At 59.8% G+C, this 56,578-nt stretch carries 54 protein-coding genes and 1 pseudogene (2 of these 55 running past the window's edge); 32 read left to right on the forward strand and 23 right to left on the reverse strand.

The genetic code is table 11. The features are described from left to right. The 5 genes from ACMX25_RS08640 to ACMX25_RS08660 form a co-directional block, all read left to right on the forward strand. On the forward strand, positions 1-346 hold the end of the coding sequence (locus tag ACMX25_RS08640; protein ID WP_414949269.1) for an FAD binding domain-containing protein. Its footprint begins 470 nt before the window's first position; only the last 346 of its 816 coding nucleotides appear in the window; its start codon lies beyond the left edge, outside the window; the stop codon is at positions 344-346. Beyond that, a complete protein-coding gene (locus tag ACMX25_RS08645; protein ID WP_414949271.1) occupies positions 343-876 on the forward strand; it encodes a (2Fe-2S)-binding protein in 534 nt (177 codons plus the stop codon). The genes ACMX25_RS08640 and ACMX25_RS08645 overlap by 4 nt, the downstream gene beginning before the upstream one ends. Then, positions 869-2,419 carry an AMP-binding protein gene (locus tag ACMX25_RS08650; protein WP_414949272.1) on the forward strand — a complete coding sequence of 517 codons (1,551 nt, stop codon included), beginning with the start codon at positions 869-871 and terminating at the stop codon, positions 2,417-2,419. The genes ACMX25_RS08645 and ACMX25_RS08650 overlap by 8 nt, the downstream gene beginning before the upstream one ends. A 3-nt stretch (positions 2,420-2,422) precedes the next feature. Further along, entirely contained in the window at positions 2,423-3,229 is an 807-nt protein-coding gene (locus ACMX25_RS08655) for an enoyl-CoA hydratase/isomerase family protein (protein WP_414949273.1), read from the forward strand. Positions 3,230-3,346: 117 nt separating this feature from the next. Next, positions 3,347-4,720: an MFS transporter gene (locus tag ACMX25_RS08660; protein WP_414949274.1), complete on the forward strand. Its 1,374-nt coding sequence runs from the start codon at positions 3,347-3,349 to the stop codon at positions 4,718-4,720. Positions 4,721-4,743: 23 nt separating this feature from the next. On the opposite strand, the gene ACMX25_RS08665 is transcribed toward ACMX25_RS08660, so the two are convergent. Then, positions 4,744-5,655 (reverse strand): LysR family transcriptional regulator, encoded by a 912-nt coding sequence (locus tag ACMX25_RS08665; RefSeq protein ID WP_414949276.1) that lies wholly within the window; start codon positions 5,653-5,655, stop codon positions 4,744-4,746. Between the two features lie 173 nt (positions 5,656-5,828). On the opposite strand from ACMX25_RS08665, the gene ACMX25_RS08670 reads away from it, so the two are divergent. From ACMX25_RS08670 to ACMX25_RS08680, 3 genes are all read left to right on the forward strand, one after another. Beyond that, positions 5,829-6,512 carry a dihydrofolate reductase family protein gene (locus ACMX25_RS08670; RefSeq protein WP_414949277.1) on the forward strand — a complete coding sequence of 228 codons (684 nt, stop codon included), beginning with the start codon at positions 5,829-5,831 and terminating at the stop codon, positions 6,510-6,512. A gap of 120 nt (positions 6,513-6,632) precedes the next feature. Next, on the forward strand, positions 6,633-6,929 hold the full coding sequence (locus ACMX25_RS08675) for an ArsR/SmtB family transcription factor (protein WP_414949279.1): 297 nt from the start codon (positions 6,633-6,635) through the stop codon (positions 6,927-6,929). Positions 6,930-7,011: 82 nt separating this feature from the next. Next, complete coding sequence (locus tag ACMX25_RS08680) at positions 7,012-8,073, forward strand: alkene reductase (RefSeq protein ID WP_414949281.1); 1,062 nt, start codon at positions 7,012-7,014, stop codon at positions 8,071-8,073. Positions 8,074-8,163: 90 nt separating this feature from the next. Here the strand turns inward: ACMX25_RS08680 and ACMX25_RS08685 are convergent, their stop codons facing one another. After that, a complete protein-coding gene (locus ACMX25_RS08685) occupies positions 8,164-10,872 on the reverse strand; it encodes an excinuclease ABC subunit UvrA (RefSeq protein ID WP_414949283.1) in 2,709 nt (902 codons plus the stop codon). A gap of 646 nt (positions 10,873-11,518) precedes the next feature. On the opposite strand from ACMX25_RS08685, the gene ACMX25_RS08690 reads away from it, so the two are divergent. After that, positions 11,519-13,174 carry a bifunctional aspartate transaminase/aspartate 4-decarboxylase gene (locus tag ACMX25_RS08690; protein WP_414949285.1) on the forward strand — a complete coding sequence of 552 codons (1,656 nt, stop codon included), beginning with the start codon at positions 11,519-11,521 and terminating at the stop codon, positions 13,172-13,174. Positions 13,175-13,278: 104 nt separating this feature from the next. Here ACMX25_RS08690 and ACMX25_RS08695 read toward each other — a convergent pair whose 3' ends face one another. Next, positions 13,279-14,457 carry a porin gene (locus ACMX25_RS08695; RefSeq protein ID WP_414949286.1) on the reverse strand — a complete coding sequence of 393 codons (1,179 nt, stop codon included), beginning with the start codon at positions 14,455-14,457 and terminating at the stop codon, positions 13,279-13,281. A gap of 270 nt (positions 14,458-14,727) precedes the next feature. On the opposite strand from ACMX25_RS08695, the gene ACMX25_RS08700 reads away from it, so the two are divergent. Continuing rightward, positions 14,728-15,096 (forward strand): nuclear transport factor 2 family protein, encoded by a 369-nt coding sequence (locus tag ACMX25_RS08700; protein ID WP_414949287.1) that lies wholly within the window; start codon positions 14,728-14,730, stop codon positions 15,094-15,096. Here ACMX25_RS08700 and motB read toward each other — a convergent pair. Continuing rightward, positions 15,085-16,197 (reverse strand): flagellar motor protein MotB, encoded by a 1,113-nt coding sequence (gene motB / locus ACMX25_RS08705; protein WP_414949288.1) that lies wholly within the window; start codon positions 16,195-16,197, stop codon positions 15,085-15,087. The two genes, ACMX25_RS08700 and motB, sit on opposite strands and share 12 nt — an antisense overlap. 51 nt (positions 16,198-16,248) lie before the next feature. Beyond that, entirely contained in the window at positions 16,249-17,118 is an 870-nt protein-coding gene (motA, locus tag ACMX25_RS08710; protein ID WP_414949289.1) for a flagellar motor stator protein MotA, read from the reverse strand. Between the two features lie 372 nt (positions 17,119-17,490). On the opposite strand from motA, the gene ACMX25_RS08715 reads away from it, so the two are divergent. Both ACMX25_RS08715 and ACMX25_RS08720 read left to right on the forward strand, forming a co-directional pair. Further along, on the forward strand, positions 17,491-18,099 hold the full coding sequence (locus ACMX25_RS08715; RefSeq protein ID WP_414949388.1) for a hypothetical protein: 609 nt from the start codon (positions 17,491-17,493) through the stop codon (positions 18,097-18,099). Between the two features lie 101 nt (positions 18,100-18,200). Next, positions 18,201-18,473, forward strand: coding sequence for a hypothetical protein (locus tag ACMX25_RS08720; RefSeq protein ID WP_414949290.1), 273 nt, complete (start codon positions 18,201-18,203; stop codon positions 18,471-18,473). A 117-nt stretch (positions 18,474-18,590) separates the two neighbouring features. Here the strand turns inward: ACMX25_RS08720 and ACMX25_RS08725 are convergent, their stop codons facing one another. Together ACMX25_RS08725 and ACMX25_RS08730 are read right to left on the reverse strand one after the other, a co-directional pair. After that, positions 18,591-18,761: a hypothetical protein gene (locus tag ACMX25_RS08725; protein WP_414949292.1), complete on the reverse strand. Its 171-nt coding sequence runs from the start codon at positions 18,759-18,761 to the stop codon at positions 18,591-18,593. Between the two features lie 119 nt (positions 18,762-18,880). After that, positions 18,881-20,338 carry an MFS transporter gene (locus ACMX25_RS08730; protein WP_414949293.1) on the reverse strand — a complete coding sequence of 486 codons (1,458 nt, stop codon included), beginning with the start codon at positions 20,336-20,338 and terminating at the stop codon, positions 18,881-18,883. Between the two features lie 370 nt (positions 20,339-20,708). Between ACMX25_RS08730 and ACMX25_RS08735 the strand changes: the two genes are divergently transcribed. Next, on the forward strand, positions 20,709-21,437 hold the full coding sequence (locus tag ACMX25_RS08735; protein WP_414949294.1) for a response regulator transcription factor: 729 nt from the start codon (positions 20,709-20,711) through the stop codon (positions 21,435-21,437). 74 nt (positions 21,438-21,511) lie between these two features. Here the strand turns inward: ACMX25_RS08735 and ACMX25_RS08740 are convergent, their stop codons facing one another. Together ACMX25_RS08740 and ACMX25_RS08745 are read right to left on the reverse strand one after the other, a co-directional pair. Further along, entirely contained in the window at positions 21,512-23,341 is a 1,830-nt protein-coding gene (locus tag ACMX25_RS08740) for an ABC transporter ATP-binding protein/permease (RefSeq protein ID WP_414949296.1), read from the reverse strand. Continuing rightward, the gene (locus ACMX25_RS08745; RefSeq protein ID WP_414949297.1) at positions 23,338-24,213 is read right to left on the reverse strand and encodes an extracellular solute-binding protein; all 876 of its coding nucleotides are present in this window, start codon (positions 24,211-24,213) and stop codon (positions 23,338-23,340) included. The genes ACMX25_RS08740 and ACMX25_RS08745 overlap by 4 nt, the downstream gene beginning before the upstream one ends. A 236-nt stretch (positions 24,214-24,449) precedes the next feature. Between ACMX25_RS08745 and ACMX25_RS08750 the strand changes: the two genes are divergently transcribed. Continuing rightward, positions 24,450-24,878, forward strand: coding sequence for a TOBE domain-containing protein (locus ACMX25_RS08750; protein WP_414949299.1), 429 nt, complete (start codon positions 24,450-24,452; stop codon positions 24,876-24,878). Between the two features lie 23 nt (positions 24,879-24,901). Here ACMX25_RS08750 and ACMX25_RS08755 read toward each other — a convergent pair whose 3' ends face one another. Beyond that, entirely contained in the window at positions 24,902-25,828 is a 927-nt protein-coding gene (locus tag ACMX25_RS08755; RefSeq protein ID WP_414949300.1) for an NHL repeat-containing protein, read from the reverse strand. A 241-nt stretch (positions 25,829-26,069) separates the two neighbouring features. On the opposite strand from ACMX25_RS08755, the gene ACMX25_RS08760 reads away from it, so the two are divergent. Further along, entirely contained in the window at positions 26,070-26,561 is a 492-nt protein-coding gene (locus ACMX25_RS08760; RefSeq protein WP_414949301.1) for a molybdopterin-dependent oxidoreductase, read from the forward strand. 66 nt (positions 26,562-26,627) lie between these two features. Here ACMX25_RS08760 and ACMX25_RS08765 read toward each other — a convergent pair whose 3' ends face one another. Further along, positions 26,628-27,803 (reverse strand): porin, encoded by a 1,176-nt coding sequence (locus tag ACMX25_RS08765; RefSeq protein WP_414949303.1) that lies wholly within the window; start codon positions 27,801-27,803, stop codon positions 26,628-26,630. A gap of 286 nt (positions 27,804-28,089) precedes the next feature. Between ACMX25_RS08765 and ACMX25_RS08770 the strand changes: the two genes are divergently transcribed. Both ACMX25_RS08770 and ACMX25_RS08775 read left to right on the forward strand, forming a co-directional pair. Further along, complete coding sequence (locus tag ACMX25_RS08770; protein WP_414949389.1) at positions 28,090-28,641, forward strand: nitrogen fixation protein NifQ; 552 nt, start codon at positions 28,090-28,092, stop codon at positions 28,639-28,641. A 77-nt stretch (positions 28,642-28,718) separates the two neighbouring features. Next, positions 28,719-29,120: a winged helix-turn-helix domain-containing protein gene (locus tag ACMX25_RS08775; RefSeq protein WP_299709654.1), complete on the forward strand. Its 402-nt coding sequence runs from the start codon at positions 28,719-28,721 to the stop codon at positions 29,118-29,120. A 39-nt stretch (positions 29,121-29,159) separates the two neighbouring features. Here the strand turns inward: ACMX25_RS08775 and ACMX25_RS08780 are convergent, their stop codons facing one another. From ACMX25_RS08780 to ACMX25_RS08790, 3 genes are all read right to left on the reverse strand, one after another. Beyond that, on the reverse strand, positions 29,160-30,530 hold the full coding sequence (locus tag ACMX25_RS08780) for a DUF2325 domain-containing protein (RefSeq protein ID WP_414949304.1): 1,371 nt from the start codon (positions 30,528-30,530) through the stop codon (positions 29,160-29,162). 164 nt (positions 30,531-30,694) lie between these two features. Then, a complete protein-coding gene (locus ACMX25_RS08785; protein ID WP_414949305.1) occupies positions 30,695-31,198 on the reverse strand; it encodes a hypothetical protein in 504 nt (167 codons plus the stop codon). Between the two features lie 369 nt (positions 31,199-31,567). After that, the gene (locus ACMX25_RS08790) at positions 31,568-32,473 is read right to left on the reverse strand and encodes a dihydrodipicolinate synthase family protein (protein WP_414949306.1); all 906 of its coding nucleotides are present in this window, start codon (positions 32,471-32,473) and stop codon (positions 31,568-31,570) included. Positions 32,474-32,746: 273 nt separating this feature from the next. On the opposite strand from ACMX25_RS08790, the gene ACMX25_RS08795 reads away from it, so the two are divergent. The 3 genes from ACMX25_RS08795 to ACMX25_RS08805 all read left to right on the forward strand — a co-directional run bounded on the left by ACMX25_RS08795 (position 32,747) and on the right by ACMX25_RS08805 (position 35,598). Beyond that, entirely contained in the window at positions 32,747-33,700 is a 954-nt protein-coding gene (locus ACMX25_RS08795; RefSeq protein ID WP_414949307.1) for a 4-hydroxyproline epimerase, read from the forward strand. A 301-nt stretch (positions 33,701-34,001) separates the two neighbouring features. Next, on the forward strand, positions 34,002-34,781 hold the full coding sequence (locus ACMX25_RS08800; protein ID WP_414949390.1) for an AraC family transcriptional regulator: 780 nt from the start codon (positions 34,002-34,004) through the stop codon (positions 34,779-34,781). Positions 34,782-35,184: 403 nt separating this feature from the next. Continuing rightward, entirely contained in the window at positions 35,185-35,598 is a 414-nt protein-coding gene (locus ACMX25_RS08805; protein WP_414949308.1) for a response regulator, read from the forward strand. Positions 35,599-35,661: 63 nt separating this feature from the next. Here ACMX25_RS08805 and ACMX25_RS08810 read toward each other — a convergent pair whose 3' ends face one another. Further along, on the reverse strand, positions 35,662-35,832 hold the full coding sequence (locus ACMX25_RS08810) for a hypothetical protein (protein WP_179258496.1): 171 nt from the start codon (positions 35,830-35,832) through the stop codon (positions 35,662-35,664). 254 nt (positions 35,833-36,086) lie between these two features. Here ACMX25_RS08810 and ACMX25_RS08815 point away from each other — a divergent pair, with 254 nt between their 5' ends. From ACMX25_RS08815 to ACMX25_RS08830, 4 genes are all read left to right on the forward strand, one after another. After that, on the forward strand, positions 36,087-36,758 hold the full coding sequence (locus tag ACMX25_RS08815) for a glutathione S-transferase family protein (RefSeq protein ID WP_414949309.1): 672 nt from the start codon (positions 36,087-36,089) through the stop codon (positions 36,756-36,758). 115 nt (positions 36,759-36,873) lie between these two features. Next, complete coding sequence (locus tag ACMX25_RS08820) at positions 36,874-38,511, forward strand: ATP-binding domain-containing protein (protein ID WP_414949310.1); 1,638 nt, start codon at positions 36,874-36,876, stop codon at positions 38,509-38,511. 8 nt (positions 38,512-38,519) lie between these two features. Beyond that, complete coding sequence (locus ACMX25_RS08825) at positions 38,520-39,017, forward strand: putative pterin-binding protein (protein ID WP_414949312.1); 498 nt, start codon at positions 38,520-38,522, stop codon at positions 39,015-39,017. After that, positions 38,987-40,822, forward strand: coding sequence for an ATP-binding response regulator (locus ACMX25_RS08830; RefSeq protein WP_414949314.1), 1,836 nt, complete (start codon positions 38,987-38,989; stop codon positions 40,820-40,822). The genes ACMX25_RS08825 and ACMX25_RS08830 overlap by 31 nt, the downstream gene beginning before the upstream one ends. A gap of 30 nt (positions 40,823-40,852) precedes the next feature. Here ACMX25_RS08830 and ACMX25_RS08835 read toward each other — a convergent pair whose 3' ends face one another. Next, entirely contained in the window at positions 40,853-41,707 is an 855-nt protein-coding gene (locus tag ACMX25_RS08835; RefSeq protein ID WP_414949315.1) for a helix-turn-helix domain-containing protein, read from the reverse strand. A gap of 517 nt (positions 41,708-42,224) precedes the next feature. Next, positions 42,225-43,187, reverse strand: coding sequence for a hypothetical protein (locus tag ACMX25_RS08840; protein WP_414949316.1), 963 nt, complete (start codon positions 43,185-43,187; stop codon positions 42,225-42,227). Between the two features lie 412 nt (positions 43,188-43,599). On the opposite strand from ACMX25_RS08840, the gene ACMX25_RS08845 reads away from it, so the two are divergent. From ACMX25_RS08845 to ACMX25_RS08870, 6 genes and pseudogenes are all read left to right on the forward strand, one after another. Next, on the forward strand, positions 43,600-44,937 hold the full coding sequence (locus ACMX25_RS08845; protein WP_414949318.1) for an MFS transporter: 1,338 nt from the start codon (positions 43,600-43,602) through the stop codon (positions 44,935-44,937). Between the two features lie 249 nt (positions 44,938-45,186). Next, positions 45,187-45,495 (forward strand): hypothetical protein, encoded by a 309-nt coding sequence (locus tag ACMX25_RS08850; protein WP_414949319.1) that lies wholly within the window; start codon positions 45,187-45,189, stop codon positions 45,493-45,495. A 138-nt stretch (positions 45,496-45,633) separates the two neighbouring features. Then, complete coding sequence (locus ACMX25_RS08855; protein WP_414949320.1) at positions 45,634-47,679, forward strand: hybrid sensor histidine kinase/response regulator; 2,046 nt, start codon at positions 45,634-45,636, stop codon at positions 47,677-47,679. Then, a pseudogene (locus ACMX25_RS08860) lies at positions 47,676-48,320 on the forward strand (response regulator). The gene ACMX25_RS08855 and the pseudogene ACMX25_RS08860 overlap by 4 nt, the downstream one beginning before the upstream one ends. A gap of 125 nt (positions 48,321-48,445) precedes the next feature. Then, positions 48,446-48,718 carry a hypothetical protein gene (locus ACMX25_RS08865; RefSeq protein ID WP_414949321.1) on the forward strand — a complete coding sequence of 91 codons (273 nt, stop codon included), beginning with the start codon at positions 48,446-48,448 and terminating at the stop codon, positions 48,716-48,718. 391 nt (positions 48,719-49,109) lie between these two features. Further along, positions 49,110-49,901, forward strand: a complete 792-nt coding sequence (locus ACMX25_RS08870) for a TenA family transcriptional regulator (protein WP_414949322.1) — start codon at positions 49,110-49,112, stop codon at positions 49,899-49,901. A 152-nt stretch (positions 49,902-50,053) separates the two neighbouring features. On the opposite strand, the gene ACMX25_RS08875 is transcribed toward ACMX25_RS08870, so the two are convergent. From ACMX25_RS08875 to ACMX25_RS08895, 5 genes are all read right to left on the reverse strand, one after another. Further along, positions 50,054-50,341, reverse strand: a complete 288-nt coding sequence (locus tag ACMX25_RS08875) for a hypothetical protein (RefSeq protein ID WP_414949323.1) — start codon at positions 50,339-50,341, stop codon at positions 50,054-50,056. Positions 50,342-50,658: 317 nt separating this feature from the next. Beyond that, positions 50,659-51,081 (reverse strand): hypothetical protein, encoded by a 423-nt coding sequence (locus ACMX25_RS08880; protein WP_414949324.1) that lies wholly within the window; start codon positions 51,079-51,081, stop codon positions 50,659-50,661. After that, positions 51,081-52,655: an FAD-binding oxidoreductase gene (locus ACMX25_RS08885; RefSeq protein WP_414949326.1), complete on the reverse strand. Its 1,575-nt coding sequence runs from the start codon at positions 52,653-52,655 to the stop codon at positions 51,081-51,083. Before ACMX25_RS08885 ends, ACMX25_RS08880 begins: the two co-directional genes overlap by 1 nt. Before the next feature lie 74 nt (positions 52,656-52,729). Next, positions 52,730-52,867: a hypothetical protein gene (locus ACMX25_RS08890; protein WP_414949327.1), complete on the reverse strand. Its 138-nt coding sequence runs from the start codon at positions 52,865-52,867 to the stop codon at positions 52,730-52,732. A 153-nt stretch (positions 52,868-53,020) separates the two neighbouring features. Beyond that, positions 53,021-53,911: a LysR family transcriptional regulator gene (locus tag ACMX25_RS08895; protein WP_414949328.1), complete on the reverse strand. Its 891-nt coding sequence runs from the start codon at positions 53,909-53,911 to the stop codon at positions 53,021-53,023. Positions 53,912-54,107: 196 nt separating this feature from the next. Between ACMX25_RS08895 and speB the strand changes: the two genes are divergently transcribed. Beyond that, on the forward strand, positions 54,108-55,058 hold the full coding sequence (gene speB, locus ACMX25_RS08900) for an agmatinase (protein WP_414949329.1): 951 nt from the start codon (positions 54,108-54,110) through the stop codon (positions 55,056-55,058). A 71-nt stretch (positions 55,059-55,129) separates the two neighbouring features. Further along, positions 55,130-55,900 (forward strand): class II aldolase/adducin family protein, encoded by a 771-nt coding sequence (locus ACMX25_RS08905; RefSeq protein ID WP_414949330.1) that lies wholly within the window; start codon positions 55,130-55,132, stop codon positions 55,898-55,900. Between the two features lie 67 nt (positions 55,901-55,967). On the opposite strand, the gene ACMX25_RS08910 is transcribed toward ACMX25_RS08905, so the two are convergent. Next, positions 55,968-56,578, reverse strand: the 3' portion of a protein-coding gene (locus ACMX25_RS08910) for an ABC transporter substrate-binding protein (protein ID WP_414949331.1). Its footprint extends 601 nt past the window's final position; only the last 611 of its 1,212 coding nucleotides appear in the window; its start codon lies beyond the right edge, outside the window; its stop codon occupies positions 55,968-55,970.

The raw sequence follows: 56,578 nt of genomic DNA on the forward strand, positions 1-56,578 counted from the left end.
GATGACCGCGCGCGAGCCCGATGAACTGGTTGAAGGCGTGCGGTTTCCGCTGAAGCGGGCCGGCGAGCGATACGCGTTTACCGAATTTTCTTCCCGTCACGGCGACTTCGCAATGGTCGCGTGCGCCACCGTGGTCACCGACACATCGATCAGGATCGCCGTAGGCGGCGTGGCGGACCGGCCAGTGGTCGAGCAATGGCCAAGGCTGCATGGCGACGACTTGCGTGGCGCGCTGAACGATTTGAGCTGGAAGCTGAACGCGCAGGATGACACCCATGTCAGCGCAACGTATAGACGCCATCTGGTGAGGCAACTCGGATGGCGCGTAATAGAGGAGGCGAAGTGAGCAAGACATCATCCACCACGCTTGCGCGCGGCGAGCGCCAGCGTATCACCGTGACACTCAACGGACGAGAACGTACGGGCTATTGCGAATCACGCGACCTGTTGTCCGATTTCGTGCGTCATGAACTGGGCGCGACCGGAACCCACGTCGGCTGCGAACACGGCGTGTGCGGTGCGTGCACCGTGCAGGTGGACGGCGTGGCGGCCCGTTCGTGCCTGATGCTCGCGGTGCAGGCCGAGGGACGCCGCGTTGACACGGTCGAAGGTCTCGCGCCTGATCAGACGCTAGGCGATCTGCAACGTGCCTTCCAGCGTCATCACGCATTGCAGTGCGGCTTCTGCACGGCCGGCATCCTGATGTCGTGCGCGGACTATCTCAAGCGCGTGCCGGACCCGACGGAAATGCAGGTGCGCGAGATGCTGTCAGGCCATCTGTGCCGATGTACAGGCTATACGCCGATCGTGGCGGCAGTGCTTGATGTAGCGGCATTACGTAAAAAGAACAGCGAGAAGGAGCCCGAACATGCTTGATCTCGGCCGGACCTTTTTGCAAAGCGTCGAACGCAGCCCGAACACGCTCGCCCTCGTGGATGGCGACGTGCAGCTGACTTACGTCAAGTGGCACGACATCATTGCCAAGGCTGCTGGTGGTCTGCGCGAGCTGGGTCTCGTACGCGGCGACCGCTTGCTCGTCGTGCTGCAAAACCGCTGGGAAATGGCGACGTTGCATTGGGCTTGCCAGTTCGCCGGCATTGTCATGACGCCGTTGAACTGGCGCGCGAAGCCTGACGAACTCGACTACTGCGTGACCGATGCGGGCGCGAAAGCGATCGTATTCGAACCGGTTTCCGCAGATGCAGTCGATGCAAGCGAGGCGGCGCAGAAGATACCGCGTATCGCGCTGGACGATGCACGCGGCACGACATCATTTGACGCGTTGCTGAACGCACGTGCAGTGAACATCACGACAGAAGCCACGGCCGACGACCTGTCGCTGATCCTCTATACCTCCGGGACGACGGGCAAGGCGAAGGGCGTGCCGCGCCGTCACCGGCATGAGCGCGCCGCGGCGCTTGCACACGTCGCACAGAACCTGTACCGCTACGGTGAACGCACGCTGGGCGTCATGCCGCTTTATCACACCATGGGCGTGCGCTCGCTGCTCGCCATGGCGCTGGTCGATGGCCTGTTCGTGTGCGCGCGGCGCTGGAACGCACCCCATGCGCTGGAGTCGATCGGCACGTTCGAGCTCACCTGCCTGTATCTCGTGCCCACGCTTTACCACGATCTGCTGGCCGCACCGGGCTTTGCGAAAGCAAGCACGGGTTCGGTGACAAAGCTCGGCTTCGCGGGTGCGCCCATGAGTGATGGCTTGCTCAAGCGTTTGTCGGCCGCATTCAAGCCCGAACTGTTCGTGAATCACTATGGCTCTTCCGAGGTCTACACGTTCAGCATCGACCAGGACGCCACGCGCAAACCCGGCAGCGCCGGCCGGGCCGGCATCAACACGCGGCTGCGCGTGGTGACGCTGGACGCAGCATCGCCGAACGATTTTGCGGCCGTGCACGAGGAAGGCCAGATCATTGCGGACCTGCTCGGCGACGAGGCATTCGAAGGTTACTGGAATCGTCCGGACGCGAATGCGAAGTCCTTGCGCGACGGCTGGTACTTCACCGGCGACACCGGTTTCTTCGACCAGGACGGTGACCTCTTCGTGAGCGGCCGCGTAGACGACATGATCATCAGCGGCGGAGAAAACATCTCGCCTGTCGATATTGAATCGGTGTTGTCGCTGCATCCGGCCGTGGACGAAGTGGCGGTCGCGGGCGTGAAAGACGAGCGCTGGGGACAGCGTGTAGTGGCATTCATCAAGCGCCGTGATTACGTTGAAGCCCACGCGCTCGACGCCTGGTGCCGCGAGTCGGACCTCGTGAATTTCAAGCGTCCGCGCGACTATGTTTTCGTCGATGAGATTCCGAAGTCGCCTGTCGGCAAGATCCTCCGCCGCAAATTATCTGCCGGTGAATATGACATCGACACCACGAATAACCCCATAGAAACAACGAAGGAGTAACCGATGACTGACTTGACCCATCGCGGCCAGACGCTGTTGCAGGACCTTGACGGCTTTTCGATTGAAGTCGATGAGAAACGCGAGCGCGCCGACATTATTTTGCATCGTCCGCCGCTCAACGTCATTTCGATGCACGCACGCGACCAGTTGCGCGCCGCGTTCGAAGCGCTCGACGAAGACGACCGCGTGCGCGTGATCGTCGTGCGCGCCATCGGCGAGCATTTTTCGAGCGGCGGCGACATCAAGGGCTTCCTTGAAGCATCGCCGGAACATGTGTCGAAACTGGCGTGGAATATTGCGGCGCCCGCTCGCTGCTCGAAGCCGGTGATCGCCGCGAATCGCGGCTTTTGCTTTGGGGTGGGCTTCGAGTTGTCGCTCGCTTGCGACTTCCGCATTGCAACCGATACAACCTTCTACGCTCTGCCGGAGCAGAAGCTCGGACAGATCCCTGGCTCGGGCGGCTCGGCGCGCCTGCAGCAGATGGTGGGCATTGGCAGGACCAAGGACATTGTGATGCGCTCGCGCCGGATCCCCGGCAAGCAGGCGTACGAATGGGGCATCGCGGTGGAGAGCGTAGCGGATTCGCAGCTTGAAGCCACGACCGATGCACTCGTCGATGAACTGCGTGCGTTCTCGCCGCTCGCGCAACGCACGGCGAAGAAGCTGCTCAACGACACGGAAGATGCGCCGCTCTCGATTGCTATCGAACTGGAAGGGCACAGCTATAGCCGGCTGCGTACATCGGACGATTTCCGTGAAGGCGTGGAAGCGTTCCACGGCAAACGCAAGCCGGTGTTTCGCGGTAGCTGAGATGAACACGCGAATGGTGCGCCGGCACTTAAATACCAACGAGAGCACGACATCTCGACGTGCCAAAAAACACGGCGTCATTCAACAGAATGCGCCGCGACCTTCAAGGAGATGACAATGTCCGTAGCAGCACAGGAAAGCGCCGCCGCGCCCGAAGTAAACACGCGACAGGTGATGGGCGCAGTCGTCGCCTCATGCCTGGGCTGGGCACTCGATCTATTTGATCTGTTTGTGCTTTTATACGTGGCTCCCGTGGTCGGCCGGCTGTTCTTTCCGTCCGAACATGCCATGCTTTCGCTGGCCGCGGTGTACGCGTCATTCGCGGTGACTCTGCTCATGCGTCCGCTTGGCTCCGCGTGGTTTGGGTCCTACGCGGACCGTCATGGCCGCAAGGGCGCGATGATTCTCGCCGTCGTTGGCGTGGGGATATCGACTGCGCTTTTCGGTGTCCTGCCTACCGTTGCACAGGTCGGACTGGTAGCGCCAATCCTGTTCCTCGCACTGCGTCTTGTGCAGGGCGTGTTCGTGGGCGGGGTGGTGGCGTCGACGCATACCATCGGCACTGAATCCGTCGCGCCGAAGTATCGCGGCGCGGTCTCCGGGTTGATTGGCGGTGGCGGCGCGGGACTGGGCGCGTTGCTCGCTTCCATCGTGTACCTGACCATGTCGTCGATCTTTCCGGGCGAACTCTTCGACGTGTGGGGCTGGCGGTGCATGTTCTTCACCGGCATCATCAGTTCGGTGCTTGGACTGTTCGTGTTCAATAGTCTCGAAGAGTCGCCGCTGTGGCAAAAGCTGGCGGCTGAGAAGGCCGCAAAGGCCGCCGCGCGCGACATGTCGGCGCCGGTGGAAATCATCCGGTCGCCAATTAAAACGCTGTTTTCGAGGGACTATCGCGGCATCTTGTTCGTCAACCTGCTGCTCACGATTGGTGGCGGCAGCGGTTATTACCTGACCTCGGGTTACCTGCCGACCTTCCTCAAGGTAGTGAGCCACGTGCCCAACGGCACGGCCGCCGGCATCCTGATGATCGCGAGCATCGGGGTGCTCGCGGCGTCGGTGGCGGCGGGGCACCTGAGCACGTTCATCGGACGCAAGAGCGCGTTTATCTGGCTCGGGCTGGTTCGCCTGGTCGCGCTGCCCGGTTTGTTCTTGCTGCTGCCCACCGCGCAGAGCATCACCATGATCGCCGTCTATGCGGTTGTGTTGAGCGCACTCGGCAGCGCGGGGTATGCGCCTATCCTGATCTTCCTGAACGAGCGTTTCCCCACCGCGATTCGCGCAACCGGAACGGGGCTGTCGTGGAATATAGGCTTCGCGATCGGCGGCATGATGCCGACCGCCGTCTCGCTGGTGGCGAAGGACCCGGGCGAGTTGCCGATGACGCTGGCGATCTTCGTCGGCGTGATCAGCGTGATCTTTCTCGTGGGCGCGTTCATCGTGCCGGAGACGCTGGGCAGGCTCGATAATCGGTCGGTGCAGCCAGGCTGATCTGCGCGATTTGTTCTTGAGATCTATGGCGGCGCAACGGTCGTGGTCACGCGGCGAATGTTGTCCGTGATGATTTCGATGAGCGCATTCGTCGCGGCGCCAATCGGCCGCTTCGGGTGGCTCACGCATACGATATGCCGCACGATCCCCGGCGATGCAATGCGATAAGCGTGCAGCAGGCCGTCGTCCACTTTCCGCTGGACGACAACGCGCGGCAAGATGGTCGCCACATTGCTCTGTTCAACGAACTGCACGATCGTATTCAGCAGATCGATTTCAAACTTCGGCTGGATCACTATGTCCGCGTTGAGAAGCGCAGCATCCAGCACGCCGCGCAAACCGTTGCGGCGGGTGGGCAGCACGAGCTCGAGATCGCCGAGTTCAGCCAGGTCGATGGCCTCGGGCATTGGCCGTCCGTGAATGACGCTGGTCACCAGCACCATCTCTTCATCGAGCAAGGAACGCGTGTCGAGCGAGAGACGTCCGCGCGGCTTGTTGATGACCGCGGCATCCAGGCGCCCGGCCTCGACCGCATCAATCAATTGCGCGCTGAAACCGTCGGCTACTGACACCTCCACTTGCGGAAACAGCGCGTCGAAGGTGGCGAGCGATTCGGGCAGCACGCTCTCTGCTTCCGACGACACCATGCCGAGCGCGACGCGCCCCGTAACAATTACGTCGCTGCGACTGAGTTGCTCGCGGGCGTGTTCAATATCGCGAATAATGGGTACGTATAGCCGATACATCAGCCGCGCGGCTTCGGTCGGCGTCATGCCATGCGGTCCACGCTCGAACAGCGGCTGGTGAAGCTCTGCCTCAAGCTTCGATATCTGCATGCTGAGCGCCGGCTGCACGATGTTGAGCCGCTTAGCCGCGCGCGTGACCGAGCCGTCCTCGAACAGCGCGATGAAATAGTGAATCTGCTTCAGGTCCATGAGCGGCAGCGCGTTTATCCGCGTGATCCAAAGGACGAATAAGACCACAAGCCTCAGGACGGCGCCAGCATGTTCTGGGCTTCAGGACGGCCGCGTCCCCCTCTTTCAGCTTGCGGCGCGGAACACTACTTGCTGCATTCTCCGCTTTCCCCCCAACACTCAAACCAACGCCCATGAAGCCCACTATTGTTTGCCACATGATGTCTTCCGTCGATGGCCGCAGTCTGACCGATGGCTGGCATCTCGACTTCGCGTCCGATCTCTACGAGAAAACAGCAGCGACTTTTGAAGCCGACGGCTGGATTTGCGGCCGCGTCACGATGCAGGAAATCGCGCACGGCGAGGGGTATCCGAAAGGCCTCGCAAAGCAGCCGATTCCTCGCACGAATCACTTCGCCCAACGCGGCGCGGATCAATACGCCATTTCCATTGACCCGAAGGGACTGGTTGAATGGAAATCGAAGACCGCATTGAAGTCGCATGTGGTCGAAGTGCTGACGGAGCAGGTCTCCGACGACTATCTCGCCTATCTTCAGTCAATTGACGTGTCGTACGTTTTCGGCGGCAAGACGGAGATCGATCTGGCTGAAGTGATCGATACGCTTGAACGCGAGCTGGGCGTGAAGAAGCTGATCGTAGAAGGCGGTTCGCACGTGAGCGGCGCGTTCGTGAATGCCGGTCTGGTCGATGAGGTGAGCGTGCTGATCATGCCACTGGTGGACGGCCGCAGTGAACATCCGTCGTCATTCGAAGTGCCGATGAACGCATGGAAAAACCCCGCATATCTGACCCTTGCGTCAGTTGAGCACGTCGAGCATGACGCGGTATGGCTTCGTTACGCACGCAAAACGAGTTGAAGACGACGGCAAGCGGCGAGATCCGGGATTACCCCTATCGTCGATAGTGGATTGCTTGTATATCGGTTTTATACGAAATATAATTCGTCTCATCGCGATTCTACTTAAAGCCGTTTTTCCATGGATATCGACGCTATTCACAAGGCCTTGGCCAATCCTGTCCGCCGCGAGATTCTCGCGTGGCTCAAGGACCCGGAGGTCTACTTTCCCGAGCAGGAATTTCCGCTCGTGAATGGCGTGTGCGCCGGTCAAATCGATGCGCGTTGCGATATGTCCCAATCCACGGTGTCGGCTCACCTGGCCACGCTTCATAAAGCGGGCCTCGTGACCTCAAAGCGGGTTGGGCAGTGGATATTCTTCAAGCGCGACGATGCGGTTATCCAGGCGTTTCTCGACCAGCTTCATAAGGGCCTTTGAAAAACGGCTCCCGAAGCGTCAGCTTGTTCACCGTGTTCTGGCTGCTGGTTCCCTTTACAGTCTATTTAGGAATGCTTTCAAAATGCCAAATCTTTTCGATCCGCTCAAAGCTGGTGCATTTAATCTTCGCAACCGCATCATCATGGCACCGCTCACGCGTCAGCGCGCAGGTGTTGAACGCGTGCCCAATGCGTTGATGGCGCAGTACTACGCTGAGCGCGCTGGCGCCGGCATGATCCTGAGCGAAGCGACCTCGGTTACGCCTCAAGGCGTGGGTTATGCTGAAACGCCGGGCATCTGGTCGGACGAGCAGGTCGAAGGCTGGAAGCTGGTGACGAAGGCCGTCCACGACGCAGGCGGCACGATCCTGCTGCAACTGTGGCACGTCGGCCGAATCTCCGACCCGATCTTCCTCAACGGCGACCTGCCGGTCGCGCCGAGCGCAATTGCAGCGCAAGGTCATGTGAGTCTCGTGCGGCCGCAACGCGAATTCGTGACGCCGCGCGCGCTTGAACTCGATGAGATTCAAGGCGTGGTTGCCGCTTTCCGCAAGGGTGCTGAGAACGCGAAGCTCGCCGGTTTCGACGGCGTTGAAGTGCACGGCGCAAACGGTTATCTGCTCGACCAATTCCTGCAGGACAGCACGAACAAACGCACGGACATCTACGGCGGTCCGGCTGAAAATCGTGCACGGCTGATGCTCGAAGTGGTCGACGCATGTATTGAAGTCTGGGGCGCCGACCGGGTTGGCATGCACCTCGCACCGCGCGCCGATTCGCACAGCATGGGCGACACCGATCGCGCTGCTACCTTCGGCTATGTTGCACGTGAGTTGGGCAAGCGCAAGATCGCGTTCATTGCTGCACGTGAACGCGTGGGCGAAGACTCGATCGGACCGCTGTTGAAGCGTGCCTTCGGTGGTGTTTATGTCGCGAACGAGAAGTTCACCAAGGAAAGCGCGCAGGAAGCGCTCGACCGCGGTGACGCCGACGCCGTCGCGTGGGGGCAGTTGTTTATTGCCAACCCGGATCTCGTGAAACGCTTTGAGAGCAATGCCGTGTTGAACGCACCGGTTCCCGAAACGTTCTATGCTCGTGGCACCGAAGGGTACACGGACTATCCGACGCTCGAGACGATGGACTAAGCGGTCAGATTTTTGGTTGGCGGCAGCCGGCGGCTTCATGGGAAGTCACCGGCTGTTTTGTTTTCTTGGCTTCGCTTCTGAGCCGTGAACTCAGAGCAGGCAGGCCTTCAAATACCTCGAAGTATTGCTGTGTTTCCCCCGCTTCACCACGTCCTCCGGCGTGCCGCCGACCACTACCTTTCCGCCTTCCTCGCCCGCGCCCGGTCCCATGTCGATGACCCAGTCGCTTTGGGCCGCCACCCGCATGTCGTGCTCAACCACGATCACTGTGTTGCCCGCATCGACCAGACCCTGCAATTGAACCAGCAAGCGGTCGCTGTCCGTGGAATGCAACCCCGTTGTGGGCTCATCCAGGATGTAAAGGGTCTCGCCCCGCTGCGCTCGCTGAAGTTCGGTCGCGAGCTTGATTCGCTGCGCCTCGCCGCCAGACAACTCGGTCGCTGGTTGACCCAAACGCAAATAGCCCAGTCCAATGTCCTTGAGCACGGTCAACGCACGCATGATCTGCGGCTCGTCAGCGAAGAACGCGCAGGCGGTGTCCACGGTCATCTGCAGCACGTCCGCAATATTCTTACCCTGCCACTCGATCTCCAGCGTCTCCGGGTTGTAGCGTGTTCCTCCGCAGGTTGAACATGGTGCGTACACGCTCGGCATGAACAGCAATTCAACGCTCACGAATCCTTCGCCCTCGCACGTGGGACATCGACCCTTCGCCACATTGAACGAGAACCGGCCCGCGTCATAACGGCGGCGACGCGCCGTGGGCGTCTCCGCGAACAGCTTGCGCACATGATCGAAGAGGCCGGTGTAGGTGGCGAGATTCGAGCGCGGCGTGCGCCCAATCGGTTTCTGATCGACGCGAACCAGGCGCCGGATTCTCTCCATCCCGGCCGTGATTTCACCGCCAGTAGTAATGTCCTCGACATCCAGCAACGGATCGCGCTCCTCGTCCGTTTCTGCCGCTATCGGCCGGCCGAGCCGCTCCGCAACCAACTCCGGCAGCGCCTGGCTGACGAGGCTGGATTTGCCCGAGCCAGAAACCCCTGTGACCGTCGTGAAGCAGCCGAGCGGAAACGCGACCTCCAGGTCCTGCAAGTTGTTACGCGTCACATTCGCAAGCCGCAGCCAGTCCGTCGGCGTGCGCTTCGAACGCGGAGCCGGCCGGCAATCGCCGAATAGATGCAGCCGCGTTTGCGATTCCTCGACGTGGGCCAATCCGGCGGGCGGCCCGCTATAGACAATCTGGCCGCCCGCCGTGCCCGCGGCCGGACCCACATCCACGAGCCAGTCCGCGCGGCGCATCATTTCCAGATCATGCTCGACCACGAACAGCGAATTGCCCGCGGCCTTCAGACGCTGCAACGCACTGAACAACGCTTCGCCATCGGCTGGATGAAGGCCGGCGGAGGGTTCATCTAGGACATAGATCACGCCGAACAATTGCGACGCGAGTTGCGTCGCAAGCCGCAGCCGCTGCAGCTCGCCCGACGACAAAGTCGGCGTGCCGCGGTCCAGCGCGAGGTACCCCAGTCCAAGATCGATGAGTGTAGTCAGGCGTTCGAGCAACTCGCTTGCAATGCGTTGAGCCGCGACTTGCTTCTCTTTCGATTGATTCGTAGTCCGTCTAATATCGGGGGAGGCTTTGTGCTCCGATCCGCCGGATGCGACCCGTCGTGCGACGGCGGCACGCATCTCGTCCTTGCTCAATATCTCGCTGTCCGATGGTGCCGCGGCCGCTGGATCCTTCGCGGCCGCCGGCGCTTCACCGCGAGCGACCGGACGCAATACATCGGCGACACGGGCGAGCGGCATCTGCGATAACTCCCCTATATCAAGCCCCGCGAACGTCACGGATAGCGCCTCGGGTTTCAATCGTTTGCCATGGCACGACGGACACGCGCTGCTCACCATGAAACGCGATACGCGTTTCTTCATCAACGCGCTTTGCGTGTTGGCGAAGGTGTGCAGCACATAGCGCCGCGCGCCGGTGAACGTGCCCTGGTAGCTCGGTTCCGCGTGGCGTTTGAGCGCCGCGCGTGTTTCTTGCGGCGTCATGCCGGCGTACACGGGCGCGGTCGGCGTCTCGTCCGTGAACAGGATCCAGTCGCGGTCTTTCTTCGGCAAGTCGCGCCACGGTTTATCGACATCGAATCCGAGCGTGACCAGGATGTCGCGCAGGTTCTGACCATGCCATGCCGGCGGCCATGCAGCGACGGCGCGCTCGCGGATAGTCAGCGAGTCGTCGGGGACCATCGATTGTTCGGTCACCTCGTAGACACGCCCCAGGCCGTGACACGTAGGACACGCCCCTTGTACCGTGTTCGGCGAGAAGTCCTCGGCGAACAGCATGGGTTGTTTCGCCGGGTAGGTGCCGGTGCGCGAGTACAGCATGCGCACGAGGCTGGACAGCGTGGTGACGCTGCCCACCGACGAGCGCGCGTTGGGCGTACCGCGTTGCTGCTGCAGAGCGACAGCGGGTGGCAGACCTTCGATGGAATCCACTTCCGGCACGCCAACCTGCTCGATGAGGCGACGCGCATAAGGCGCCACGGATTCGAAATAACGGCGCTGCGCTTCGGCGTAGAGCGTGCCGAACGCCAGCGATGACTTGCCCGATCCCGAGACGCCGGTAAAGACGACGAGAGCGTCGCGCGGAATGTCGACATCAATGTTGCGCAGGTTGTGCTCGCGGGCGCCGCGCACCCGCACGAAGCCGGTCCCGGAAGGGTCAAGCGATGTCGATGTCGATGTCGATATCGATATCGATTTGTCGTCGGGTTGCTTGTTTCTGATTGCCATGCGTTTTAAAGCCATTGTGGTATTGGTTTGCCCAGACGGCCGCGAGGTCGTGTCCGAACACGACGAAGTGGCCACGCGGATGGCCGACAGTTTAGGTGGCTGCCGAAAATACTGTCGATACGGCAGGGGCATTGGGCGCACGAGGCGTGCCTGCATGCCTGCTTTGTGATATCCGGGATTTTCACCCGGGTGCACAGAGGGGATTTAAGCCGTCGGCAACAAAAAATCGGCCAATTAGTTAGTTTGTTATGTTTCTGTGCAATGGTGTAATTGACGTTCGGTAATAGCATGGAGTATCAAGCGCTTTAAACACTGTTTGGCGGTTCACGCTCAATCTCCACGGGCAAAACATAAAGCGATTGCGTTTGAAGGTTTCTCCCTTAGACTATTAACTCGCAAGGCTGCGAATGGTGTTGGATTATTTCATTACCTAAAATTATCGTCCTCATAATGCATAAACAGTCTACGTGCCGGTTGGCGGGATTGTTGCGAAGACCGGTAAAAAAAGAGATGTGTTGCAGTACTCGGTTAATAAGGCACAACTCACGCATAACCTGAAAATTCATTGCCGCTTTACTCCCAAAGGGACTGGCGTTCCTCGAAAACGTCGCTCTTTCAAGCAGTCGATCATTTCTGGAGGTGTTGGATGGCAAAATCTACAAAGGCGGGCTCGCAGGAACAATCCAAGATCGCGGCGCTCAGCCCGTTCGAACTCAAGGACGAATTAATCAAGGCCGCCGGCGGCGGTGCGGTCGAGCGTCCCGCCAACGCGGCCATGCTCAATGCTGGCCGGGGCAATCCGAATTTCCTCGCCACCATTCCGCGCCACGGCTTCTGGCAACTGGGCCTGTTCGCCATGCGTGAGTCGGAGCGATCGTTCGCCCACATGCCCGAAGGGCTGGGCGGCTTTCCGAAGCGCGAGGGACTGGAAGAGCGCTTTGAAATCTTTGCCCGCGACAATAAAGGCGTTCCCGGCATTGACTTCCTGCGCGGCGTGCTCTCGTATGTGCGCGACCAGCTCGGCCTGAGTGGCAGCGAATTCCTTTATGAAATGTGCGAAGGGATTCTTGCGTCGAATTATCCGGTGCCCGACCGGATGCTGAAGTTGTCGGAGGTGATTGTTGCGCAGTACCTGAAGAAAGAAATGATCGGCAAACATCCATTCGTCGGCGACTTCGATATCTTCGCAACTGAAGGCGGCACCGCCGCCATGACCTATATCTTCAACACGATGCGCGAGAATCACCTGATCAAACCAGGTGACACCATCGCGCTGGGCTCGCCGATCTTTACGCCGTATATCGAGATTCCGACGCTTAACGACTACCAGTTGAACGTGGTCAATCTGGATGCCGACGTGGAACTCGGCTGGCAATATTCGAAGAAGGAACTCGACAAGCTGCGCGATCCGAAGGTGAAAGCGTTCTTCCTCGTGAATCCGAGCAATCCGCCTTCGGTCAAGATGAATACCGAAAGCCTGGAGTACATCGCGGAGATCGTGAAGGAACGGCCCGACCTGATCCTCCTGACCGACGACGTGTACGGCACCTTCGCCGACGACTTCGTCTCGCTGTTCGCCCTGTGTCCGAGGAACACTATCCTCGTGTATTCGTATTCGAAGTATTTCGGCGCGACAGGCTGGCGGCTCGGCACGATCGCCATGCACCGCGAGAACGTGATCGATGACCTGATCCGCAAGTTGCCGAAGGATCAGCGCAAGGAATTGCACGAGCGCTATGAGTCGATCACCACCGAGCCGGAGAACCTGAAGTTCATCGACCGCCTGGTGGCCGACAGCCGTACCGTCGCGCTGAACCACACGGCGGGGCTTTCCACGCCTCAGCAAGTGCAGATGGTGCTGTTCTCGCTGTTCGCGCTGATGGATACGCCTGACGCGTACAAGAACGCGCTCAAGCGCCTGATTCGTGGCCGCAAAGAGGCGTTGTACCGGGAGATAGGGATATCGTTTGACGACAGCGACGTGAATCAGGTCGATTACTACACCATCATCGACCTCGAATTCCTCGGCAATCGTGCGTACGGGCCGGAGTTCGTCGCGTGGCTCTTCAAGAATACCGAGCCCTCCGAGCTGCTGTTCCGCCTTGCGAAAGAAGCACGTGTCGTGCTCTTGCCGGGACGCGGCTTCGGTACGCAGCACCCATCGGGCCGCGTGTCGCTTGCCAATCTCAATGAGAGCGACTACAAGGCGATCGGCCGCGCGATGCGCAAGCTGATGGTGGAATATGTCGAGCGCTATAACGCCGCAACGGGCAAGTCGCTCGATAAAAACAAGGTGCTCTAAGCCAGCAACGACGCCTCGAAAAGACGTCTGCTTAAGCGTCAAACGAAAAACGGGCCACCGGGAAAAGTTACCCCAGTGGCCCGTTTTATCGTCAAACGCCTGCTTTAGAACTTGTGGCGGATACCCACGCGTGCAGCGATCTGATTCGACGAACCCTTGCCCGAGTTGCCGAAGTAGCTTGTGCTCGAACCAATTTCAGCCTGCACCGGCGTGCCTGCATTCGAACCCGACGCGTCTTGATAGATGGCCAGCACGTAGACATCGGTACGCTTGCTCAGCGCATAGTCCACGCTTGCGTCGACTTGTTGCCACTTGCCTTGCGCTGCATCGGTCAGCTTCATGTACGTGTAGCCGAGGCCGCCGGTAAGAGCCGGCGTGAACGCATACTTGCCGCCGATTTCATACGCGTTGAACTTCGACGTTGCGCCCGTGATGGCTTCGAAGCGCGTATTGGTCCAGAGACCGAACACCGTTGCAGCAGCGAACTTGTAGCTGGCGCCAACACCGAACGTGCGCAGGTCCTTCGTACCGCCCGTCGAAACGTTCGCGATGTTCGTGCTGAACGCCGGCGTGGACGAACCCGGGTAGTGGATGTCGGTGTAAGCCGCGCCAATGCCGAACGGGCCGTTAGCGTAGTTCGCGCCGAAGCTGTAAGCGCGCGATGAACCTTGGGTCGTCACGCCTGCGGTCGTCGTCGTGGGCGAACCCTCGAATGCGCCAGCCTGGTTCGAGAAGCCATACAAGCCGCCAAACGTCAGGCCGCTGAAGTTGGCGCTGCTGAACTTGATCGAGTTGTTGATACGGCTCGACGTGAGCTGGTCGACGTCGTTGATGTGATACGCGTAGTTGCCTGCAACCGTCTGGCCGCCGATGGAGTACGAACCGCCGAGGTAATCGGTCGAGAACGTGTATTGCCGGCCGAGGGTGACCGAGCCGATATCCGACTTGGAAATCCCCACATACGCTTGACGGCCGAATTCCGCGCCGCCCTGGCCGAGCGTACCGTTGCCGCTGTTAAAACCGCTTTCCAACGTGAAGATCGCCTTCAGGCCGCCGCCCAGGTCTTCAGCACCGCGCAGGCCCCAACGGCTGCCTTGCGATACGCCGTCGTCATACTTGAAGTTCTTCGAGCTGCCTGTCGTGCCGACGGCTGCGTGGTTCACGTAGCTGATACCGGCGTCGATAAGGCCGTAAAGCGTGACGCTGCTTTGAGCTTGAGCAGTGGTTGTCGATGCGGCGAATGCCGCCATTGCAGCAGTGGCGAGCAGTGTTTTACGGTTCAAAACGTTCTCCCTAGCGTGGGTGTGATTAAGCGAAACTTGTCAATGAAGCAAATAGGTGCTGCACGGCATCGGACTCTGACGGTCTGTAGCTCGCGACGGGCGGACTTTAGCGAACGGGTGTGTAAGGTATATGACAGTTGTTTTTCAGCGACGGCTTCAGAAAAATACTTTCGATAAATCCCAGGAACGGGTATCGGAGAGGCGTGCGGAAGCGCTTTGGCGAGCCGTCGCGCTATGCTGACGGCTCATCTTCAAGCGAGGGACACAGCCATGACAGAGAGCGTGATTGCGGCACTCGAGGAGCGGTTGCGCGAGGCCATGCTTGCATCGGACGTAGACGTGCTTGATACGTTGCTCGCCGACGACCTCACGTTCGTCGATGCAACGGGCAAGGTGTGGAGCAAGGCCGACGACCTGAACGCGCATCGCCATGGAATACAGCGGATCGAGCGGCTGGAGATCAAGGAACAGACGGTGCGCGTGTATGACAGGAGCGCCGTGACGCTCACGCATGCGGCGCTCGCCGGCCAATTTGGCGGCGTGCCGCTTTCGGCCAATCTTCGCTACACGCGCATGTGGGTTGAAACGGAGAGCGGCTGGAAAATCGCCGCCGCTCACTGCAGCGTGCTAGCTTTTTAAGGCCGGCCCGGCGTTCGCCGACGCAACTCGAGGCTTCGCCTGTTGGTCCCCCACGACCGGCGGAATCACAGCGCTTGCGGGCTGCGACCGCGCGACCACCGGAGCCACCGCGCTTGCCGCCTGCGACCCAACGACCGCCGGAATCATTGAGCTAGCCGGCTTCGATTCATCCACGGCGGTCCGACCGCCGTCCGCAAAGAAGGTTTGTTCGGCGGCCTTGTTCAAAACGAGGATGCTGATGCGCCGGTTAGTGGGTTCATCGGCGACTGCTCTATTGAGCGGCAATACATTAGCCAGTCCGCGCACTTGCAGGATCTTGCCTTCGTTCATGCCGCCTGCAATCAGCGCGCGGCGTGCGGCGTTCGCCCGTTCGCTCGACAACTCCCAGTTCGAATACCCTGCTTCGCCACCTGAGTACGGCACGGCGTCCGTGTGTCCGGCGATCGACACGCGGTTATCCACGTCGTTGAGCGAGGAGCCGATCTGCCCGAGGATGGTCGTCACATACGTTTCCAGCTTTGCGCTGCCTGAGGGGAACATCGGCCGCTTGAGTGAGTCGACAATTTCGATGCGCAATCCTTCGCTCGTGATGTTGATGCGAATCTGGTCCTTGTACGCGGCCAGCGCCGGCGTGCGCTCGATCAACGCACTAAGCTTCTGCTTGAGTTGTTTCAGGCGCTCTGCGTCGTCCTTGACCGCGGCGGCCGCGATTGCAGCGGCACTTGCGGCCATGCGTTCGGTTGTCTTCGGCAAGGGCTGGGTCTGGCTTTTGGTGGCTTCTCCCGGACGCGAACTGGAGAGATCGCGTCCGCCGCCTTCAATCAAGCTTGAGCGTGCAGCACCGCTGCCGTCCTTGCCGCCGAAGACTGCCGACAGCGGCGTGTTGAAATAATCTTCAATGCCCTGCTTGTCGTATTTGGAGGTCGAGCCTAGCAGCCACATAAGCAGGAAGAACGCCATCATGGCAGTCACGAAATCCGCATACGCGATTTTCCATGCACCACCATGATGACCCGCGTGTGCGGATTTTTTCTTGCGTCGCACTACAACAGTCGGCGCGAGCACCGACTGCATGGGGTCGCGAGAAGGGGAGTCAGCCATGAGCGAACCTCTTGATGATCGGCGTGATCTGCAGCGGGCGAGACAGGCTCGTCACGCCGACTTCGGTTGCTTGGTGGCGCGGACGGCCTCGTCGAGTTCCTGGAACGACGGACGATCAGCGGTGAACAGCACCTTGCGCCCGAACTCGACGGCAATAGCCGGCGCATAGCCGTTCATCGATGCAAGCAGCACGGACTTCACGCACTGGAACGGCTTGGCTTCGGCCTGTCCTTTTGCAGCCAGCAGATCGGCAAGTGGTCCGAAGAAACCATACGAGAGCAGGATGCCGAGGAACGTGCCGACCAGCGCGCCCGCGATCATCTCGCCGAGTATCGCGGGCGCGGCGCCTACTGAACCCATCGTATGCACGACGCCCATCACGGCCGCGACAATGCCGAACGCGGGCAGGCCATCGGCCATCTTCTGAATCGCGCCGGCAGCCAGCGATGTTTCCGCGTGATGCGTCTCGAGTTCTTCGTCCATCAGGTCCTGCATCTCGAGCGCGTTGATGTTGCCGCTCGACATCATGCGCAGATAGTCGACGATGAATTCCAGCAGATGGTGATCGTTGAGCACGTGTTCGTACTTCTTGAACGTCGGGCTGTTCTGTGGCGCTTCAACATCGACCTCGAGCGCCATCATGCCTTCCTTGCGCGCCTTCTGAAGCAGCTCGTACAGCAGCGCGATGAGCTGCACGTACTTCTCTTTCGAGTAGCCACCTTGCTTGAACGCCGTGGGGATGACCTTGAGGGTCTTCTTGAGCGTCGTCACCGGATTGGATACGACGAACGCACCCACCGCCGCGCCGAAGATGCACAGCAACTCGAAGGGCTGGAACAGTGCGGCCAGATGACCGCCTACGCCCAGAAAACTGCCGATCACCGACCCGATGACCACGACCCAGCCAATAACAACAAACATGCTCTCTCCGCCTGATTTTTATGCTTCCGTTGAATGAAGCTGTCCTAGACCTTAACGGCAAGCCGCTCAGCAGATTTAGGGTAGGGAGAAGGTATCTTTTTGCCTGTAGTGGGATTGGGCATGGCAAAAGTTACCTTCCATCGCGCCAAATCAAATTTAGGTGTTATTCATCAGATGATTAGAGGCGTTGATTCATGGCGTTCACATCAGTTTTCCGGAGCGTCGAATTGAACTCGAAAACAGTCACTATTCGCTTCATTGAAACGATTACTGAAACCGTAAAGTCTCGCCACGGGAAAGAGCCGGGGACATTACGGAGAAGGTGCAGTGAACATTGTCTTAAGGGCGGCAACCGCCGCAGCGATCGCAACGATGGCAACGAGCGCAGCGCACTCGCAGGAAATTTACGTACAGGGCGGCACGCTGGGCGCAGGGATAGGCGCGGCATATTCCTTCAACTCGTGGTCGGGCGTGCATGCGGAAGTGGAGGGCTTCGGCCTGTCGCATTCATTTACCGTCGACGACAATAAGTACGACGGGCACCTGAGCCTCAAGCAAGGAGGGCTCTACCTCGACCTGTTCCCGTTCTCCAGCAGCGGTTTTCGCGTGACGGGCGGTGCGCTTTTCAACGGTGACAAACTGACTGGGCATGCGGTGCCTGACGCCGACGGCAACTACAAGATCGGCAACGACCTTGTGCCGGCTGTCGGACCTGCGCCATCGGCCACGGTGCGCTTGCCGAGCGTGATGCCGTACCTCGGCGTGGGTTACGGTCACAAGCCGGTATCGAAGGGATTTGGCTTTATGTGCGACCTCGGCGTGGCGTACGGCCGTCCCCATGTTTCTTATTCCGTGCCGGCCATCTATAGCCAGTTGACGACGCAGGCGAATATCGATCAGGAACAGCAAAACATTACTGATCACGTGGAACGGTATCGCTGGTATCCCGTCGTCCAGGTGGGCGTGACTTATAGGTTCTAAACTATGGGTCTAAGCTGTCGGTCGCGGCTTGCGAAAGTTGGGGCGGAACGTTTTATGCGTGCCCTGACGCGAACTCCATTTACTACAGGCGAAACCCAGCGATGATTCAAACTTTCGAGCAGACCATCGACGGCAAACCGGTTCAATTCTGCGCAAGCATCGCAGACGGCGGAAGTCCGCAACGCGTCATCATCAGCCGGGCGGATTCGGCGAAGTCGCTGGTGATCGTGGAGGCCTCAGGGATCATTGGTGCGATCAAAGCCGAGGTCGAAGCACCGGAAACGTTCGTCGCCGAAGCGGTGCGCAAGGCCCAGCAGGAAGGGTTGATTGAACGGGCACTGGCCTCGGGCGAAATCCTGACAACGGCTCTTTAACAGATAGCGCGGTGTACCGCGCCCGGACCGCATCACCCAAAGGAAAAATGCCCGCCTGCAAGACGCAGGCGGGCATTTTTTGCTGCTGACGAGAGGCTGCACTTCAAAGCTGAAAATTCAAACGCGCGGTGTGCCGTTTTTTGGATCTGCCGGCACTATAGGCGTCGCTGAATCAGGACCATCGGGTAAGTCGGGGTCGTCCTCGGGCGGCGGCGCATCCGGGTCGAGCAGCTCGTCGGGATCGGGTTCTATCGGCAAGTAAGTCGGGTCCGGCGGCGGCGTGGACATATCCAGTTCCTCATGAGCGGTCTGCGGACCGCGCGTTGCACGAGAAGTGCGTATGGCAAAGCGGGCGCAACTAACGTTCCCGCCGCCGTTAGTTCGAGTTTCACGTGCCCGCGTCTTGCTCAGGAACGCGTCGCCGAGCCGCATTTAATCGATCCCGCGTCCGTTTTTCCGTCCTTCGCACGTTTGCTCTCAATCGCCCGCCAAGCGAGGACCGCGGCGAATAACAGCAACGCCATCGATACCCCCGCCGACGCCTTCACCCCTATCACGATCTGCGCGCTTTCGGCCATGGCCGAGTGACTCGCCAGCGCACCGAACGCCGCGACGCCTATCGCGCCACCCGCCTGCCGCGCGGTGTTCAGCACCGCCGACGCCGTGCCCGCGCGGTCCGGCTCAACCGAGCCCAATACGGCGGTCGTCATCGCGGGGACGGCGAGCCCCATGCCTGTCGGGATCAGCAAGAAGGGCAGCAATAGCGCCCACACCGGCGTCGACGCGTTGACGAAAAGAAGCGCGGCGAAACCGGCCGCATCGATCAATGCGCCAACGATCATCGGCAAGCGCGAGCCGAAGCGCGCAACGACCACGCCGCTCGCCAGATTCGACAACAGGAACCCGCCGGTCAGCGGCAGGAACGCCAGCCCGGTTTGCAAGGGCGTGTGGCCCAGCACGCGCTGCAAGTACAGGCTCAGCACGAACACCATGCCGTAATACGTGAGGTTCACGCAGATACCGAACACCGTGGCCGCATTGAACGTGCGGTCCCGAAACAGCGCAGGCGGCAGCATGGGCGCCGACGCGCGCCGCTCGACCAGCACAAGTCCCACGGCCGCGAGAAGCGCCACGGCAATGCCGCCGATCACCAGTGGGTGCGTCAGGCCCAACGGCCGCAGTTCGATCATCGCGCCGACAAAGCCGGTCAGCGCAACGGCCGCGAGGACCTGCCCGGGCAAGTCGGCGCCGCGCGCTTTCTGCTCCGGCTTTTTATCGGCGATCCACGCATAGGTCGCCGCGATGCCAGCCGCGCACAACGGCACGTTGACCCAGAAAATGCTGCGCCAGCCGAACGCAGCGATCAACAGGCCGCCGACGATCGGTCCTGCAGCAATCGATACTGAACCTGCCGCCGTCCACAAGCCCACGGCACGCGCGCGCAGCCCGTCGTCGTGACCGCAGGCCTGATTCAGCAGGACCAGCGAGTTGGGCAGCGTGGCGGCCGCTCCTATGCCCTGCAATGCGCGTGCGGCGGTCAGTTGGGTCGCATCCATTGCAAAGCCGCAAGCGGCGGAAGCCACCCCGAACAACATCAGGCCCCCGACGAACAAGCGCCGCGCGCCGAAGCGGTCGCCGAGCACGCCTGCCGAGAGCATCAGCGCGGCGAAGGCGAGCGCGTAGGCGTCGACGGTCCACTGCAGGCCCGCCACGCTCGCGTGCAGGTCGCGGCCAATGCTCGCGAGCGCCACGTTGACGATGGTGACATCGAGTTGAGAGACCACGAAACCCATGCTGGCCGTGGTGACGATCAGCGCCTGGCGTGTGCTCAGCCCTGCGCGTGAGGAGGGAAGGTTCGAGTTCATGAAGACCAGCTTATCGATCTGCAGCGTCCGACGTTTCCGTGGTTCGTGAAATATGCATGTCGGCTTTTCGCAGCGCTGTCAAACGGGTGGCATGGGGGCGGCATGGCGTGCAGGCAACACTTTTTTGAAAGGGCCGGATTCCGTCACGTATCGGCACAAACAGTGACTTCGCGAGACATATTGAAAGCATTTGTGACGATATGTTGGCCGGGATTAAGAATTGTCCGATAGATCAAGCCAGTACCGCTCTGCAGAATTCGCGCGTCTGAAGTGGTCTCGTAGAGCGTCATGAGACCTTCTTTGGTGCCTTCAACACCGCCTTTTAAGTACGCGCGAAGTCACCGTTTGCAGGTTCACCGGTCCCGTTATCATGCGCATCGCAATTCTCCAGTCCGATCCACAGCATCGTTATGTCATCGGTGGAATCATCGAACGTCTCAACCATGTTTGCATTCCCTTCAGCGATGGTTTGTCGATGTCGAAATCGCTGTCCCGATCCACTGTCGACATGCTGGTTCTCGACTGGCATTCCTCCGGCTTGTCCGGGCTCGACCTGTTGAAATCGATGCGCTCGGGCATTGGCGAGCGCGTGCCCGTGATGTTCGCCTCGGCGGACGGCGGAGAGAGCAACGTGGTCCGCGCGTTGACCGCGGGCGCCGATGACTACGTCACGCACCCCGTGCGTTCCGCCGAGTTCGGCGCGCGCGTGGAAGCGCTGCTGCGGCGTGCGTATCCGGCGAATACCGCGGCGATCACCGAACTCGGGCCGTATCGCTTCGATTCGCGTCAGCAGAGCGTCACCGTGCGCGGCCAACCGGTGCAACTGAGCGGTACGCAATTCCGGCTCGCGCTGCTGTTTTTCTCGAACGTCGGGCGCGTGTTGTCGCGCGATCATATTTTCGCCATGGTCTGGGGACGAGAATTTCGCGAGTCCACGCGGACTATCGACAGCCACGTTTCGCGCCTGAGGCTTGCACTGACGATTGAACCGATGAATCACTTCCGCTTGCAGCCGGTGTACAAAAGCGGCTATCGGCTACTGCATCTTTACGGCGACACTGTCGATGAAGGCAGCCTGTGCGAGGAAGCCACCGCTTAGTTCGGGTGGTGATTTGACTAAAGAAAAACCGTCGCAAGACGGTTTTTTTATTTGCACCCGAAGGCTGTGGCCCTTCAAATGGACCAGATAGTTAATTTGTTTATGTCCAACACGAACCGATGTGATGTGCCGGTTTTCAGGCGAGCGTCATCGCTGGGAATATCGAACGTCACACCGCCAATTTTCAGACGCGCGTACCGGTCTCCGCGCCGCAATTCGATGCCGTCGACCGTCCCTTCGAACGCACCTTCATCTGACGGCATGATCGCAAGCGCAGGCAGCCGCCACATCACGGTTTGTCCTGCGGGAGTGGCGTTGTCTCCCGCCATGTCCAGACGCAACCCGCCGCCCAGTTCGATCTGATTTGCTTTAAGCACGCGACCTTGCCCGACATTGTGAAGCCCAAGCAATTCCGCCACCCGCATGGACGCGGGGCGCTCGAAGACATCGCTTACCGGTCCGGACTGAAGCACGCGGCCATGCTCGAGCAACAATACTTCGTCGGCCAGCAGCGCGGCTTCATCGGGATCATGGGTGACGATCACCGTGACCGCCGATATCTCGCGCTGCAGCGCGCGCAACGATTGCTGCAGACGGCGGCGGCGCGGGGTATCGAGTGCGGCGAAGGGTTCGTCGAAGAGCAGCAGCTGGCTATGCTGCGTGAGTGCGCGAGCAAGCGCTACACGCTGACGCTGACCGAATGAAAGCTCATGCGGCAAGCGGAGAAGCAGCGTTGAGAGGCCGAGTTGATCGACCCATTGACGCGCGCTCGCGGCATCCGCGCTTAGCGGAAACGCGAGTTGTTGTGCGACCGTCATATGCGGAAAAAGGCCGTAGTCCTGCGGCATATAGCCGATCCTGCGCTCTTCGGGCGGCTGTGCGTCGAGAGAACTTTCACCCAGCGATACGCTAGCCGTCTGCCCGGCTTCAAGCCCTGCAATCAGGCGCAACGTGAGCGACTTGCCCGACCCCGACGTGCCGATGATCGCAAGACGTTGTGTGCGCGGCGCCCATTCGATGTCGAGGTCGAAGCTGCCCAGACTTTTTTTCAACACGATCTTGAGGCGCCTATCATCCTGGTCCAGGACCGGGTGCGCCGGGGCGTTGTCATCGGCATCGTCGCCATTGACGAGTTCCGGACTCAACGAAGCGCGGCCCTGGCGGCTATAGATGGACAACGCGGCGCATGCAACGGCAATGGCAAGCGTCGGCAATAGCAAGGGCATCATGGCGGGCAAGCCCTGGCCGCCGAATACGACATAGGTGTAGACCGGCAGCGAGTACGGGTGATACGCGACCATGACGGTTGCGCCGAATTCACCGAATGCGCGCAGCCACGCGAGCGCCAGTCCGGCGCTGATCGCGGGCCATGCAACCGGCAGCGTGACGCGAAAGAAGCGGCTGCCGGCGCGATGTCCCAGCGTGGCGGCCACATCTTCGAACATGGGATCGACGGCCGCGAATGCGGAGCGCGCCGCGATGATCAGGAACGGCGCTGCAACAAACGTTTCAGCCAGCACGATGCCGGTGAACGAGTCGGTCAGCGCGCCGTTCGTCAGTTGTCCGACCCAACTATAGGGGCCAAGAAGAAACAGCAGCAAGACGCCGCTGGTGAGCGGCGGCAACGCGAGCGGCAATTGCACGATAAACCCCAGCAACGCCGCCTTGCGCGAATTCGAGCGGGCGAGCAGATAGCCCAGCGGTACGCCGCCCAGCAAGATAACAAGCGATGCCACGCTCGCGCTGCCCGCCGATACAGCCACCGCCGACAGCGTGCTGGTCCAGTCGACCCCGTGCCAGTCAGCCGCGCCGACCTGCGGGACGCTCGCGAGGAACGGCGCGCATAGATAGACTGCGAGCAGCGCTGCAAGCCACCACGACGGTCGCGCAGCGGTGCGTTTCATCGAGTAGCGTCGATCACGGCCTGAAGTGACGGCGGCATGGCCTGGGCGTTACCGGTGATCGCGGGCTTGATGACATCGACGCCATGTTCCTTGAGCAACTCGCGGCCCTTCTGGCTAAGCAGGAAGTCGACGAAGCGCGTGGCGCCCGCCGAATTCGGTGCATCGCCGAGAATGGTCAGCGTATAGCTCGCCTTGGCTTGCAATTCAGGTGCGGGACGGATGGACGGAATCTTCAGGTCCGAAGTCTCGGTTGAGTAGAAGAAACCCGCGTCAAGTTGGCCGGATTGCAAACGGCCCACCAGCGTTTCTTCCGGCAAGACCTGATCGGGATTTTCTGCTGCGCCGAGGGTCTTCTCGACCAGGTCCGGCTGCTGATAAAGACCGGCGGCCTTGGTCACCATCTCGACGGTGAATGCGCCCTTCGGGTCCAGCTTCGGATCGGTCCGGCCGATGCGAATGCCCGGCTCCTGCAAGACCTTGTCCCAGCGCTTGGTCCTGAAGTCGCCGGCAAATTTGCTGCGCGGGTTATAGCCGATCATCAAGGGCGATTCGGCGAATGTCACATACCACGCCACGTGGTCGCCGTTCGCGGCACCCATCAAGCCCGTGTTCACCTTGGGGCTCGCGCTGATGAACACGTCACCGCGGCGCAGCTTGCCCTTGATCTCGTTGGCGATCTTGTTCGAGCCTGCGGCATAGCCCTGAAAATGCAGGCCGGTTTCTTTTTCAAAAGCGGGGCCGACGCTGCGCTCCATCAAATTGACGAGCGAGCCTGCATACAGCACGTTTACGGCGTTCTCATTCGCCATGGCAGCATGACTCAACAGCGCGCCGGCCATGACCGCAACCGATACCATCATCTTACGGATCATCTGATTCTCCACGTTGATTCCACATTGATAAAGGCGTAATAAAGGCCGCTATATTACGCTGAGACCTAACTTGTCCGCTAACGCCATCGACATGTTTTTCGCGGCTATTCGTCGCAAAGTGACGCTGTGGCGCGGTTACACTTGTGGCCTGCCTGTCATGCAGGTGACCCTAGCAACCGCGCGTTCTGAGACCAGGTGATCCACGCCTTCGAAGGACGCCGCAACCGGAGATGAACATGCGAACAAGCGCCCGAAATCAATTTGTCGGTGAAGTGGTGGGCGTCAAGCACGGCGCAGTCAATGACGAGATCTTGCTGCGCGCCAATGACGGCCTGGAAATTGTCGCGGTGATCACGCATGGCAGCGCTGAATCGCTCGGGCTTGCCGCCGGCAAGGCTGCGTTTGCACTGGTCAAGGCATCGTCGGTCATCGTGATGGTCGATGTGGCGGATAGCCAGGTATCAGCGCGCAATTGCTTTGCGGGAACGGTGTCGGCCGTGACGCCGGGCGCCGTCAATAGTGAAGTCATTATTACGGTCACCGGCGGCGCGCAGATTGCCGCCATTGTCACGAACGAAAGCGCCCAACGGTTGGCGCTCGGGAACGGTAAAGCGGCCACGGCGATCTTCAAGGCGTCGAGCGTGATTATCGGCGTGGACGACTAGGCTATTTGCTGGTTCCCGCTGCGTCAGTTCAGCGGAATTGCTCGCAGGGTACTGGCGCTGTCAGCGGATTTCGGCCGGTCTATCACGTACAACGCGTGATGCGCCGCGTCGATAGCGACACCACGGGCATCCTCGAAATCGTTTGCAATGACGGCAACCGATTTATCGGGGCTTATCCGGCAGACCGCCGTCACGTTGCATTTCGTATAGAGCGCGCCGTTTGAATCGATGGTCAGCAGGTCCGGCCCGTTGATCTTGATGACCGCCGTGTTAAGGCCCCCGGGCTGGGCATGGTTGATCAGGCCGGACAAGGTGGTCTTCAAGATCATGTTGTCAGTCTGATCCGATATAAAAACGGTGTCGCCTTGCACGACTATGCCAACGGGTTTCGCCAGTCCGGTCAGGAGGTTGTGCTCGGACGCGGCGTGAGTTGAAATGTCGTAAGTGATCAGGCTGAGGCCACCCGTTGGCGGGCTATTGCCGTTCTTGACGAACCAGGTCGAGAGTAATTTCCCCTCACCAATGGCGGCAAGACCCAGCCGTCGCCGCATTGGATCAATGCCTGACAACGGAGACACGGAGCCGTTTGCTCCAATGTCGAACACGGCGCCTGCCGTGCCGAATCCGAATCGTCCGACCAGAAGCGAACCATCATCCGCGATGCTGACCTGGCTTAGCGCATTCCCTTGGTCCGTGACCACGGGAATGGCGGCATACGGTTTGAACGTCTTGCCGTCAGCCGATGAAAGCACGCTGTTGGTTTTATCGTCGGCGATGAAAATCGTGCCGTCGGCAGGACGAATAGCAATGCCGTTTGCCCGTGCATCGAGGGTGACGCGTTGTGGCGCGCTTGCAATCTGCGCCGAGCTGCAACCGGATAGCGCGACGACCGCAGCGGCGGTCAAGGTGCTGGCGAGCGTAAGCGCATGGCGGATGAGACGCTGGGCCATCGGTATTTTCCTTGGGTCAGGTGCATGGGTTCAAGGCCCTCAATATATCGCTTTAGGCGATAAGGGTTGATGCAGACCTTTAAGGCGGCGCGCTCCTCCGTGCCATCCAGGTGCGCATATGCGCGAATTTATATGTTGCCTATTGTTTTCGCACTGACTTGCCCGCTATGACAGCAGCGTAATATTCGCGTGGATATAATGCCGGACAAGCCGCCCAAAACCGGCCCCTGGAGGACGAGAAATGAGTGAAGCCCATTCCCACGCGGTCGCGCTAGAAACCGCCGCGAAAACTGTCATATCGCTTGAAGGGGATTTCCTGCGGCCATTGACTGTTGATCTTGCGGAATTCAGGGAGCAACCCAACGTGGTTGCCGATCCGTTCGATCTGCGTTGTTATACGACGAACCGGTTTATCCGCAGCGTTGACACGTATCGCGGGGTGTTGCTGAAAGACCTGATCATGAAAGCCGGACTGCGGCCCGAGCCCAAGGGTGAGTTCAAGCGCACCGTGTTCATTGCGGTCGCGCACGACGGCTACGCGGTCACCTTCTCATGGCACGAATTGTTCAATACGCCCGTGGGTGAGCGTGTCATCGTCGCGCATGAATGCGGAGGTCGCTCGCTGAGCAGCGAGGACGGTGTGCCTATTCTGTTTTCGGGTGCGGATATTCTTCCCGCTCCCCGTCATGTGAAGCGCCTCGTGCGGATCGTGGCGCGGGTCTTGACGGCCTGATTTGAAATCTTCTGAAGCCTCATGCGGCAAGCACTTTTCGCAGCGCTTGCCGCCCGGGATGCGGAATCAGAACTTGTGACGCAAGCCAATGCGGGCCGCAACCTGATTGTTCGCGCCGGTACCCGAATTGCCGAGGAAGCTCGAGCTCGATCCAATTTCAGCCTGCACTGGAACGTTGCGGCCATTGACCGTATTGCTGCCCGAGGCCTTCTGGTAAATCACGAGTGCATAGACGTCGGTCCGCTTCGACAGCGCATAGTCGAGCATGCTGCTGACCTGATGCCACTTGCCTTCGAAATGATCGTCAAGCTTTGAGAACGTGTAGCCCAGGCCTGCACTCAAGGCCGGCGTAAACGCATACTTGCCGCCCAGTTCATAGTTGTTCAGCTTCGACTCGGCGCCCGTGATCGGATCGAACGTCGTATGGGTCCAGAGGCCCCACACCGTGCCCGCACCAATGGCATAACGCGCGCCCACGCCAAAGGTTTCGAGGTCACGCAGTCCGCCGGTATTTACGTTGGCGATGCTGACGCTGAACGCCGGCGTCGCGCCATTGGGGAAGCGAATGTTGGTGTACGCAGCGCCGATACCGAACGGCCCTTGCGCATAATTCACGCCGGCGCTGATGGTGCTCGACGACCCTTGCGTGGTCGTGGTGCCAGCGGTGGTGGTGGGCGAACCGGCAAACGCACCGGCCTGATTCGAGAAGCCGTACAGTGCGCCGAAAGTCAGGCCTGCGAAGTTGGCGCTGCTGAACTTGATCGAGTTGTTGATGCGGCTGGACGTCAGTTGATCCAGGTCGTTGATGTGGTACGCATAGTTACCGGCGGGTGTCTGGCCGCCCATCGAATAGTTGCCGCCGAGATAGTCGGTCGAGAACGAGTACTGGCGGCCGAGCGTGACCGAGCCCATGCCCTTCTTCGCAATACCCACATACGCCTGGCGGCCGAACAACGCGCCACCTTGGCCGAGCGTGCCGTCGCCCGAGCTGAAGCCGCTTTCCAGGGTGAAGATGGCTTGCAGGCCGCCACCCAGGTCTTCCATGCCGCGCAAGCCCCAACGGCTGCCTTGGGCTACGCCGTCGCCGTAACGGATCAAATGGTCATGTCCCGTCGATGTAGCGGCGTTACTGACGTAGCTCACGCCCGCGTCGATCAAGCCGTATAGCGTCACGCTGCTTTGGGCGTGTGCAATTACGCCGAAACTGCTCAATGCGGCTGCCGCCACGATCTTCCTTTTCATCGCTATTCCTGTTTTAGTCTGAGTTGTCGCCGTTGGTGAAGCACGCCATGTCCCGTGTTGCTCGAAACGAAATGGGCCTTGGTATTAGCCTTACATGGGACTTGCGAAATATTGGCAGGAATATAACGATTGATTTGTATTTGGTAAACGTAATAGAGGTAATTTGTAGGGTTGACGAGACACGGGCTTGACTCCGGGCCGCGCGTGGCATACTGGTTTTGCGCTAATCCTTCCGGTGAACGCCTCGCTTGGCTGCACTCTCGGGCGCTATTTCCACTATCCGGTCATGACACATTCGTTTGCGACGCGTGCCCAGTTGCTAGCCGCCTCCGCCACCCCCAATGCCCCCGGCACCGCTTTGTTCGCCACCTTGCTTGCCGCGCACGGCGATCCTTGTCTGCTTGGGTTATCGCCGGAACAATTCGCCTTATTGACTGGCCGGCACTTTGGCGGCATGCAATTACCGAGGGCAAGTCTGGTTATTCTTTCGGAAGGGCAGTCCCGGTTCGTCAGGGCGCTGGTCGCCTTTCTGCTAAGTCATGTCCGGGCGAGTAGCGCCGCCGAGGTCGCTGACGCAGATTGCCTCGCATCGATCATCGCCCATGCGTGCTTGCGGCCGGACCATCTGTGGCGCGATCTCGGACTAAGCGGGCGCGACGACGTCACGGACATGCTTAGCCGGTATTTCCCGGCGCTGGTGGCACGCAATATCGATGGGATGCGCTGGAAAAAATTCCTCGCGCGAGAACTTGCGCTGTCGCTCGGACAGACGCCGCAGCCGGCGCCAGGGTGTCCGGGCTGCGAAGATTTCGGCTTTTGTTTTGGCGATCAAGCCTGAGCCGAGCTTGAGCACTCGGGCTTCCTGAAGCGCCCGTACTGTCGTGGAGTGGATGCCCGGTCCTGTCGGCCTCGTGTATGCTTTCGCGCATGGCCAAATCCGTGAAAGATCCAGCGACTTCTTCCTTATCCCGTCAGCCCGAGGTGCGTTTTCGCATGCGCATTCGCCAGGCGGATGCCGTGGCAATCGGCCCCGGGAAAATCGATTTACTCGAGGCCGTGCATGAGCATGGTTCGATCTCGGCTGCCGCGCGCAGCCTGGGCATGTCATATCGGCGGGCATGGTTGCTCATCGACGAACTGAACCGCACGCTCAAGGCGCCCGCTACGTCATCGGAGACGGGCGGCTCAGCCGGCGGTGGTTGCGTGCTGACGCCCGTCGGCGAAAAGATCGTGCGGCTTTATCGCGAGATTGAAGCGGAAGCGGCGAAGACCTGCGCGCCGCAGATTTCCGCGCTGACCAGGCTCATGAAGCGCTGATCCTGTGAGTGCCGCATTGAAGTCTGGGCGCCTGAGCGCTTAGCCGTGCCGCAAGCAAAACCGGGAAGCTGGCGGCGTACCGGATTGCGGTGATTGCGACGAGGACTGCGACGCCGCGCGGCCAAGCCGGGTCATCAGTTCGACAAAACTCGCAACGCTCGCGGTTCTTACCGGGTGATAGTCCACCTGATGGCGGTCGCATACGCGCTTGAGCAGGTTCATTGAATCGTGGTCTATACAGTCGACCGGAAACACGACAATGTCCGCTCGCGGGAGCGCAGCGGCAAACATGCCCTTGCGGTCTTCTATGCCGCCATCGTGGACGATAAAATCGCCTCCCGCCGATTCGACCAGTTGCCTTAGCGCGGCATTCGAACCGGGCCGGCCGCCCACATAAACCACGCGCTTGCCGCTCAGGTTGCTGAGTTCCTCGGCCTTTGAACCCGCTTCACTGCCCTGAGCCACCAACGCCTGTTCCAGCGCATTGCATTCAGCCTGCACGACGTTGAGCATCGCAATGGTGTCGTCCAGCCGCTGGCTCAAGCCATGCGCATGGCGCTGTTCATCCAGCGCGCGTTGCTCGGCGGTTTCTCTCCGGCTCGTATGAATCGCGAGACGTTCGTCGCGCGCAACCAGTGCTTCGCGCAGCGCCTGGACTTCAGCTTCCAGTCCTGCCTCGGAAGGCTCCGGCCTGCGCTCGGCCTTCGCCGACAACTCGGCCACTTGCGTGCTCAACTGGCGCAATGACGCATCGCGCTCGGTCGTCAATTCATGTAGTTTGTCTTGCTGGCGCTCGATCTTGTCCTTGAGCGCCGCATTTTCCTCTTCGAGCGCAACCAGGCGGCGGATGTCAGCCCGGTTAGCCGCGCCAACGAGATGGGACAACATATGCACGTCGCCGAATGCAGCCTGGCGCACGCTCAGGATGGCTTCCGGATGCGTCATCAACGCCCAGTACGCCGGTGGAATATCACCGCTCTTGAGCGACTCTTTCCAGAGCGCGAGCAGGGCTTCAGGATCCTTTGCGGTGTCGAAGCGGCGCACGGCGCCCGAGTAACGGGCCTCGAGCGCCTTCTGCAGTGCTTTCGCGCCCGCGCCGCCATCAATGGCCAGTTCCACTGCCGCGTGATGAATCTCCAGATCCGTAGCCTGCTGCCGGTCGAGATCTGTAAACTTCGGCACGAGTTTTCTAAGCTCGTTCGTGCTCAGGCAGGTGCCGATGACCGAGCAATGCAAGTGCGAATCCAGATCTGCCAGCCGCGCCCGGCGGTGCGGACTGCGAAGGTCTGCGTCGGTGGGCGTGCAGCAAGGGTCCGCCGGGCCGGCGTGAGCGCCGGCATAAGCACCCGCAGCGCTGGTCGATTCAGTGGAGGGCGTGCGGGCAAGGCGGAAGGGGGGAACGGATTGCACATTCACCTCGAAAACGGTCTGGATATCAAACGGCTGAACAGACAACGGCCTTTAGCCTGCTCGATGAACGGATATCGAAATATACCATTGAATATAACGGTACGAATCTGCACGGCCGTTTCGACGAAATCAATGCTTAGCGGCTCTGGTCAGATCACTGGCGTTCAGGCAGACACGTCGCTGCTCGCACGATCTTTGTAGTGCCTTTCAAGGACGTGCTCAACGCATAAGCCGACGAAAGTGGCGTCCAGACGCTCGAGGTTTCGCGCAACCTGCTGAAGACCGGCCGTACCGCTGCCGGGCGCGGCCAGGAATACCTGATCCCGCTGCTGCTCAGCCGTGCGGGCGGTTTCGATGGCAAACGTCAGGTCGTCGAGGCGGCCGAAATCGAGCGCGCGAGCGTGCTCTTCAAGGGAAGACAAAAGATCGCTGAACGACTGGCCGGCTGTGGATTCAAGGGAGCGGGCATTACCGCGGATGTCTTCGAGCATCAGGACAAAACGGGCGACACTTGCGCGCAGGTTCCGGAATGCATCGACCACTTCCCTGATCGCTTCTGTGCGCTCAGGATTGTGGGCCGAGTTGAGCGGCGTGATCGCAACCGACAGGTCGCGGCGCAGCGAAACGGAAGTGGGAGCGCGGGGTGTGGATGCCTTTAGCCCGGACATGGGTGAATCCTCGAAATGCATGATTGGATCGGCTTCTTCGCGACAGAATGACCGCGGACGGCATGACCGTAAGGCGATTAGTCAGGAGCAAAAGAATAGTACCGTGATATTCCGTAGAATATAACGAATGCTCGATTTGTGTCTTGAAGTCAAACGGTACCAGGCCGATTTTGAGGGCTTTGGGGCGGGCGCGGACGGCTTGCATTTGCGTTCAGGCGGAGCGCGCTGAACGAGGTAAACGGAGCCATAAGAGGCTCGTTTTTAAGGCTGGAGGTGGGATTTTCCAGTATTGGACATCGATAAAGCTGCGGCGGGTACGGACTTGTTTCAATGAGAACAAGTCCGTACCCGCCGCAGGGAAAGCCCGATTTAGAACGTCGGCAAGACCGGCCGGGTTTCGATCGAACGCTTGATCAACGCTTCCACCGCGAGACGTTCGTCACCGGCAAGCGGCAAGCGCGGCGGCCGGACCGGTTCGGTGCCCAGACCGACCATGGCTTCGGCCAGCTTGATGTTCTGCACGAGCTTGGCCGAAACATCGAGCGCCAGCAGCGGCGCGAACCAGCGATAGATCGCACGTGCCTCTTCCAGACGCCCTGCCTTGAGCAGCTTGAAGATGGCCACGGTCTCGTCAGGGAACGCGCAAACCAGCCCTGCAACCCAGCCGTGCGCGCCCATCAGGCAGGCTTCCATCGCGAGGTTATCGACGCCGCAAAAGAGCGCATAGCGATCGCCGACCGCATTGATGAGATCCGTGAAGCGGCGTACATCGCCGGCCGATTCCTTGATCGCAACGAGCTTCTTTTCGTCGGCGAGTTCGGCGAACATTTCCGGTGTCACGTCAACGCCGTACGCGAGCGGATTGTTGTAGACCATGATCGGCAACGGACTCGCACTGGCGACCACGCGGAAGTGGTTGAGCGTTTCGCGCCGGTCCGACAAATAACGCAAACCCGGCAGCACCATGTAACCGGCAGCGCCGTGCTTGACGCCAAGTTCCGCCTGGCGGCAACCGTCGAGCGTGCTGTTTTCCGCAATCGTCAGCAGGACGGGCACGCGTCCCTGGGCTGCATCGACTCCAATATCGAGCACGTCCAGTTTCTCATCGAGCGAGAGTGTCGATGCTTCGCCAAGCGATCCGCAGACGATAATGCCGTCGACCCCGGCCGCGATCTGAGCCTCGATATTCTTCTTAGTCCAAGCGCGGTCTATGCTGAAATCCGCATTGAACTTGGTCGTGACGGCGGGCATTACGCCTTCCCAGATATGCGCCATGGCGGCTCTCCTAAAAGTAATCGATGGGTGAAGTCTAAGCATTGCAGAAAGGGCCGTCTTGCATGTTGCGCGCGATTGCGATGCCGATTTCGGCACAACCGGCATGTCCCGGCCTTCGGAACGAGCGGCTTGTCTGCGCCGGAATCACGCCATGGGCCTTCGATATCCCGGCGCTTAGGGACTTGGCAAATCGATGTCATCTATGCCGAAATCGGCATCAAATTCGCTGAGCGGCACCAAGACGGTTCGCGCCCGAATTTCTACGATGTCAGCATGAAAACCCTAAGCTTCATCGACTCCCATACCGGCGGCGAGCCCACCCGTCTTGTCACGTCCGGTGGACCGGATCTAGGCGGCGGCACGCTCGCTGAGCGCCTGGAAAACCTTCGGACGAAACACGACGGCTGGCGCGCGGGCGTGGTCACCGAACCACGCGGTTCGGACGTAATCGTAGGCGCATTGTTGTGCGAGCCGGACGACCCCGCGTGTGCGGCGGCCGTCATCTTCTTCAACAACGTCGGGTACCTCGGCATGTGCGGCCACGGCACGATTGGCCTGATCGTGTCCCTTGCTTACTTAGGGAAGATTCAACCGGGTTTGCACCGGATCCAGACCCCTGCAGGGTTTGTCGACGCCACCTTGCATCCGGACGGCAGCGTGAGCGTGCGAAACGTACCGGCGTATCGGTACCGGCAAGCGGTCCGTGTGAATGTGGAGGGTTATGGGCCGCTGACGGGCGATATCGCCTGGGGCGGCAACTGGTTTTTTCTCGTAGCCGATCACGGCCAGGATCTCGTTGCCACGAACCTGACCAGATTGACAGCGTTCACCGACGCCATTCGCGAGGCACTTCAAGCGCAAGGCATTACCGGCGCAGACGGCACGATGATCGACCACATTGAATTGTTCGCGGACTCGCCGCGTGCGGGAATCAATAGCCGCAATTTCGTGCTGTGTCCCGGCAGCGCCTACGATCGTTCGCCTTGCGGCACGGGCACAAGCGCGAAGGTCGCGTGTCTCGCCGCCGACAACAAACTGGCGGAGGGTGAAGTGTGGCGGCAGGAAAGCATCATTGGCAGCGTGTTCGAAGCGAGCTACCGCCACTCGGACGAACTCGCGGGCCAGGCGGTCATTCCGACCATCACAGGACATGCGCACATCATGGCTGAGGGGCGGCTTTGCTTCGACAGCACCGACCCATTCGCTTGGGGTGTTCCCGCAGCCTGAGCTGAAGTCCGTGCAACGCTTGCGCCATTCATTCGTCCTCTGATTTTTCCACGCCTGCCTGTCGTCAACACCAATTTTGACGGACGCTTCTCGCCTCTATAATCGGGCGCAACGAGGTGCGCGTCCTCTGCCCGCAGCATGCGGGGCATGGGCGGCACTTGCGGACCCCGACGACGCCAGCGAGACGCGAATGACCATTACGACGGACCGTCCGGCGCATGCTGAACCCGAACACGGCGCCGCGCCCCCCGGCTTGCACGCCACGCTCGCTGCCCCCGCGGGCGCGGCGACGCTCGAGGCCATGCTGCAGCATTTCAGGCTGCTGGAACCGGTCTTCGACGCGATGCCCGATATCGTATTCTTCGTGAAGGACGCGCAGGCGAGATACGCGCTTGTGAACCGCGCGCTGGCCTCGCGTTGCGGCCTGAAGGACAAGCTGGGGTTGCTTGGCAAAACCGCGGAAGAAGTCTTTCCGCAGCGCTTTGGCCGCATTTATACGGCGCAGGACCAGGCCATCATCGCGCAGGGCAACCCGATGATCGACCAGCTGGAACTGCATCTCTACCCGGCGCGTCAGCCCGGCTGGTGTATGACGTCCAAGCAGCCGCTCCACGATGCGCACGGCACGGTGGTCGGTCTCGCCGGCATCTCACGCGACCTGCAGGCAGACGAAGGGACGCACCCGGCTTACAGCCGGCTCGCGGCCGTCGTGCAACATATCCAGAGCAACTTCGTGCAGCCGCTGAACATGCCGCATCTGGCGTCGATGGCGAACATGTCGATTGCCCAGCTGGAGCGTTATTTCCACAAGGTATTTCATCTGACGCCGCGTCAAGTGTTGCTCAAGACGCGGCTCGATGCAGCTACGGCGCTGCTCGTCACACACGACAAGGTCACCGACGTAGCCGCGTTATGTGGTTACACTGATCACAGTGCGTTCACGCGGCAGTTCAAGGCGACCGTGGGCCTGACGCCGACCGAATATCGTGCGCTGTTGCGGACTCATCATGTGGTGACGCGTCCGGCAACCCATGCTGCAACGCATGCTGCGACTCATGCCGCGGCGAAACTTTCATCGTGATAGCGGCATCGATAAGTCTGAACTTTCGAACCGGTACACACGGTAAAAAATTACCAGCCCGATTGCTGAAACAGAGCGATGCATGCGCTAGCGCGTCACTGAAGTGAACTCATTAGGGTTTGCGCAGAGCCCCGCGTAGAGAGGCTTTCGCCGTGGTTCCTCATGCAGTTTCTGCGCTCGGTCTGTTTTTTGCTGCAGGTTTGCTCGACAGGCAATAAGTGAGCAATGAGGCATACTGCGCCCGTTGAATTTGCAATCCGCGCGACGTTCGACACCGGCGCACGCGGCAGATCACACGGTGCCGCATGGATCTCATGCCGTCGTGCCGTAAGGTCCGCAGTGGGTGAGAGGCGAGAGCCGCGACATTGGCACCAGAATCCAGTTTGGGCTGTTAGAAAAGATAATGATGAATGAAGTAGCGAGACTGGGACGTACCAGGATTGTGCTGATCGAAGATGACCTGGAGAGCCGCGAATCACTGCGAATGCTGCTGGAGGAAGAAGGCGCTGAAGTCTTCGCCGTGTCGGACGCCGAAGAGGGCGCCGAGACTGTCATCCGGGAGTTACCCGACGCCGTCATCTGCGACATCGACTTGCCGATGATGGATGGCTTTTACCTGATCCAGCGCCTGCGAGATCATGAGATTCGAGGCAACCTGACGCCATCGATAGCGATTGCGCTCACCGGCCACGACGGCGACGAGTACCGCTTGCGAAGCATCGGCGAAGGGTTCCAGCACTTCATGACCAAACCCGCGCACCCCGACGCACTCGTGACACTGATCCAGCAGTCGCTCAACTCGCGCGTGTTGTCGTAGCGTTTATTCGCAGCGCGAGTTCGTACGTGCAGGACAAGCGCGTCCTGCACGCTGATGACGATCCTACGACCGGTCGCGGTTGCGCGCGCGAGTCGCGCCGGTGATCACCGCAATGCCCAGCAAGATCACATCGACAATCATGATGGTGTGCTGCGCGACGTGCATGGCGACCAGCGCCCATGACACGCCGCCGATCAGGATCAGCCAGCCCAACAGATAAATAACCAGGGTCATCGAATGGTCCTTTTGTGTTGTTTTGATTTCGGGAAACTTGGAATAGCAGCGAACGGCAACCCGCGTTCGATCGCAGTTGCAAAAGCGGCAGTTGCACAAATCGGGCCTTACCCACGAATTCGACACCAAACCGAGGATAAGCTCGGTATGAATGCGAACGCCCGTACGCAGCCATGTTGTATTCTTGGCGCGTTTGCGCCCGCACTGCAACCTCGGATTTAAACCCCGGCTCTCAATCTCCACGGCAATCACCCATGCTCATTGTTCACCATCTCAACAATTCCCGTTCGCAACGCGTGCTTTGGATGCTTGAAGAATTGGGCGTCGAGTATGAAATCAAGCGTTATCAGCGCGACCCCAACACCATGCTCGCGCCGCCCGAGTTGCGCGCTGTGCATCCGTTGGGGAAGTCGCCGGTCATCACGGACGACGGCCAGACGATCGCCGAGTCCGGCACGATCATCGAGTACCTGAACGAGCGTTATGGGCAAGGGCGTTTTGCGCCGCCGCACGGGACCACGCCTGAGCGCCTTCGCTATAACTACTGGATGCACTACGCCGAAGGCTCCGCCATGCCGCCGCTGTTGCTCAAGCTGGTGGCGCTGCGCATTGGCAGCGCGCGCATGCCGTTCTTCGTCAAGCCTGTCGCGCGCCGGATCGCGCAGACCATGCAGGATAGTTTCATCGACCCGCAATTGAAACTGCACTTCGGTTTCATCGAAAGCGAACTGTCGAAGTCCGAATGGTTCGCAGGCGATTCCTTTAGCGCCGCCGACGTGCAAATGAGCTTCCCGCTCGAAGCCGCAATCCAGCGTGCGGGCGCGAAGAAGCTTCCCCATGTTGCGGCTTTCGTTAAGCGGATTCATGAGCGTCCCGCGTTTCAACGCGCATTGCAGCGTGGCGGCAAATACGATTTTGCGGACTGATCCGGGACGGCCGCGCGGCTTGCGTACAATGGCCGCTGGTTGCCGGAATCCCGCTTGAATCAGGGTCTTTCCGGCTTTACACGCATTCATACGCACTTAGGCCCGAAGGCGAAGCATGGCTCGAATCGTCCCCGACGACTGGAAGAATATGGAAGCGACCGGCGCTGCCGTGCGTGAACTCGACACGCTGGCGCTGCTCGCAAAACTCCCCGACGACTACACCGTGTATCACGGTGTTCACTGGACCCGCATCAACGAAGGTTTTTCGGTGTTCGGCGAAGCGGACTTCGTGGTGGTCGCGCCGTCGGGCCGGGTGCTGGTCATCGAACAAAAGGCGGGGTTCCTGCGTGAGACGCCCGCGGGCCTGATGAAAGTCTACATGCAGAAAGAGCGCAGCGTCGCCATCCAGCTTGCACGGACGCTCGAGAACTTGCACCGCCGCTTCACCGCCGCATTCGGCGCGGGTACCTACCGGATTGAAGAGCTGCTGTATTGCCCGGATTACACAGTGAAGGACGTGTCCATTGCAGGCGTGCCCGAAGCGCGTATTGTCGATGCCAGTCGCAAGGCGATGCTGCCGTCCGTCGTGCTGGATATCCTGCCGCCCGACGAGCCGCGTTTCGAAGCGTCTGCGCGGATCCATCATTTTCTCTCCGACGAACTCGCCCTCACGCCCGATACCAACGCGCTCGTCGGTCAGGCCGACATGCTCGTCACCCGCCTCTCGGGAGGTCTCGCTACGTGGGCGCGCCGGTTGGAATTCGAGCCGTTCAGGCTGCGCGTGATTGGCACGGCCGGCTCGGGCAAGACGCAACTGGCCGTGCAAGTGATGCGTGACGCGGTGGCGAAGGGCCGCAGCGTGCTGTACGTCTGTTTCAACCGTCCGCTCGCTGATCACATCCGGCTGGTCGCACCGCCGGAAGCACGCATTGCCAACTATCACCAGCTCAGCGCCAGCGTGACGCGCGATGCCGGCACGCCGCCGGATTTCAGCCAGCCGAACGTATTCACCACGCTGGAGGAGCGTTTCGCGAATGTCGAGATCGCGGAGCACTGGAAGTTCGACGTATTGATTGTCGATGAAGGCCAGGATTTCCATGCGGCGTGGGTGGACGCGCTGGCCCGTTTGCTGAAGCCGGACGGCGCGTGGTGGTGGCTCGAAGATCCCATGCAGAACCTGTATTTTCGCGATCCCGTGCCACTGCCCGGCTGGACCACGCTACGCGAGACCACGAACTATCGCAGTCCGCGCGACTTGCTGGCGTACATCCGCCGGATCGTCGGACGCGAGGTACGGCTTGACGCCGGCAGTCCTTTCGATGGCTCCGAAGTCAGTCTTTCCACCTACGAAAACGGCCATCCCGACGAAGTGATCGAAGCGACCAAGCGGGCGATCACCCAGGCGCTGGCGCTCGGCTACCGGAAGCAGGACATCGCGGTATTGTCGTTTCGCGGGCGCGAAGGTTCGGTGCTGACGTCGGTTGACCAGCTCGGGCCGCATCGCTTGCGCAGCTTCACCGGAACGTACGATTTGTTCGGGAATCCCGAGTATCGCGAAGGTGACGTGCTGCTCGAATCGATCTACCGGTTCAAGGGGCAATCGGCGCCTTGCGTGATCCTGACCGAAGTCGATTTCGACACGTTCGACGAACAGGTCGCACGCAAATTCTTTGTCGGCGCGACGCGTGCCACCATGAAGTTGATCGTGGTGGCGTCCGAGCGTGCGGCGCACGCATTCGACGAACAGCATTGACCGCCGCCATGACACAACAGCAGGTCTTAAGAAGGCTCGCGGCTTCGCTACTTGCCGTGTTGCCGCTTGCCGTGAGCGCCGCGCCATTGGCGCTGGACGTGCAGGGACTGATCGGGCGTACTAACGACGCTGACCATAGCGTCTATCACATCGGCGAAGCCGAACTCCTCAAGCTTCCTGTCCACACCATCACCACTTCGACCACCTGGACGCCGAAGTCCACCTTTTCCGGGCCGCTCCTGGGTGACGTGCTGAACCTCGTGAATGCACGTGGCGACGCCATCGAATTGCGCACGATCGACGACTATTCCTACACGGTGAGCGCGGCGGAAGCGGAGCGTTACGGCGCGATCCTGGCTTACAGCAGGAACGGCGTGCGCCTTACGGTCGACAAGTTTGGTCCGCTATTCCTGATTTATCCGCGCGACGCATATCCGTCGGAGCTGAGTGGTTCGGCAGCGGAAGCTAAGTTCGTGTGGCAGATCAAAGGGATGGTCGTGAAATGATGCGTGCGGGGCTGCGCCGTTTCAAAGTCGCGATGCTGGTTGCGGCAGCCATTGCACCGCCGCTTGGCGGCGTGGGCTACGTGCTGTATTCCGTGCTGCTGGCGAACCAGACCACGCAGCAACTCACCATGCCGTATGACGGTTTCTACTGGGACGGTGCGCAATTCCAGATTGCGTACGGCCGCTTTGCGAACCAGATCCTGCTGTATCGCAGCGGAATTGACGCCGACACCGACGAGATCCAGCTCCGCTTCGAGGTGCTTGAATCGAAGCTCGCTGTTGTCACCACGTCCACCGCGATGCTCTCCGATAGCGGTACCCTGCGAAGCCGCCAGCAAGAGATCCTGCGGCAACTGGAAGCGGCGCTCGAGTCTATCGAACCCGATATTGATTCGTTGAAGAAGGAGCCCGGGCGCACGCTGAAGATCATCGGCGTATTGCGGCAGAACCAGGACGCGGTGAACGAACTGGCGAACGGACGCCGCGTGGTCGACGTGGCTGAGCGTGACTACATCGCGCGCGATTTCGTTTCAAAGCGGCGTTACCTGTTCGCGGCGGGCATGCTGCTCGCGCTGCTCTCCATGGTCGCCACCGCCATGCTGCTGCTCAACGGCCAGCGGCGTTCGCGCCTGATTCACCAGCAACGCGCGGCGCTCGAAGCGCAGCATCAGGCAACCCGCGCTGCACGCGAGGCATCGCAGGCGAAGGACGCGTTCCTCGGCATGATCAGCCACGAATTGCGCACGCCGCTGCATGCCATTGTGTCGTCGGTGGAACTGCTTGAACTGAACCTGCACAGTGAAGCCGATCGCAAGATCATCCAGCGGCTCGAGACCGGCGCACGCCATCTTGAAGCGCAGATGCGCGACCTGACGGACTTCGCGAGGCTCGGCGCCGGCAAGCTTGAATTGCGGCTGACTGTGTTCGATCCCATGGAACTGCTTGACTCGATTGTGGACGCGAACACACCGGCGGCGGTGGCGAAGGGTCTGATGTTACGCGGGCAGTTTACGGGCGAGGCGGGGCTGGTGGAATCGGACCAGCACCGGCTGCGTCAGATCGTGACGAACCTGGTGACGAACGCGATCAAGTACACCGATTCCGGTTCAGTCGATGTGCGTTTCGAACGCTCGCTTGAACGGCTCGATATCTCCGTTATCGACACTGGTCCCGGGATTGCGCGCGAGCAGTTGCCGCTGATCTTCAAGGAATTCACGCAGCTCGATTCATCGACGACCCGGCGTTTCGATGGTGCCGGCATGGGCCTGGCCGTCGTGCGCGGACTGGTCGAGTTGTTGGGCGGCGTAGTCAATGTGTCGAGCGATGTCGGGCAGGGCGCCGCGTTCCGCGTGAGTTTGCCCGCTGCACCGGTGGCGCGAATGCCCGAGCGCGAGCGCGCGCCTGCCGACTTGCCGCCGATAAGGAAAGCACGCGTGCTGGTCATAGACGATCACGATTCCATCCGCGAGTCGCTCACTGAAATGCTGGCGCACCTGGGTTATGCAAGCGTGGCCATGTCCGACGTGGACAGCGCGCTCGCATGGCTGGAGAACAATCAGGCCGATGTGATCCTCGCCGACCTGCACATGCCGGGCAAGGACGGGTACTCGTTCGTGAATGAATATCGCGCACGGCGGGCGGCGGGCGCGAGCTTGCCGGTGATTGCGGTGAGCGCATACGCGCCGGATCTGGTGGACCCAAGCGCCGCCATTCTGTTCTTCGATTACCTGCTCAAACCAGTGCGCTACGAAGTGCTGAAAAGCGCCTTGGCGCGGGCTTTATCGGCAACACGACGAATTCATTGAGCTTTGACGTTGGGTGTTGGGCGGAGAAAATCAGGTGCGTTGCAAGCGCTTTGACAAGTCCGCCACGAGAATTGCCATGCGTGCCGGCTTCTCGAAACAGGTGACGTTATAGCGCTGGATGATGTCGCTGATTTCCGACTCGCTCGCCTTGCCGGTCGTCAGCTCGCCCGTCAATACGAAAATGGGTGCATCCGGGTTGTCGGAGTTGCGCACAGCGCGGATAGCGTCGGCGGACGTATGCGCGCCGAACAGCCAGTCGATCACCACCGCGTCGAACACTTGCGTCTGCAGCGCTTGCGAAAACCCGTCCAGGCCATACAGCGCGACCGCTGTGAAGCCGCTGCGCTCGAGATAATCGTGCAGGTTGTCGGCTGAAGTCTGATCGTCGTCCACGACCGCGATCAGCGGCTTGTCCATGTCTGTGCGACGCGGCTGGATCTCGATCTTGTGGACATCGTGAGCGGCATGCAGCAACACGCCTTCGTGCGTTGTCACGAGCCAGCGTCCGTTCATGTTCTGGGCGATGAAATCCGGACGGCTGCCCGGATCGAGTGCTTCGCCAATCCACGCAACGCACGGAATTTCGATTGCGCCAAGCATCAGGACGGCATCCTGGGCAGTGCCTTCAGTGTCGTCGACATCGGCGTTCTTCGCGTCGAAGAGCTGCAACGCGGGCTCGCCAAACGCGTCGGCCACGCGGCGAATCTGCGCAAGCGTCCACGGGCTATTGCCACGCAGCTTTCTATGCCCTTGCGAGAAACTGAGATCGAGGATTCGACAAAGCTCGGCCGTTTGCTGCCGCTTGCCAATGCCGTGGCGATTCATTAGATCGCGAACGCGCTGAGCGACTGCGAGGGAATCAGAGGATGAGGTTTCAGTGACCATGCTGCTGTGGACCAGTAAAAGCGCGTGGTGGGCTCAAAGACGGTGACGCGGATTTGTGAATGGATCGGGGCCTATTGTAGGGGTAAGAGAGGGTTAGTTCGAAAAACTCTTGCGAAGATAAATGCTAGCGCTCCAAGGAACCGGGAGGTTGTTACCGGTTCCGAACGCACCGGCCCATTTGAATCGCTCGCTCGTTCCAGCTTAGCAAACGTTCTCTGTAATCCGATAGCGGCATGAAGCCGCGCGAAGCGATTCTTAAACAGTTGACGGGCACTCGGGTTGTTTGACCGGCTGCATGAATGACCACTCGATGACATGCGCTCTAAGCACGGCCATTGCCGCGCAATAATCACACCACTCCCGCCGTGTAATGCCAGAAGATTTTCTCGAGCGTAGAGGAGATTATTCGCACGATCGTTCGGGCGTGGTGAATGTGCTGAGTCTGATGGCTGCGATGTAGATCAAACTGAATCCGATCGAACAGGACTTTCGCCGCTAGGGCCTTACAACGTTTTCCTCAACCGGGTTTTCCGGCCGTGACCGGATCGAGCCAGAGCTCCTTGCGCTCAACCGGCACCCACGGGGGAACAAACGGATTCGTCAATTCGATCAACACTCGTCGATCCAGATGCAGGTCGGCAACGGCCTGCCCAAAATTCCTCTGGAAGAGCGCGTCAAAACTCCCATCTTTTCGCATTGCCTCCAGGCCATCCTTGATTCGTCGGGCGACACGTGGATCAGCCTTGTTGACGTAAAAGAATTGCGCATAGAAATAGCGGATCAGCAGATGAGTATCGATCGCCATTTCGGGGTACTGGGTGCGAAACGAAATGAGCTCGGGCGTGATCTCGAGCACGCCGCGGGGGAACAGGTTAAAACGGCGGTGAACCAGCATCGGAAATAGTTGATCGTAGTGACTTGCCGTGACGAGCGGGATCTTGTTGAACTGGTACACGGGTACGTCGCCCCAGTCCTGACCCTGACCAACATTCAGCAGGCGAAGGCCCTGGATGTCATTGACTTCATTGATGCGCGCTTGTTGATCGCGCCGGATCAATGAGACCCGATAACCAAGCAGTCCCTTATCGATGGGAATAGCAATCGGTATGGCTTGTGCATTGAGGTCGGGGTGACCGGGGTCGCTTGCAATCACATTGATGAGGCGGCCGTTGATGACCTCTTCAATCTCACGCTGCGTTGACATTGGCTCGGGGTAGGCATCGATTACGTAGGGTCCGTACCTGGGCGTCGTATGGTCCAGTGCCGCGATCAGAAAATCCCAGCGCCTTTCCCGAACGACTTCATCCTGCACGCGAAGGATGCGGATATGCATGGGCGCGGCCGGCGTTGCGAGCGTTGGCGTGCCGGCTTGGGCGCGGGCGCTGCCAATAGTCGGCAGAGTCGTTACGAGGCTGGCCACGACGGTCATCAGGATGGCGCCGGCCAGGGCACGAAGGCCGGCTTTCCAATCGCTTCGCATGTGCCTTCTCCCGAGAGGCCTCCAACAGAGGTCAAGCGCTGCGCGCTCCATATCCCGCTACTCTATTCGGCGACGTGCCACGAGGTGCTCTCGGGTAATGCCCAATTGCGCGGATTGGACACACGGCGCTTACGTTTGGGTCTACACAAGAACGGAATCGAGCGGAGCTCCTTACAGTCGCTCATACGTTATTACCCGCAGACAATTCTCCCGAATCCGACTTGCGTACGCATGATTCGGCCAATTCTGCCGATGGCGGGCTCGCGTTATCTCGCCATTAAACAAGATTTCACGGGCACATACTACTTCCCGCTTCGCCTTAGGAGCACTATGCTTTCTACGGTAAGCAGATACGAACATTCCGAACACGATGTCGATGAACCTTTAAAACTTTGACTTTGGGGGAAGGCTAGTGGAACTCGAAAACCGCACTTTGGGCCGCGTGACGAAGCGACTCGTCCCGTTCCTGATCCTCTGTTATTTCATCGCGTACCTGGACCGCGTCAATGTCGGTTTCGCCGCGTTGCAGATGAATAAAGACTTGGGGTTGTCCTCAAGCGCCTTCGGTTTCGGCGCGGGGATTTTCTTCATCGCTTATTTCTTTTTCGAGGTTCCATCCAACCTGTTGCTGGAGAAGTTCGGTGCGCGCCGATGGATCGCGAGGATCATGTTCACCTGGGGCATCCTGGCCGGCGCCATGGCGTTCATCCCCGCGATTTCGCGGTTGACGGGATTCTCGGCCGCGCACGTGTTCTACACCTTGCGCGTGTTGCTCGGGATTGCTGAAGCGGGATTCTTCCCGGGCATCATCTTCTTGCTGACGCTGTGGTTTCCGGCGGCGTACCGCGCTCGCGTGGTCGGCTACTTCATGGTGGCCATTCCGTTGTCCACCGTAATAGGCGCGCCTATCTCCGGTGCGCTGCTCAACCTCGACAAACTCGCTAACCTCGCAGGCTGGCAGTGGGTTTATCTGATTGAAGCATTGCCGGCCCTGTTCCTATCGTTCGTGGTCCTGTTTTATCTCACCGACAAACCGGCGGACGCAACCTGGCTCGCACCCGAGGAGCGTGAGTGGCTCGTCAACCGGCAAGCTCAAGAACGCGCGCAGCGCGAGGCCGTGCGTTCTTTCAGTGTGCGCGAAGCCTTGTTTAACCCACGTGTTCTTGCTGTCGCGCTCATTTACTTCGGCGCCAACGCGACCAACTACGGCCTGAGTTTTTTCCTGCCGCAGATCGTCAAGGGATTTGGTCTTGGCAATGTCCAGACGGGGCTGGTGACGTCGCTGCCGTACATCGTCGGTGCGTTCAGCATGATCTTGTGGGGGCGCCGCTCCGACCGCAAGCTCGAGCGCAAGTGGCATGTGGCTATTCCGCTGCTGGTGGCCGCCGGCGGAATTGCGGCATCGACCGCACTGGATGATCCTGTGTTGAAAATGATCGCGCTGTCTATTGCCGGCTTTGGCATATTCGGCTGCCTGCCAGTGATCTGGACCCTGCCCGCCGCCTTTCTTTCGGGCGCGGCCGCAGCGGGCGGCATTGCCGCGGTGAACTCGCTCGGCAATCTGGCCGGCTTCTTCGGACCGTATGCGATGGGGTGGATCAAGGACAGTACCGGCAGTTTTGCTGCAGGTCTTCTTTGTCTGTCTGGAGCCGGGCTGGTCGGCGTGGCAGCGGTCCTCCTGCTTCGTCACGACAGCGCTCTGGAGAACGCGCCCCAGCCTCTGGCAGAAGAAAGTTCACGGCACGCTTAAAGGTCGTCTTGAACGCTCGAATCGAGCTTGGCTTGTGCCGCGAAAGGAGTCCCTAAAGGGGCTCCTTTCGCATTCAATCGGGCGAGTGCATTGCCGGCTGTTATCCAGCCATATTCCTTACCTCCGTAAGGATTTTCTGACAGGGGAATCAGCATACGTCCCTGTCCACTTTTCGCGTTTCCTGACTGTGCAATATTTTTCGGCCGCCTAGACTCTCAAGCTCAAAATGGGTCCTTCCGGTTATCCGCCATGATTCCGTATCTGTCCGAGCGCGAAAATGCGGTGGAGCATATCCACACTATCTGCCTGCGCTTGTTCGATTCATGGTGCGAGAACAGGAACGTCATTCCGCTTGCCTATCTCATGCACTGCTGGCCGCTGATCAATAGCGGACCCATATCGATCAGGCGTCTTGCAGACACCATGTGGGAGCTTCGGAAATTCCACGCGGAAACACTCGATGTAGACGAGTCGGGCGTGCTGTGCGACCTCGCGGATCGCATCGACGAGATTCTGGGGAACTCGTTCGGTCCGTTTACTCTCGCGGCAAACGGTTAGGGCTGCGTCGGTAATTTGCGTCAACCTTTCTTGCCAGCGAATTTGAATGAATTTGAAAGCTGGAGGACATCAGGTTCTTTCCGTTTCTTTCGATCGAGATAGGCTAGTCGAGCAGCATCTTGAGGCAAGGGCGGCGTCATGAGCGAAACAAGCGCCAACCTGGGCGGCAGCGTCAGCGAGCCGCCGGCAATCCTTATTGTCGATGACACACCAGCCAATCTCGGGCTCGTGGTGGACAGTCTCGCCGACCAGGGCTTTCGCGTGCTGGTAGCGCTCGATGGCGAGGAGGCGCTCGAACGCGCGCAGTTTTCGCAGCCGGACCTGATCTTGCTCGACGTGAAGATGTCCGGCATCGACGGCTTCGAGACTTGTCGCCGGCTGAAGACGGACGAACGCACGCGGGACATCTCGGTGATCTTCATGACGTCGCTGACCAGCATCGAAGACCTCGTCCAGGGTTTCGCTGCCGGCGGCGCGGACTACGTGACGAAGCCTGTCCGCATCGACGAAATGATGGCGCGGATCAGTACGCATCTGGCGTTACGCGCGATGCACAAGCAGCTTGTCGTGCAGAACCGGCAGTTGTCGAATGAAGTGAGTGTGCGCCAGCAGGCCGAAGCGGCGCTGGCGCGGGCCCGTGACGAACTCGAGGCGCGGGTCGCGCAACGCACCGCAGAACTCGCGCAGGCGAATGCGAGCCTGCGGCTCGAGATAGACGAGCGCAGGCGGGCGGAAACGAAGTTGCTCTCGAGCGAGGTGCGGTTCCGCAACATCGTGGAGACCAGTCCGCTGCCGTTTTGCATCACGTCGATGCCGCATGGCTCGCTGCTCTACATGAACGAGCCGTTTCGAAAGTTGTTCGGCCTCGTCTGCCGGACCGATACGGTCCTTCATGTCATCGATTTCTACGTGGAGCCCGCGACGCGCGACAGGCTGGTGCGCCAGCTTCGCATGTACGGCGGCCTTCGCAACACTGAAGTCAATTTCAGGCGGCCGGACGGCAGCACGTTCTGGGCAATGCTGACCGCCCGGGTGGCGAGCTTCGACGACTCGCCGGCCATCTATGTCGGCCTCAATGACGTGACGGCACGCAAACTGGCCGAGGGAAAATTGCGGGCGAGCGAGGCGAGTCTCGCGAACGCGCAACGGCTTGCGCGGCTGGGTGACTGGGAGTGGGACACCAAGGCGGGCGTGATCCACTGGTCCGACGAGATGTATCGGATCCTCGGGTTGGCGCCGCAGTTCTCGCGGCCGGACTACCGCACTTTCCTTGCAACGGTGCATCGCGAGGACCGGGCGCTGGTGCGGCATGCCGTGCGGGCGTTGCTCGATGAACGGCAGCCCTGCGGCCTTGATTGCCGCGTCAAGGGCGCCGACGGCGTGGCGCGCATCGTCCAGTTCCAGGCCGAGGTCATGCCCGGCGCTGGCGTCGATGTCGATGCCGCCATGCAGCCGTTAAAGCTGGTCGGCACGATCCAGGACATCACCGAGCGCAAGAGCATAGAGCACGCGTTGCTGGAATCGCGCGAGCAATTACGCGAGTTATCCGCCTACATGGAAGCAATCCGTGAGGAAGAAAGAAAACGCATCGCGATGGAAATTCATGACGAGCTCGGGCAGTTGCTGACCGCGTTGAAGATGGACGTTTCATTGCTCAAGATGCGCCTGGCCCATGACGCGGATGCCGGCAGAAAAGCCGATGACATGCGCGAGCTGGTTGAAAAGATGATCTGGATGGTGCGCAACGTCGCAAGTCACCTGAGGCCTGCGGCGCTCGACTTCGGCATTGTGTCGGCGCTGGAGTGGCTCGTGGAGGACTTCGGCCGACGCAAGGGCCTGTCATGCCAGCTCTGGATCAATGGCCGCGAGCCGGTTCTCGACGATGCTCATGCGACTGCAGTGTTTCGTATCGTGCAGGCGTCGCTGACCAACGTTGCACGTCATGCGGGCGCGTCGCGCGTGGACGTCACCTTGACCAACACCGAGACAACGCTTGACCTCTACGTCAGCGACGACGGCTGTGGTTTCGATCCCGCGGCAGCACGCAAGGGATATTCATACGGACTGCTAGGTATGAGCGAGCGCGCGCGGTTAATTGGGGGATCTCTGCGCATTGACAGCTCGCCTGAAACTGGCACCGTTGTATCGATTCATGTTCCATTGGGCGGCGGCGAACGCCCATGATCCGGATCCTGATAGCCGACGATCACGCCATCGTGCGCGGCGGACTGAAGCAGATCATGGCGACGACAACGGACATTGAAGTTGCAGGCGAAGCGGCGCAGGGTGTCGAGGTGATCGAGAAACTGCGTAGCTGCTGCGTAGACCTATTGCTCCTGGACATGACGATGCCCGGTATCAGCGGCGTCGACCTGATCCGGCGCGCGCGCACCGGATACCCGGCGCTGCCGGTCCTGGTGCTCAGCATCCACAACGAAGCGCAGGTCGTTGCGCGCGCGGTGCGTGCGGGTGCAACCGGCTATGTCACGAAGGATAGCGATCCTACATCCTGCTTGCCGCCATTCGCAAGCTCGCCGGTGGCGGACGGTTCATCGATCCGAAGCTGGTCGACGTCATGGTCTTCGATACCCATTCCAGCGGCGCCGCGCCGCACGAGATTCTGTCCGACCGTGAGTTCCAGGTGCTGCATCTTTTGGCGGCGGGCAAGAGTGTCAATGAGATAAGCCGACGTGCTCGTGCTGAGTGCCAAGACTATCAGCACGCACGAGATGCGCCTCATGCAAAAGCTCGGTATTGAAAACAACGCCGAACTGATCCGCTATGCAATCAAACATGGTTTGACTTCCGAGCGTGACGGCTCGTAAGGAAATTCCGACAGAAAAACCAGCCGCGGCTGAAGCCTTAATCGACCTCTCCCGACGGACAAGCGTTTATTGCGCTTCTACCATGGTCTCATCGGGTAATTGGAATGCAAATCTCGGAGAATATTATGCTTGCGTCGGAGCAGTCCTTACGCGTACTCGTTGAGAAATGGCTAGGCGCCGCGAGTGCCGGGCATCTGCACGTACGCTCCATTCATCGTCTTCGCGCAGGGCGCAATCCGTGCGTTTGCATTGCAGTGGAACGGACGTCGCGTCTCACGGTCAGCTTCGAATTCAGCACCTTCACGTTGTTCTTTTTCCGCCATGACGACGGCGCCTGGCATGTCTATCCGCCAGAGGCAACTCGTCCTGCCATGAGTCTCGCCAAGCTGGCCGCTTGAGCAGAACCGCATAGTTCGCCACCGACAAAATGTAGTGCAAACGCGCCCGCAGCGAGTGACGCGGCACCTGCCTGATTCAATCCGCCGTGCCAATAAACATCTCGAGCGAAATGCATCAAATCCTCTGCAGGTCTTTGATCTATCAACTGTTTCACCGGCCTGACGTCTCGGGCCGCGGCACTGCTGCGCGTCGAAAAAAGGGCGTCGTTGCGATGCTGTCTGAAGAAATGGTTTTGATTAAATGTTCCGCGAAATGTGCGCGCCTGCATATAGGAAATGCTCTTGCTCCCCGATGCTTGGCGGGCATCACGATGGCGAGTTGAGATACGGCTTGCCCGCATAGGATGCCGCGGCCCAACACCTGAAACCCATTCCTGTGAGAGATCATCCGATGAATACCGACTTCACCCGTACCGGCGAACTCAAGAACGTTTCCAGCTATCCGCAATGGCTCCAGGACGTAGTCAAGGATTGCGAAGAAGCGAAGAGCAAGGTTGTCTATCACCCGTTGTGCAAGGCCATGAAGGACGCGACGCTCGATATCGAAAGCACGCAACGTTTTCTGATTGGTTTTTTCCCCGTGATCGAGCAGTTTCCACAGTTCATGGCGTCGAACCTGATGAAAGCACGGTTCGGTCATTCGCATGGCGAGGGGATGGCACGGTCTTACCTCATCCAGAACATCCGGGTTGAGAACATGCATGCCAAGCACTGGCTGCAATGGGCAGGGGCAAGCGGGCTTGGACTGGATGACCTGCTGTCGCAAGAAGTGCCGAGCGAAATGCATGCACTCGCGCATTGGTGCGGGCATGTGAGCCTTACTGACGAGTTGGCGGTGGCGGTGGCGGCAACGAACTATGCAGTGGAAGGCGCAACGGGTGACTTTTCGTGTTTCGTCTGCTCGGAAGAAACGTACGCGCTGACCTTTCCGGAACCGATCCGCAAGTCCGCAATGCGCTGGCTCAAAGTGCACGCTCATTACGACGATGAGCACCCGTGGATGGCCCTGGACATCGTGGCAACGTTGCTCGGCACCAATCCGCCGGTGGAGACGATCAACAAGGTGCGTGCTGCCATTCGCAAGAGCTACGACTATATGCGCATGACGCTCGATTACGCGTACGGAACGCCGTCGAAGCCGATGACGGTACTTGCAGTGGAAGAAGAGCCGGTAGCGGCCTGAGCGAGCCCGGTTTGGGCTGTTGAATAACGGCGCCTGTCATGCGATGACAGGCGCCGTTATTTTTGTTCGGGATGAAATGTGTCGCGATTGATGTGCGGGCAATCCGCGTATGAATGGAGTTGCGTTGGTTTGAAATCGAACGCTTGCCGCGCTCAAGCGCCTTTTTGTTCGCGTGATTCGGTGCCCGATGTCAGTGTCGTCGGTCCCTTGCTGAACAGTGCGATCATCAGCGCTGCAAGCGGCACGCAAAAAACGAGTGCTGTTGTCATGACGCTGTTTGCCGAGCCCTGAGTGAAGAGCGGCAGAATGATTGCGACCGCCGGTCCCAAGGGCAGCATCACAAGGAGATACGCGCTCCAGCTCAGTCCTTTCTTGCCAGCGATTGCGGCGACTATTGCTGCGCAGACGCCGTACAGCACGAAGCCCGTCATCGGTTGCATTGCCTTCCCCGGTTTTACGATCTGACCAAAGTGTATCGGCGCCGATTACGGGGACCAACGGGAAAACCTTCAGATGTGTGCGCTACATCACAACCATAAGCATGCTTCTGAAACGGGGTGCGCTAGCACACATAAAGCAGCACCTTAATGGGGCTGTAAGGGCATTCATAGCCATGTTATTTTAGCGGAGAGCAGTGGGACTTTTACGCGCGATGATGGGGTGCATACACTCTTTCTTACCGATTGCGCGGTTGCGTCGCGCTGGGTTCGGATGATCGCGTTGATTCGGTGAAAGGCTCGCAGAGCGATGGCTGCAATCAGGAGGACGTCCGGGCGCCGTCAGCATCCAGTTGCCACATGACTAGCGTGCCGGACGCCACATGCGTCTCGCTGATGCCCTGAGCAACCTGCAAGCCGATGCCTTGTGCGAAACGGGTCAGCAAGAATGCATTGGCGTGTGTCGTCAGTCCCGCGATGGTGTTCCCAGGCGAAGTGGCCAGAGGCATCAAGCGCTTGAGCCATAGCCTGCCGATATCGTTTCCCAGCGGCACAATGCGTGCGCCCATCGCGCGTGCTCTGATAGCAAACGCGTGACTATCTGCAAGGTGTTCGTCGAAGACGATGGTAAGCGCGTGACCAGACGTTACGTGCTCGCTTGGTAAGGTTGCAGACCATGACCCTCGCATGCATACGGTTGCGAGCGACGCAGTAACAAGGAAATCACGCCGACCCGTTTTCATCAGTCGCGCTCCTTGAACTTCCTGGGCCAGATACCTTGTTTTCCCGGCGATAAAATGCCGTTCGGATCGAGCGCATCCTTAATGCTCTCGCTCATGCGCATCAATGCATGGTCGTTGAAATCATACTGGGATGCAGCGAGATCCATGAAGGCGAGGTGGGTTCTGTATTGACCATAACCCGCCGCGCCGAAGTCGTTGATCAATGTCTTCAGCAGTTCACCCGCATCGCGAGATTGCGCCGGGTCGTCACGATTAAAGATTGCCGCAAAAATATGGTGCATGCTGCGCGGGCCGGCTGTAAAACCGCCGTAGTAATCGAAGCCATGCTGCGCCGCCCGATCCCTGATCATTCGATATTGCATGACGGCATCGCGGCCAAGCGGCGCACACACCGGCGAGAAATCAACATGTGCGCCCGAGCCGCCGCGCCAGTTCAGCAAGTTGAATGCGTCAAGATTAGGAATGCCGACCTGACTGCGATCGCCGCCGCCTTTGGGTTCAACGTTGGCAAGCGTATAGGGTGATTCGATCAAGTCGGCTTCTGCGATGGCTGAGAAGCGCTGGTGTATCACATCGCGACGCGCCTTCACCAGCGCTTCGGGACCATACAAGCAGAAGCGAAGGTTCCAGCGGCCTATGCCGAGCTTGCGCGTCATGGTTTCTATCGCCGAATCGGGCATTGCACCAGGGCCGTCGTACCATTGCTTGCGTGTCGACACGCCCGCAGCCCACCGCACCGCACTTTCGATGACCGCGTTGCTTTGCATCGTGTCATCGAGTTTCAACGGACGTAGCGTCTCGACAATGCTCTCAAGATCGGCGTCGTGCCGGAACTTGTATGTACAGAGCATGTAGCCCTCGGGTTTCGGCATCAACCAGATGCCTAGCTTGGTCACAATGCCAAAATTCGACTGCATGAACATGGCGTCGTAGGAAGGACCAAAACCTGCCTTGAATACTTGCCAGTCCTGATTATTGTTCATTGCACCCATGCCGGTGCGGACCACCTCGCCGTTCGCCAGCATCACTTCCATTCCGCACTGCATGGCTGCGTGATCCCCGTACGGGGTTGTGCCAAAGCCGCGCTCCAGTGTATTGCCGACCACGCTGCCCCAGCCGGCAGCCGGTGGATCAAGCCACAGGCCGATGCCTCGCGCTTGAAGTGCCTGATAAAGATCGTAGTAGCTGACGCCCGGTTCGACCAGCGCATAACCAAGCGTCTCATTGATCTCGATGATGCGATTCATGTGCTGCAAGTCCAGCACGACGCAGCCTTTAAGTCGCGGTGCCGCGCCGCCGTAAGCGAAGTTGCGTCCGGTCGATACGCTCCACAACGGCACGCCATACCGGTTCGCTACGCTGAGCACGGCACGAAGCTGCTCGACATCCGATACCAGCACAATGGCCGACGCTTCGTAAGCGTGCGCATCTCCGGGCGCGAACGGATCCAGATATGGCTGCGCCGCACCGTCTCCCGAGAGAACGGCGCTCTGGCCCGCGATCGCCCTGAATGCTGCCAACGCCTGCTGGAAATCAGACTCCGGCACTCCGGGGGGACGAGGCGGGCCGTTCACGGTCCCAGCATCCGGAACACGATCATCGACGCGATGCTTTCATTGGGCTTTAATAAGTGAGCGCTCGGGCGAGATCAATAGCCGCCGCTGCTGGAGCTTCCGCCAGAACTCGACCCTGAAGCGGCGCCATCGGTTTGGCATCCGGCAAGGGACATGGCGAGCGAGACGGTCAGGACAGCCAGCAACATCGATGCAATGCGTTTGAAGTTCATTTGTTTCCCCATGAATGTTGGACGAGCGCGTACCAACCGCTGGCGCGATGTACCGCGCTCATGAATTAAACGAACCAGCGTGGCAAATTATTCCCTTATTTTTCGACGTTGTGCGTTTTGCAGCGCCAGTGCATGAACGCAATACCGCTAGCGCTAGCGCCCAAGATGCTCTTTCAACGTATCGCGGAATGTCTGAACCAAAGGTTCCTTTGAACGCCCCCGCCTGACGATCAACGCAAATGGCGCCTGATAGCCGAACCCTGCCGGTGCGAGCGCGCGCAGCCGGCCCTTGTCGACCCAGGCCTGCGCATAATGTTCGGGTAGAAAGCCGATAAACGCGCCGGATAGAATCAGGATCAGTTGCCCTTCCATACTGTCCACCGTCGCTTCGCTACGCTTGAACCCATGACGCGCCAGCTCTGTCTGACTCCAGTACGCGCGCCCGACCATCCGCTGCTGGCTGATCGTTTCTTGCGGAATGTTGTGCTCGTTGAAAAGCGGATGGCTATCGCTGCAATACAACCAGTGCTGCTCGCGATAAAGCGAATGGTAGATCAACCCGTTCATGCGTAATTGAAAGGCGCCGATCGCCAGATCAAGGCGATTGCCCAGTACGCTAAGCTGCAATTCGTAGGGGCTTTGCACATGCAGATGCACATGCAGCGACGGATGTTCGCGCGCAAACGCACCAATGACTTCGGAGAGCGGCAACGATTTATCGCTGACCGTGGAATCCAGCACACCAAGCTTGATACTGCCGCGCAATTCTCCGCGCAGCCCGGCGGCGTAACGCTCGAACCCATCGACTTCACCAAGCATCCGCAACGCTTCCTGATGAAACTCCTCGCCTTTCGGCGTCAGGCTAAACCCGCCGCGCCCGCGATGACACAACACCACTCCCACCAGCGACTCCAACTGGCTCATGTAGGTGCTGATCGCCGATGTGGAAAGATTGAGCTCCTGCTGCGCCGCGGCAAAACCCTGGTGCCGGATCACGCAGGTAAAAATGCGTAGCAGGCGTGCTTCAGGCAATACTGTGGCCACTTCTCACTCCATCGAATACGGTAAATGCCGGCAAGCGATCGGCCTTGTAAAGGCGGTGAAGCAATGCCCTCGGGCCGGACGTGCCGATACTTTAGAAATAACTGAACTAAATATTTCGCACCAGCACTTTGTCGGTGCGCCGGTCAGCGCCAGAATTCAATCCAGATATTTCGACGAATCAATGTGAGGACGTGCCATGGAAAAGATCTTTCATCAACCGCTCGGCGGTAATGAAATGCCGCGCTTTGGCGGCATTGCCACCATGATGCGCTTACCGCATCTCGCTTCCGCTGAGGGCCTGGACGCTGCGTTTATTGGCGTGCCGCTGGACATTGGCGCGTCGCTGCGCGCCGGGACCCGATTCGGCCCGCGCGGGATTCGCGCCGAGTCCGTCCTGATCCGGCCTTACAACATGGCGACCGGCGCCGCGCCGTTCGACTCGCTGTCAGTGGCGGATATTGGCGACGTCGCCATCAATACGTTCAATCTGCTGGACGCGGTCCGGATCATCGAAGAGTCGTATGACCGCATCGTCGAGCAAGGTGTGGTGCCGCTGACGCTCGGTGGCGATCACACCATTACGCTGCCGATCCTGCGCGCGCTGCACCGCAAGCATGGCAAGATTGGCCTTGTGCATGTCGATGCGCACGCCGATGTCAACGACCATATGTTCGGTGAGAAGATCGCCCACGGCACGACGTTTCGACGCGCGGTGGAGGAGGGGCTGCTCGATTGCGAGCGGGTAGTGCAGATCGGCTTGCGTGCGCAGGGTTATACGGCCGATGACTTCAACTGGAGCCGCCGGCAAGGGTTTCGCGTGGTGCAGGCGGAAGAGTGCTGGCACAAGTCGCTAGATCCGCTGATGGCCGAAGTCCGCGCCAAGGTGGCGGGCGGTCCGGTGTACCTGAGCTTCGACATTGATGGTATCGATCCGGCGTGGGCACCGGGCACGGGTACGCCGGAGATTGGCGGCCTGACGACAATTCAAGGCATGGAAATCATCCGTGGTTGTCATGGGCTTGACTTGATCGGATGCGATCTGGTCGAAGTGTCGCCACCTTACGATACGAGCGGGAATACGTCGCTGCTGGGCGCGAACCTGCTTTATGAAATGCTGTGCGTGCTGCCGGGCGTGAAGCGTCGCTAAGACGTTGTTAAGGCATGATCAAGCTTCGTTGTTAAGTCTAAGACTGCGTCATTGGGAGGAAGGAACAGATCATGGAAACGACTACATCGCCTATTCTGGCAGCCGAACAAAAGGTCCGCGAGGATCTCGCGGCGTTGTATCGGCTAATGGCGCATTTCCGCATGACGGACATGATCGACACGCATATTACCGCGCGTTTGCCCGGCTCAAAACCCGCATTCCTGATCAATCGATACGGCGTGCTGTTCCACGAAATGCGCGCGTCGGATCTTGTGAAGATCGACTACGAAGGCAAGGTGATTGACGAGCGTGCGCGCGATACGCCCGAGCTGTTTATCGTCAATGAGGCGGGCTTTACGATCCACTCGGCAGTTCACATGGCGCGCGAGGATATTGCGTTCGTCGTGCATACGCATACGGCGGCGGGGACGGCTGTGTCGGCACAAGAGCAAGGGCTTTTGCCTATCAGCCAGCATGCGCTGAAGTTCTACGGCAAGCTGGGTTACCACGACTATGAAGGCATTGCGCTTGACCTCGGCGAACGTGCGCGCCTGGTCGCCGATCTCGGTCCGCACAAGGCGATGATCCTGCGCAACCACGGTCTGCTCGCAGGCGGCGCCACGGCCGCGCACGCGTTTCACGAAATCTACTTTCTCGAACGCGCTTGCCAGGCGCAGGTGCAGGCACTGGCCGGAGGCGTGCAACTGCGGATACCGCCAGAGCATGTTCGCGAACTCACCGCGCGGCAGTTTGGCTCGGAAAATGCGGACACCATCATCGAACTCGCATGGCAAGCAGCGCTGCGCCTGATAGCGAGCGACCTTCCCGACTACCGCTCCTGAGCCTCCATCCGGCGCATGACTGTCACGTCATGCGCCGGCGTTCCTTCATCGTTTGCCGAACTGCTCTTTACTTCCACAACGCGCAACGCGATATGGCCTTGGACCCGAATGCCTGCTCGCCGGGTATGGTCGCGGTGATCGTATAGAAATCCCACGGCTCCTTCGACTCCGACGGTTTCTTCACCTGCATCAAATACATATCGTGAATCATGGTGCCGTCGGGCCGGATATAGCCCTTGGCGTACATGTCGTCAATCTTCATCTTGTGCAGTTCTTCCATGACCTTCGTACTGTCAGTTGAACCCGCCGCCTGCACTGCTTTCAGGTAAGTGGTTGCGGCCGAATAGTCCGCGGCCTGCAAGCTTGTCGGCATCTTCTTCATTTTCGCAAAGTAGCGCTCCGCCCATTTACGCGTCACGGCATCCTTGTTCCAGTACCAGCTATCGGTGGCCAGGAGACCTTGGGCAGTCTCCAGTCCGAGGCTGTGGATGTCCGTGAGAAAGATCAGCAAGCCGGCGATTTTCATCGACTTGGTGATGCCGAATTCCTTCGCGGCCTTGATCGAGTTGATGGTGTCGCCGCCTGCGTTTGCAAGCCCCAGGACCTGTGCTTTCGACGCCTGCGCTTGCAACAGGAACGACGAGAAATCCGATGCCGATAACGGATGCCGCACCGCGC

Origin of the sequence: Caballeronia eucalypticola (genome assembly GCF_047608185.1) — a bacterium.
GTDB lineage: Bacteria > Pseudomonadota > Gammaproteobacteria > Burkholderiales > Burkholderiaceae > Caballeronia.

What these genes read in the sequence shown, in the direction of transcription:
- ACMX25_RS08650 (WP_414949272.1), top strand. Translation starts at nt 869, where the DNA reads ATGCTTGATCTCGGCCGGACCTTTTTGCAAAGCGTCGAACGCAGCCCG.
- ACMX25_RS08655 (WP_414949273.1), top strand. Translation starts at nt 2,423, where the DNA reads ATGACTGACTTGACCCATCGCGGCCAGACGCTGTTGCAGGACCTTGAC.
- ACMX25_RS08660 (WP_414949274.1), top strand. Translation starts at nt 3,347, where the DNA reads ATGTCCGTAGCAGCACAGGAAAGCGCCGCCGCGCCCGAAGTAAACACG.
- ACMX25_RS08665 (WP_414949276.1), bottom strand. Translation starts at nt 5,655, where the DNA reads ATGGACCTGAAGCAGATTCACTATTTCATCGCGCTGTTCGAGGACGGC.
- ACMX25_RS08670 (WP_414949277.1), top strand. Translation starts at nt 5,829, where the DNA reads ATGAAGCCCACTATTGTTTGCCACATGATGTCTTCCGTCGATGGCCGC.
- ACMX25_RS08675 (WP_414949279.1), top strand. Translation starts at nt 6,633, where the DNA reads ATGGATATCGACGCTATTCACAAGGCCTTGGCCAATCCTGTCCGCCGC.
- ACMX25_RS08680 (WP_414949281.1), top strand. Translation starts at nt 7,012, where the DNA reads ATGCCAAATCTTTTCGATCCGCTCAAAGCTGGTGCATTTAATCTTCGC.
- ACMX25_RS08685 (WP_414949283.1), bottom strand. Translation starts at nt 10,872, where the DNA reads ATGGCAATCAGAAACAAGCAACCCGACGACAAATCGATATCGATATCG.
- ACMX25_RS08690 (WP_414949285.1), top strand. Translation starts at nt 11,519, where the DNA reads ATGGCAAAATCTACAAAGGCGGGCTCGCAGGAACAATCCAAGATCGCG.
- ACMX25_RS08700 (WP_414949287.1), top strand. Translation starts at nt 14,728, where the DNA reads ATGACAGAGAGCGTGATTGCGGCACTCGAGGAGCGGTTGCGCGAGGCC.
- motB (WP_414949288.1), bottom strand. Translation starts at nt 16,197, where the DNA reads ATGGCTGACTCCCCTTCTCGCGACCCCATGCAGTCGGTGCTCGCGCCG.
- motA (WP_414949289.1), bottom strand. Translation starts at nt 17,118, where the DNA reads ATGTTTGTTGTTATTGGCTGGGTCGTGGTCATCGGGTCGGTGATCGGC.
- ACMX25_RS08715 (WP_414949388.1), top strand. Translation starts at nt 17,491, where the DNA reads ATGGCAACGAGCGCAGCGCACTCGCAGGAAATTTACGTACAGGGCGGC.
- ACMX25_RS08720 (WP_414949290.1), top strand. Translation starts at nt 18,201, where the DNA reads ATGATTCAAACTTTCGAGCAGACCATCGACGGCAAACCGGTTCAATTC.
- ACMX25_RS08725 (WP_414949292.1), bottom strand. Translation starts at nt 18,761, where the DNA reads ATGTCCACGCCGCCGCCGGACCCGACTTACTTGCCGATAGAACCCGAT.
- ACMX25_RS08730 (WP_414949293.1), bottom strand. Translation starts at nt 20,338, where the DNA reads ATGAACTCGAACCTTCCCTCCTCACGCGCAGGGCTGAGCACACGCCAG.
- ACMX25_RS08735 (WP_414949294.1), top strand. Translation starts at nt 20,709, where the DNA reads ATGCGCATCGCAATTCTCCAGTCCGATCCACAGCATCGTTATGTCATC.
- ACMX25_RS08740 (WP_414949296.1), bottom strand. Translation starts at nt 23,341, where the DNA reads ATGAAACGCACCGCTGCGCGACCGTCGTGGTGGCTTGCAGCGCTGCTC.
- ACMX25_RS08745 (WP_414949297.1), bottom strand. Translation starts at nt 24,213, where the DNA reads ATGATCCGTAAGATGATGGTATCGGTTGCGGTCATGGCCGGCGCGCTG.
- ACMX25_RS08750 (WP_414949299.1), top strand. Translation starts at nt 24,450, where the DNA reads ATGCGAACAAGCGCCCGAAATCAATTTGTCGGTGAAGTGGTGGGCGTC.
- ACMX25_RS08755 (WP_414949300.1), bottom strand. Translation starts at nt 25,828, where the DNA reads ATGGCCCAGCGTCTCATCCGCCATGCGCTTACGCTCGCCAGCACCTTG.
- ACMX25_RS08760 (WP_414949301.1), top strand. Translation starts at nt 26,070, where the DNA reads ATGAGTGAAGCCCATTCCCACGCGGTCGCGCTAGAAACCGCCGCGAAA.
- ACMX25_RS08765 (WP_414949303.1), bottom strand. Translation starts at nt 27,803, where the DNA reads ATGAAAAGGAAGATCGTGGCGGCAGCCGCATTGAGCAGTTTCGGCGTA.
- ACMX25_RS08770 (WP_414949389.1), top strand. Translation starts at nt 28,090, where the DNA reads ATGACACATTCGTTTGCGACGCGTGCCCAGTTGCTAGCCGCCTCCGCC.
- ACMX25_RS08775 (WP_299709654.1), top strand. Translation starts at nt 28,719, where the DNA reads ATGCTTTCGCGCATGGCCAAATCCGTGAAAGATCCAGCGACTTCTTCC.
- ACMX25_RS08785 (WP_414949305.1), bottom strand. Translation starts at nt 31,198, where the DNA reads ATGTCCGGGCTAAAGGCATCCACACCCCGCGCTCCCACTTCCGTTTCG.
- ACMX25_RS08790 (WP_414949306.1), bottom strand. Translation starts at nt 32,473, where the DNA reads ATGGCGCATATCTGGGAAGGCGTAATGCCCGCCGTCACGACCAAGTTC.
- ACMX25_RS08795 (WP_414949307.1), top strand. Translation starts at nt 32,747, where the DNA reads ATGAAAACCCTAAGCTTCATCGACTCCCATACCGGCGGCGAGCCCACC.
- ACMX25_RS08800 (WP_414949390.1), top strand. Translation starts at nt 34,002, where the DNA reads ATGCTGCAGCATTTCAGGCTGCTGGAACCGGTCTTCGACGCGATGCCC.
- ACMX25_RS08805 (WP_414949308.1), top strand. Translation starts at nt 35,185, where the DNA reads ATGATGAATGAAGTAGCGAGACTGGGACGTACCAGGATTGTGCTGATC.
- ACMX25_RS08810 (WP_179258496.1), bottom strand. Translation starts at nt 35,832, where the DNA reads ATGACCCTGGTTATTTATCTGTTGGGCTGGCTGATCCTGATCGGCGGC.
- ACMX25_RS08815 (WP_414949309.1), top strand. Translation starts at nt 36,087, where the DNA reads ATGCTCATTGTTCACCATCTCAACAATTCCCGTTCGCAACGCGTGCTT.
- ACMX25_RS08820 (WP_414949310.1), top strand. Translation starts at nt 36,874, where the DNA reads ATGGCTCGAATCGTCCCCGACGACTGGAAGAATATGGAAGCGACCGGC.
- ACMX25_RS08825 (WP_414949312.1), top strand. Translation starts at nt 38,520, where the DNA reads ATGACACAACAGCAGGTCTTAAGAAGGCTCGCGGCTTCGCTACTTGCC.
- ACMX25_RS08835 (WP_414949315.1), bottom strand. Translation starts at nt 41,707, where the DNA reads ATGGTCACTGAAACCTCATCCTCTGATTCCCTCGCAGTCGCTCAGCGC.
- ACMX25_RS08840 (WP_414949316.1), bottom strand. Translation starts at nt 43,187, where the DNA reads ATGCGAAGCGATTGGAAAGCCGGCCTTCGTGCCCTGGCCGGCGCCATC.
- ACMX25_RS08850 (WP_414949319.1), top strand. Translation starts at nt 45,187, where the DNA reads ATGATTCCGTATCTGTCCGAGCGCGAAAATGCGGTGGAGCATATCCAC.
- ACMX25_RS08855 (WP_414949320.1), top strand. Translation starts at nt 45,634, where the DNA reads ATGAGCGAAACAAGCGCCAACCTGGGCGGCAGCGTCAGCGAGCCGCCG.
- ACMX25_RS08865 (WP_414949321.1), top strand. Translation starts at nt 48,446, where the DNA reads ATGCTTGCGTCGGAGCAGTCCTTACGCGTACTCGTTGAGAAATGGCTA.
- ACMX25_RS08870 (WP_414949322.1), top strand. Translation starts at nt 49,110, where the DNA reads ATGAATACCGACTTCACCCGTACCGGCGAACTCAAGAACGTTTCCAGC.
- ACMX25_RS08875 (WP_414949323.1), bottom strand. Translation starts at nt 50,341, where the DNA reads ATGCAACCGATGACGGGCTTCGTGCTGTACGGCGTCTGCGCAGCAATA.
- ACMX25_RS08880 (WP_414949324.1), bottom strand. Translation starts at nt 51,081, where the DNA reads ATGAAAACGGGTCGGCGTGATTTCCTTGTTACTGCGTCGCTCGCAACC.
- ACMX25_RS08890 (WP_414949327.1), bottom strand. Translation starts at nt 52,867, where the DNA reads ATGAACTTCAAACGCATTGCATCGATGTTGCTGGCTGTCCTGACCGTC.
- speB (WP_414949329.1), top strand. Translation starts at nt 54,108, where the DNA reads ATGGAAAAGATCTTTCATCAACCGCTCGGCGGTAATGAAATGCCGCGC.
- ACMX25_RS08905 (WP_414949330.1), top strand. Translation starts at nt 55,130, where the DNA reads ATGGAAACGACTACATCGCCTATTCTGGCAGCCGAACAAAAGGTCCGC.